Raw genomic sequence first — 57,671 nt, 5'->3', positions numbered from 1 at the left:
CCTCCACGGTGTCGGTCACGCCCTGGGTCAGCTCCGAGTAGGTGGCCAGCTCGCGCACGTACCCGTTCGGCGCCCTGCGGGCGTACCAGCGAGTGGACACCCACAGCACCACCAGGGACGGCGCCCATGCCAGGAGCAGGGCCGGATGCAGGACGGCTATCGCCGCGACGACGATCACCAGGGTCACCGCGCTGACCGCCATCACCGGCACCGAGAAGCGCACGGTGTGGCTCAGGTGGCCGATGTCGCGGCCGGTGCGCGCCACCAGGTCACCCGTGCCCGCGCGCTCCACCACCCCCAGCGGCAGCCGGAGCACCGCGCGTACGAACTCCTCGCGCAGCTCCGCCAGCACGGTCTCGCCGAAGCGGATCGAGGCCGCCACGGACGCCAGGGTGAACCCGGCGTGCAGCACCAGCGACACGACGATCAGCGCGGCGAGCACGTCGATGCGCGAGGAGGCCCCTTCCGCCCGCACGGTGTCGATGATCATGCCGAGGACCCAGGGAGAGGCCAGCGCCATGAGCGCGGCCAGGCCGTACAGGGCCACGACGACGGAGAACTGGGTACCGTGCTCCCGCCCGGCGCGGCGCAGCCGGGCCCACGCGGTGGGCACGGACGCGACCGGCAGCCCGGTCGTGTGGTACTCCCGCGGTGCTCCGGCCGTACCGGCGGGCTCGGCGCGGTCGGCGGTCTGGGTCATGTCTTCCCCTCCGTGGGGACGGCGCGCAGGACGGTGGCGGCGTAGCGGGGGGACGCGGCGAGGAGTTCCCGGTGGGCCCCCTCGGCCACGAGGCGGCCCTCCTCGACGAACTGCACGCGGTCGGTGTGGTCGAGCAGCAGGGGACTGGTGGTGACCAGGCCGGTCGCGCGGCCCGCGCGTTCCACGGGCAGCTGTGCGGCGATGGCGGCCTCGGAGTGGGCGTCCACGGCCGAGGCGGGCTCCACGAGCAGCAGGACCTCCGGGTCCAGCGCCAGGGCGCGGGCCAGGCGGAGCCGCTGCTGCTGGCCGCCGGAGTACTCGCGTCCGCGCTCGGTGAGCAGCGCGTCCAGCCCGGCGGCGGACTGGCGCACCACGTCGTCGGCGTGGGCGGCGCGCACGACCTCGGCGAGGCGTTCGTCGGAGACGCCCGGGCCTGGTGACAGTTCGTCGCGCAGCGTGCCGGAGAACAGGTGCGCGTCGTTGGAGGCGAGGAGGACGCGGCGGCGCACCCGTGCACGGGGCAGGTCGCGCAGGCGCACGGCACGGCCCGTGGAGGTGTCCACGAGTACCGCGTCCGCGCCCTCCTCGTCCCGGTAGCGCCCCAGGCGCTCGGCGATGGCGGTGGCGTCGGCCGGGTCGGCGCAGACCACACCGGTGGTGCCGTGCGCGCCGATGGTCACGCCGCTGCCGGGGTCGTGCAGGTCGCAGGGGGCGGCGGGCTCCCGCGCCGGGTGCTCGGGGTCGGGGTGGTCGTGCTCCAGGCCCAGCACGCGCACCACGCGCCCCGCGGCCACACGTGCGGAGACGAGCAGGGACAGGGCGTGTATCAGGTGGCGCACCGCCGCGGACAGCGTGCCGGTGTAGCCGTAGAAGGCGACGAGCTGGCCGACGGTGATCTCCCCGGCCAGGGCCAGGCGCGCGCCGTACCAGACGATCCCGACCAGCAGCAGGCCCGGGAGGAGCTCGCGCACGGCGTTCAGCGCGGCGTCCGCCCAGCCCACGCGCATGGCGGCGGCACGGACCCTTTGCGAGGCGGTCCGGTAGCGGTGGTCCACGGTGCGCTCGCCGCCCACGCCCCGCAGCACGCGCAGGCCCGCCACCAGGTCGGTGGCCAGGGTGGTGAGCTCGGCCTGGCGGTCGCGCTGGTGCTCCTGCCGGCGGGAGAACAGGCGTAGCAGGGGGACCATCCCCGTCATGATGAGCGGCACCGCCACCAGGACGACCAGGCCGAACGTGGCGTGCGAGGTGAGCATCAGCGCGCTGACCGCGGCCACCGCCACGAGGGAGGACAGGATCTGTCCCGCCGCCTCGTAGAAGTCGCCGATCCGGTCGATGTCCTCGGTGCCCACCGCCACCACCTCGCCCGAGGGCAGCCTCCGGGTGAGCGTGGGCCCCATGCGCACGGAGTGCTCCGTGACCGCCTGGATGGTCCGGTAGGCGGAGGCGTACCAGTTGAAGCAGTCGGCGCGGTGGGAGACGGGGACCAGCGCGACGGCGGCCACGACGAGCGCGCTGAGGACGCCGGACCAGGTGAGGAGGGCGCCCATGTCCCCTCGTACGAGCCCGGAGTCGAGTGCGGCGCCGAGCGCGGCGGAGATGAGTACTCCGCAGACCATGAAGGCGCCCGTGGCCGCTCCCGACCACAGCAGGGAGCGCCGCTCACTCAGGGCGAGCCACCACAGGAACCGGTCGGCCGAGCGGCGTTCGGGAACGCCGATGGGCTGGGGAAGTGTGCGCACAGTATCCGGACTGTAACCAGGGCGACGCGGAGGGGCCACTCATTTTCCGCCGGCCGCCCGTGGACCGTCCGTGGGCCGGAAGCGCCCGTGGGCCGGAAGCGCCCGTGGGACGTTCCGGGGGCGCCGGTGGGCCGGAAGCGCCCGTGGACCGCTCCGAAACCGTCCGTGGACGGAACCGCCGGTGGGCCGGAGTGGTGTCCACAGGCGGGAAGCGCCACTGGCGCGGTGCGGGGCGGGTGGCCCAGACTCGGATTCGGGGGCGTCTTCGCCGCTCACGGGCGTCTCACGCACCCCCGGCTCCAGTGTGACCGGCCCAGCGCCCCTCCGCCAGGCCCCGCCTCCGCCCCTGTGGACAACCTCCGCCGCGGTCTCCGGGCAGAGGACTTCGCGCAAGGCCGCGAAGGCGGCGAGGCATTGAGGGCGGCGAGGGCGGCGGACCGCGGTCCTCGGACACCCCGGCGTGGGGAGGCCCGCGCGGACACCCCCGCGCGCAGAGGCCCGCGTGGAGAGGCCCGTGCGGACGCCCCGGCGTGGGGAGGCTCGTGCGCAGAGGCCCGCGCGGAGGAGCCCGCGTGGAGAGGCCGACGTGGAGAGGCCCGCGCGAAGCGGAGCCCCGGCACCGGCCGGTGGACCGGCCGAGAACGCCGTGGGTTTGGAACAGGAGGTTCCCTCCGCCCTGATCTTGCTCCCAGCGTCACCGTGGAGTGCCGACAGTGCCACTGGGAGCAAGATCATCGCGGTTGGGCACACCCGGTCAGCCCACTAGTGGACGGTGCCCTCGGCGTGCAGCAGTTCGACGAGGCGGCGCACGGCCGGGGCGCAGCGCTCCCGGTCGGCGAAGCCGATCCACGCCAGTTCGGCGATCTCGTTGTCCACCGCGATCTCGCCGTCGTGCTCGGCCGTGTGGCACGACAACCGCACCCGCGCGCCGGGGGCCTGAGCGTGGGCGACCTCGTCGATCACCGCGATCCTTCGGAACGTGCCCGGACGCAGGATCACGCTGACCTCCTCACGAGCCTCCCTGGCCACAGCGGCCTCGTCACTCTCTCCCGGTTCGCGCTTGCCGCCGGGAAGGTAGAACAGGTCCACCCCCTCGGTGCGGACGCACAACAGCCGCCCCTCGTGTACGTGGACCCAGGCCAGGGCGTCGATGACGGCGGGAGGGGAGGACGGGGTGAGAGACATGTGATCACCCTATGTCATGTGGCGGATGCAGATTTCGGGAAAAGCAGCGGTTACCCCCCTGTGGCCGGAGGAGTCCACGGGGTAGCCTGACGACGCCTGGGAGCGCTCCCATAGCCAGGGAGGCTCCAGACCCCCCCGGGGGATACGGGGACACGGAAGACCAGAACGGGGACCGACTCAACGAAGGAAAGGCCCAATGTCCCGCACACGCACAGCCGTCGGAGCCGCCCTGAGCTCCGTCGCGGCGCTGGCCACGGGAGCGGCGCTGCTCAGCATGTCGCCCGCCTCGGCCAGTGAGACCGAGTTCTACGTCAACCCCAACACATCGGCGGCCGTCTGGGTCCGGGAGAATCCCGACGACCACCGGGCCGACGTCATCCGCGAACGCATCGCCTCGGTCGCGCAGGCCACCTGGTTCACCCAGTACAACCCCGGCGAGATCCGCGCCGACGTGGACGAGGTGGTCAGCGCCGCCGACGCCCAGGGCCAGAGCCCCATTCTCGTGGTCTACAACATCCCCGGACGCGACTGCGGCAACCACAGCAGCGGCGGGGCGCCCAGCCACGACGCCTACCGCTCCTGGGTGGACGAACTGGCGTCCGGTCTGGAGGGCCGCTCCGCCACCATCGTCCTGGAGCCCGACGCCCTCCCGCTGGTGAGCAGTTGCAGTGACCCGTCCCAGCTCCTGGACTCGATGGCCTACGCGGGCAAGGCGCTCATGGCGGGCTCCTCCGAGGCCCGGGTGTACTTCGACATCGGGCACTCGGCCTGGCTGGACCCCCAGGAGGCCGCCGACCTGCTCAACGGCGCGGACATCGCCAACAGCGCCCACGGCGTGGCCACCAACACCTCCAACTACAACTGGACCGACGACGAGGTCGCCTTCGCCGAGGCCGTCATCAACGCGACCGGCGTGTCCGGGCTCGGCGCCGTGATCGACACCAGCCGCAACGGCAACGGCCCCGCCCCCGACGGTGAGTGGTGCGACCCGCCGGGACGGATGATCGGCCGCCCCAGCACCACCAACACAGGTAATCCGCTGATCGACGCCTTCGTCTGGACCAAGCTGCCGGGGGAGGCCGACGGCTGCATCGCGTCCGCCGGGCAGTTCGTGCCGCAGGCCGCCTACGACATGGCGGTCGACGCCCCCGAGCCCCCGGACGAGCCCACCGACCCCGGCGAGGAGCCGACCGACCCGGGCGAGGAGCCGACGGACCCCTCCGGCGACGGCTGCACGGCCGAGTACAGGATCGACAACGACTGGGGAAGCGGCTTCCAGGCGACGGTGACGGTCACCGCCGAATCCGCCCTCACCGGCTGGACCGTGACGTGGACCTACACCGACGGCCAGCGGGTCACCCAGGGCTGGAACGCCGACGTCTCCAGCAGCGGTTCGCAGGTCACCGCGACCGACCTGGGCTGGAACGGCAGCCTCGGCACCGGCGGCAGCGCCGACTTCGGGCTCACCGGAACCCACAACGGCACCAACGGCGTGCCGGACGTGACGTGTTCGGCGGCCTGACGCGCTCCGTGGTCTGACGGCCCCCGACGCCTGACGGGGTGGGACGCTTCGCGTCCCACCCCGCTTCCGTCCCGCCCCTCCCGGCCCGCTCCTCCTGTCCGCCTCCGGCCACCGGCGCCGAACCTCCCACCTCCGGCGGATCGGCGTACTAGCATCCCCGGTGTCAGTGGCGGCGACCGACCGGCTCCGGTCCTCCTCGGCTCCGGCCTCCCGGTTCCGGTCCTTCGCGGCTCCGGTCCTCCCCGGCCCGGGACCGCGGCCGCCTCCGAAGCCTGGAAGGCGGACAGCATGGCGGTTCCACACACGGAGGCGCAGTCCCTCCGGCCGCTCCTGGCGGACGGCTCCGGCGGTGGCGTCCCGTCGCAGAGCAGGGCCCGGCGGGAGGCGCGCGAACAGGCCCACAACCTGTACAGCGCGGCCGTCGGCGCGTGCCTGGGACGCGCCGGCACCCGGCCCGGACTCGGGGAACGCGCCGCCGAGCTCCTCGGGGAGGAGGCCCGGCTGCCCTTCCTCACGTCCGACGAGGTCGACCGGGTCAACCGCGTCCTGCCCGAGGTCCTCGCCGACCTGCGGGCGGACCCGGTACGCGTCCGCGACGGAGCCACTCCCGAGGACCCGCGCAGGACCCTGACGGAGGCGGAACTGGCCGCCCTGTTCGACCTCGCGCTCCGCGACCGGCTCACCGGCGCGGCCCGCGAACGCCCCCGGATCCTGCTGCTCGGCGGTCAGCCCGGCTCGGGCAAGTCCACCCTGCAGCGCCTCCTCCTGCCCGTCCTGCCCGAGGGCACCGTCAGCTACGACGGCGACGACCTGCTGCGCCTGTCGCCCGACTACGAGTGGGCCATGACCGCCGACGACCGCGTCGCGTCCTCCTCCCTGGCCCGGCAGGTCCGCGGGCTGCACGGCCTCGCCATGGAGTACCTGCGCGCGGGCCGCGTGGACGTGGTGTGCAGCCACCCCCTCGGACGCGCCGACTGGGCGGCGTCCTGGGTCGAGGGGTTCCGCGACGCCGGATACCGGGTCGAGGTCGCCTTCGTGGCCACCCACTCCTCCAACAGCCGGTTCTCCCTCGCCGACCGCCACGCGCGGTCCCGTGCCCACCAGGGTTTCGGCAGGTGGACGTCCGAACTTCAGCACGACCGTTTCTACCTGGGGGTGCCCAACACGGTGGAGTTCCTGGAGACCCACCGGCTGGTGGACTCGCTCTACGTGCTCTCCCGCGACGGCGAGGTGCTCTACGCCAACCACCGGGAGGACGGCGACTGGAGGACCGGGCCGTTCGGCCGGACCGCCCTGGAGGCCGAGCGCGGATGCCGCGACCTGTGGCACGGGGAGGGGCCCGCGCCCCGCGGCGCCCTCTGAGGGATCCCGGGGGCGCGGACCGGTCAGGCCCCGGCGGCCGCCCTGCGCATGGCCTCCCGGTCCTCCTCGCCGAAGCGCTCCTCCAGTTCCTCGGGGGCGGCGTCCAGGTCGATCCGGGACACGGGCACCCCGCGCGCGGACTCGATCGCGCCCAGGCGCCGCAGAGCCCGGTCGCCCGCGTACTGGATCAGCTCCCCGGGCGGCAGTTCGTAGCCCTGCGTCTCGGGGACCCTCGACGACTCCTCGCCCCGCTCGACCGTGGACATCACGTGCGGCAGCAGTTCGTCCAGGCGCTCGCGCACCACGTCCCAGTTGGCGTCGTCGGCCGCGACGTGGCGCCGGCACGTGAAGGTGCCCCACGCCATGTGGCGCCGCTCGTCGTCGCCGATCCGCCGCACGATCTGCCGCATGCCCGGGAAGATGTCCCGCACCGTGCACACGTGGTTCCACGCGTAGTACCCGGTCAGCGCCAGCGACCCCTCGATGATGTGGTTGTAGGTCACCGAGGCGCGCACCTGGTTGCGGGGGCCCGGGTCCTCCGACAGCCTCTCCAGCGACAGGGGCAGTTCCTCGTAGAACAGCTTGCGGTAGCCCGGGTTGGCGTCGACGTACTCGTGCAGGTCCTCGTGGACCCCGATCGCGTCCAGCCACAGCCGGAACGCCTGGACGTGCTTGGCCTCCTCGAACGCGAACTGGGTCAGGTACATCTCGTCGCCCAGCCGCCCCTCCGCGGCCATGGCCCGGATGAAGGGCTGGATGTCCTCGGTGACCGCCTCCTCGCCCGCCACGAAGAACGCGCACAGCCGCAGGATGCTCGCGCGGGCCCCCTCGCCCAGCCTGCTCCAGTCCTCGGCGTCCTGGCTCAGGTCGATGTCCGCGGGGTTCCAGAACCTGGCGTTGCCCTTGCCGAAGAGCTTGAGCGGCAGGGACTCCCAGTTCAGACCGCCCTTCCGCAGGGCGTGGAAGCCGGTGCGCCGCTCGGCGGAGGCCGGTTCGGGGAGATCGGCGGCCGGGGGGCCTGCACTGTCGGCGACGGGGGAGCCGGGAGCGGGGGAGTCGGGCATGGGAGGACCTCCTGGGGGCGCTGTCGTGTCCTCATGATTGGACACGGGAGGGCTCCGTGTAAAGGGTGGAGGCGGTGTCCGTCACCGGGGAACCGCGTTCGGTTCCTTCGGGGGAGGGCGGCGGAGCGCGGGGAACCCGGTCGGGGCGGCCCGGACGGGGAGGAACGGCCGCCCGGAACCGTGGGGAAGCCGGGATTCGGTCGATGTCGCTGGCGATCCGCGTCTTCCGAAACGGTACGGTCAGGGAGTACCGCCCGCACCGAACGATCGATCAGGGGACGACGTGTTCTGTGGTGATCCCGGCACTTCCGGCTACACCGAGTGCGCCGCCCAGACCCAGCTCTTCGCACTGGCCTCCGCCATTCCCGCGCTGCTCGGTCTGATGCTCCTCGTGGCCGCCTTCGCCGCGCCCTCCGTCCGGGGAGACCGGCTCCTGCGCACCCGCACCCTCAGCTACTCCCTGGTGGCCTGGGGAATCGCCGCGGGCACCTACGTCATGGGCATCCTGCCCTCCGTCTGACGGAAGGGGTGCGACGGCGCACCGCCGCGGACCCGCCGCCGCGCCCCACAGGAGGCGGGGCGCGGGAGGCCGCGGCGGGAGGGCGGCCGCCGGCCGTCCCCACATCGCCCGGAGTCCGGGGCCCGGACCCGGGCTCCGGTCAGATCTCCTCGCCCGACAGCAGGTCGGAGGCGTCGGTGATCCGGTAGGCGTACCCCTGCTCGGCCAGGAACCGCTGCCGGTGCGCGGCGTAGTCCTGGTCGAGGGTGTCCCGGGCCACCACGGCGTAGAAGCGGGCGGCGCGCCCGTCGGACTTGGGGCGCAGCACCCGGCCCAGCCGCTGGGCCTCCTCCTGGCGGGAGCCGAAGGAGCCCGACACCTGCACCGCGACACCGGCCTCGGGCAGGTCGATGGAGAAGTTCGCGACCTTGGAGACCACCAGCGTCTGTAGTTCTCCGGACCGGAAGGCGTCGAAGAGCCGCTCGCGCTCCTTGTTGCGGGTCTCGCCCTTGATCACCGGCGCGCCGAGCGACTCGCCCAGCTCGTCCAACTGGTCGATGTAGGAGCCGATCACCAGCACCTGCTCATCGGGATGGCGCTCCACGATCTCCCGGACCACGGAGGTCTTGGTCTCGGAGGAGGCGCAGAACCGGTAGCGGTCCTCCGGCTCGGCGGTCGCGTACGCCAGCCGCTCGGCCTGCGACAGGTCCACCCGGACCTCCACGCAGTCCGCCGGGGCGATCCACCCCTGGTTCTCCATGTCCTTCCACGGGGCGTCGTAGCGCTTGGGGCCGATCAGCGAGAACACGTCGCCCTCGCGGCCGTCCTCGCGCACCAGGGTCGCGGTCAGACCCAGGCGGCGGCGCGCCTGGAGGTCGGCGGTCATCCGGAAGATCGGCGCGGGCAGCAGGTGCACCTCGTCGTAGACCACGAGTCCCCAGTCGCGGGCGTCGAACAGCTCCAGGTGCGTGTACGCGCCCTTACGCTTGGCCGCCATCACCTGGTAGGTGGCGATCGTGACCGGGCGGATCTCTTTGCGGGTACCCGAGTACTCGCCGATCTCGTCCTCCGTCAGCGAGGTGCGCCGCAGCAGCTCCGTCCTCCACTGGTGCACCGACACGGTGTTGGTCACCAGGATGAGCGTGGTCGCGCCGGTCATGGCCATCGCGGCCGCGCCGACGATGGTCTTGCCCGCGCCGCAGGGCAGCACCACCACGCCGGACCCGCCCGCGTGGAAACTCTCCGCGGCCTCCTTCTGGTAGCCGCGCAGCTCCCAGCCGTCCTGGTCCAGGTCGATCTGGTGCGCCTCGCCGTCCACGTACCCGGCCAGGTCCTCGGCGGGCCAGCCGATCTTCAGCAGCGCCTGCTTGAGGTTGCCGCGCTCGCTGGGGTGCACGGCGACCGAGTCCTCGTCCAGCCGGTCGCCCAGCATCCCCCTGAGCTTCCTGGCGCGTACGACCTCCTCCAGCACGGCCCGGTCCGAGGACTCCAGGACCAGTCCGTGCACCGGGTCGCCGACGATCCGGAGCCGCCCGTAGCGGTCCATCGTCTCGGTGATGTCCACCAGCAGCGAGTGGGGTACCGGGAACTTGGAGAACCGGAGCAGCGCGTCCACGACCTGTTCCGCGTCGTGCCCGGCGGCCCGGGAGTTCCACAGCGCGAGCGGCGTGATCCGGTAGGTGTGCACGTGTTCGGGGGCGCGCTCCAACTCGGCGAAGGGCGCGATGGTCCGGCGGCACTCGGCGGCGAGCTCGTGGTCGACCTCGAGCAGGAGCGTCTTGTCGGACTGGACGATCAGGCAGGACACACGGACCTTCAATCTCACGGGGAGGGGCAGCCTCAGGTGCAACACATCGGGGCTCCTGATCATGCCCGCGAAACCGTGGTCTCAGACGGAGAGGCGGCCGTCACCGGCCGCGGCCCGGTCCGCGGCCGGCGACCGGCTCAGGCCGTGGTGGCCCCGCCGGTCACGACGAACCGGTCACGACGAACACGACGAAGACGAGCATCAGGCCCAGGACGACGCCGTTGGCGATCCAGGCGTTGCGGGTGTAGCGGCGAAACCTCTCCGGGTCCGTCCTCTCCGAGAGCGCCAGCGAGGAGAAGACGGTCCCGACGACTCCCAGGGCGCCGCAGCACGTCACCATCAGGAGGATGGACAGCGACAGGGCCAGGATCGGGCCGGCCAGGTTCTGCGGCTCCGCCTGTCGGGGGAAGCCCGGCCGGGGAACCGGAGGATGGGAGCAGGGAGGCGGACAACCCGGACAGGGGTGGTACGGACCCGTACCGTGGCCGTGCGGGGGCACGGGGGCGCTGTCGGGCGGTGGGAGCCAGCGGGCCGGAGCGCCGTTGCCGCAGGCCGGTCCCTTGCGGACGCCGTGGTCGCCGTACCGGTTTCCGTGCCGGCCGTAGCCGTCGTATCGGCCGTAACCGTCGTACCGGCCGTCGTGGGGGACGCCGTCGGGAGGGAGCCCGAAACGCTGGTTCTCGCTCAATGTCGTGTTTTCTCGTGCTCTGGGTGCCGGGACACCGAAGGAGGGTGGCAGCCGGGTCGGGGGCCGAGGGGCCCGGCCGGGATGCCGGGAGTCCGGGTCACGAGGTCAGGAGGAGCATCATCATGAACAGGACCACGACCGGGATCGTGAACAGTACGAACAGGATGACGTAGGCGAAGGTGCACGCCCAGGTGTACCGGATGTAGCGCTCCACCCCGACCGGGTCGGGGAGCTTCCTCAGCGCCGCGATCCCGAAGCCGATCCCGGGAACGTTCACCACCAGCAGGAAGAACCAGAAGTCCAGGTAGATCATCAGGGCCGGACCCGCCAGGGTCAGGACCGCCACCACCAGTGCCGCCACGGCGCCGCCCACCCGTGCGGGCGGAGCGGTCGGCGGAGGCGTCCCCGGAGGATACGCCGGATCGGTCGGAGGAGGCGCGGACAGCCCGGGCCGCCCCGAGGGGCCGGAGGGCGTCGGCGCTCCCGCGGGTCCGGGCGGCGTCGTCGGCGCCCCGCCCCCGGACGGCGCCGGACCGGGAGAGGCGCCCTTCCTCTCCCAGAAGCTCCTCGGATCGCTTCCGCCGCTCATCACCGCTCGTGCCGCCTCCCCGCCGCCGCGCACCGGCGCACGGCGTTCCCGTTCCCGTTCCCGTTCCCGTTCCCGTTCCCGTTCCCGGGTCCGCTCAGACGCGCTGCCCGCCGGACCGGTCCGCCAAACCCCGGTCAGTAGTTGGTGACCGGGACGATCCCCTCGATCCACGACCCCGCCTGGGTGAACAGGACGAACGTCAGCACCAGCATCACGAAGAGCATCACCCCGGCCGCGCCCAGGCAGTACCAGGAGTACCGGGTGAGGGTCTCGGCCTGGTCCGGGCGCCCCCGGTCGCGCGCGTGCGCGGCGCGCACCGCGAACACGATCCCCGCGATGCCGAACAGCCAGTTCGCACAGCACACGAAGGTCAGGGCGTGCAGGATCAGGGCCATCGTCGAGCTGCTGGACCCGGCCGGTACCTGGCGCTCCCCGCGGTCGGTCCCGCGGTCGGCCCCGTGGCCGCCCGCGCGGTCCCCGTCGCGTCCGCGCCCGGGGTCCGGGGCCCGTCCGCGTTCGCGGTCGTCGTCGCGTCCGTGATCACGGGGGGACGATGCCCCGGGGGGCAGCGATGCGTTGCTCATGGGGGTTCTCTCGCTGTCGGTGGGCGACCAACTCGCCTCCACCCTAGTGTGCTGGCCGCGAACGCCGCCGGTGCGACGGGGCGGATCACGGCACCGTCCTTCGGAGCCCGCGCGTTCGCCTCCGCGCCGCGGCGGCCGGCGGTACCAGGTCCGGAGGGGAGGTCCCTACCTCCCCTCGGGCTCCTGCTCCAGCTCGGCCACGGCCGTCACCCGGTGCACCGCGAACCGGTGCACCGCCGCACGCGTGGCGTCGTAGGCGGTCATGAAGCCGCCGTCCACGCCCGAGGGCTCCACGATCCGGCTCACCTGGCGCCCGTCGGTGTCGGTGTAGCCGATCCACACCCTGTGCCCCTCCCGGGCCGCACGCGCGAGCACCTCCAGCACCGCCGTCGACCGCGAACCCGCCGGGCCGTCCTCGGGCAGCGGGACCGGCCTGCGCACCGCGGTGGCCGCCTCGTCCCCGGCCCGCAGAGCGCGTACCGCCGCCTCCGCCAGCTCTTGGGGGGAGCCCCCCTCGCCCGGCGCGGGCGAAGCGTCCACCGAGTCGGCCCGCCGCACCTCGGGGCGGCCCAGGCGCATCGACCCGTCCCCGCCCTCGGGCACCGGGTGGTACCCGAGCTGCCGCAGCCGCTCCACCAGCGCCGACCGGGTCGACCGGCTCGCCACCACGGTCGGGGCGAGCCGCAGCAGCCCCAGGTCCTCGGCCCGGCGGTCGCTGACCAGCTCCTCCAGCAGTGCGGGCTCGTCGCACCGCAGGTAGCTCGACGCCGTGCCCGCGCGCAGCCGCCCGTGCCGCCGTCCCACGTCCGACACCAGGTACCGCAGCGCCTGGGGGAGCGGGGTGCGCGAGTGGCGTTCGAGCATGGCGGTGACGTCCTCGACGCCGCGTCCGGCGTCCAGGGCCCGGCGCACCGACTCCTCGGTGAACCGGTACACGGTGGCTCCGCCGGTGGACTCCACGTCGGCGACCAGGGCCAGCTCCCGTGCCAGGCCGGGCACCAGCGGGCCCGGCGCGACCGCGGTCAGGTCGCCCTGGACCAGCACGTAGTCCAGCGGTTCGGGCATCTCCTCGGCGAGGATCCGCGCGGCGGCGTCCTCGTCGCCCTCCAGCAGAGGACGGACGTGTTCGGCCAGCGCCCCGCGACCGGTCAGCCCGAGCGAGGCGGCCTCGGACCCGGCGGCCCGCACCAGCTCGGCGTGGACCGGCGACTGGCGGCGCGGGCGGCGCCAGGCCAGGCGTTCGGACAGCGACTCCGGCAGCGGCGCGAACCCGGGCTCCGCGGTGCCCAGCTCCCCGAGCAGGTCGCGGCGGGCCTGGGGAGCTGCGGGCCGCACCAGGCCCGGACCGAGCAGGTTGCGCACCCGGCCCCCCGAGTCGCGTGAGCCGGTCAGCGTGGCCACCCGGTCCGACTCCAGCCACGCCGACGCCAGGAGCAGCCACCGGCGCTCGGGCGGGCGCTCCCGCCACAGGTCGTACTCGCGGGTGGGCAGCCACTCGCCCTCGACCCGGTCGTCCGTCGCGAGCAGCCCGGCGGCGTGCGCGACCTCCACGAACAGGGCGGCGGTGGTCTCGTCGGTGTCCATCACCCGGGCGGCGCGGCGCAGGTCGCGCACGCCCAGACCGCCGTTGCGCAGTACCGCGGCCGGTTCCTGGGACCACTGTTCCAGCAGTTCCTCCACCGCGCGCAGCACCGTGAACGCCTGTCCGGCGGCCTCCCGGGTGACGGCGCCGGCGGGGTTCTCCGTGCCCGCGAACGGCGGCGGAGCGGTGGTGACCTCGCGAAACAGCAGTCCCGAGCGCAGGAGCAGCCCCACCTCGCGCGGCAGTGTGAGGGTGTCCTCCCCGCTCGGCAGCAGCAGCGCGCGGGCGATGAGCGCGTCGACCGGTGAGGAGGCGGTGGCCAGGGTGACCTCGCGGCGGGCGCCGGAGACGGTCCCGTTGGGCGGCCCCCAGGCCATGCTGTCCAGCAGCCTGCGGGCCTGCGGGCCGTCGCTCACCTGGCCGACCAGCGCCGCCACCCGGTCGGGGTCGGACAAGAGCGTGGCGACCGTCTCCACGGGGGTGCTCGCGGTGCTGTCGGGGGCGAGGTCGTCGGCCAGCCTCTTGGCGGCGCCGGGCGGCAGCGCGGCCAGCAGCACGCGCGCGGGCGGACCGAGCTGTGCGGGGTGGGGGAGCAGGTCGCGCAGCACCTGCACGGGGCGCAGCCGTCCACGGTCGGGCCAGATCAGCGCCAGTCCCCTCAGGGTGTCCAGGGCACGGGTGAGCGGATCCTCCGCCGGGTCGGGCGCGGGCGCCAGGCCGAGGGCCCCGGCCACGTCGGCGGTGGGCACCCCGACCGGCTCGGACAGCCGGTCGTCGCCGAGCGCGACCACCGACTCCAGCACCTGGAGGGTGAACCGGTCCAGGCGCTCCAGGATCCTCAGAACGGCGTTGCGGGAGGTCGCCCGGGAGGCGAGCGCGGCGAGGTCGGCCGGGACCGGCCGGGCCAGGTCGGGGCGGGCGCGCAGCAGGTGGGCGAGCTCGGCGTCCGACCGGCCGCGCAGCCAGGACGTGAACGTGGGAGGACGGCCCGGCGCGGGGGGTCCGCTGTGCCCCGTGCCTGGTTCGTGCTCGTCGGACTGTGCGTTGTCGGTCATCACGTCAACGCTAAGCGATTCCCGCCCCGGGGCTCGCGCGAGCCCGCTCCGTCCTTCCCGGGCGCCACGCACCACACGGCCGCAGACCGTATCCGAAGGCAATTCCGTGACCGGAATTCTCAAGAGGGGCTTAAAAGCCAGGTCATCATAGGCCAATATGGGTGCATGACCCAGCGCTCGGAACAATTGGTACTCGATTATCTGTCCGAGGTCGGCCTGGTTCTCTACGGTCGCATGACCGCGAAGGAACGTACCGCCTACCTCACGAGTGTGCGCTCGCGTATCAACGCGCGCCGCGCCGCCGCGGGAAGGGACGACGAGGACATCGTCCGGGGGATCCTCCGGGGGCTCGGGTCCCCCCACGACCTGGTGGAGCGGGAGATCGCCGGCCGCGACCTCGACATCGAGGACGACGAGCTGATCCCGCCCAGGCCGCGCCACGCCGACCGGACGCCGCCGCCGTGGCGGGGCGGGCCCAGCCGCGGCCTGCTGTCCCTGCTGGAGGGCCCCGGCCAGACGGACATGCGCGTGGGGGGCCGCCGCGCGGACCGGGCCGGCCGCGGCGACCGGGGGCCGGGGCCCCTGCACGGCCTGGCGGCGGTGGCGCGCCACACCCCGGGCGAGGCCGCCGCCCTGCTCATGCTGCTCGCGACGGTGCCCTGGTGGTGGAACCTGTCGTTCCTGTGGGTCCTCGGCGCGGCCCTGATCCTGCTCAGCCAGGTGTGGACGGCCGTGGACAAGTGGATCGGCGTGGGCCTGCCCCTGGTGTCCTGCGCGGTCGGCATGGCCCTGTGGACCGGAGACGCCAGGTTCGTCGACCAGTACGTCCAGGACTCCCTGTCCGCCACCGGCGTCGTCGGACTCGGACTGGCCTCCCTGGCGTGCGCGGTCTACCTCTACCCGAGGGCCCTGCGCTCGGCACGGGCCGCGGAGGGGCCCGGGGAGGGCTGACCACGGCCGGGAGCACGGGTCACTGCTTGGCAAACGCTGGGGAATACCTTTTCCGGTCGGCCCGTTACGGTGCGTCCGAACACATGGATTCGGGTAATCATGTCGGTACACCGCCTCATTCAGCTGATGGCGGTCGCGTCAGTACCGGTGGCCCGGCCTCCAGTCCGGTCACCACTTCCGTCGAGGCGGCCCAAGCCTCCGCCGAGTCCCGTCCCACACTCCGCGCCCAGCGGTGGGGGGCCGCCGCCGACGCCGCGAGGCCCGGGTGATCCGTATCCGGGCCTCGCCGCCGTGTCCGGACCCCGCGGGAGGTCCGGTGCGGAACCGACACGGAGAGGCGGATATGCCCTCGCGCCCGTGAGCCCCCGGGCATTACCTTGGAGGCACCCATGGAAACCAGGGGCGCTCCGGGAACGGGCGGACGGCGCGGATCCCGTGCCCTCCCGCTCCGGGCGCACGTCACTGAAAGCATGAGGTCATCAGGTGCCCACCGGCAAGGTCAAGTGGTACGACGGCGAAAAGGGCTTCGGCTTCCTCACCCGGGACGACGGCGGTGAGGTGTTCGTGCACTCCTCCTCCCTCCCCGAAGGCACCGTGTCGCTGCGCCCCGGCCAGAGGGTCGAGTTCGGCGTGGCCGAGGGGCGCAAGGGCGCGCAGGCGCTTCAGGTCAAGGTCGTGGACACCCAGCACTCGGTCGTCAGGGCCCGGCGAAAGAAACCCGACGAGATGGTGGTCATCACGGAGGACCTCATCAAACTGTTGGAGGGCCTGTCCAACGGCTACCGCAGGGGCCGACACCCCGAGCGCAGGGAGGCCGCCAAGATCGCCTCCGTACTGCGGGTGGTCGCCGACGACCTGGAAGCCTGAGCGGCCACCGGTCCCCGTGACCGGTGGCCCCGGTCACGCGGTGACCGGCGCGCGACCGTATCAAGAGGGTGTATCGGTCGAACCTTGACCCGCGTTATGGTCAAATCGGTGCCCGCGATCAGTGAGAATGGGAAACGTGAGCCCTTCTCGACGTTCTCCTGTACCGGACAAGGCATGTATCGAGGCGGTGGATCTGGCCCGCTCTGTGGCCGCCGAGGCCGGACGGCCCGAATGGGTGGGTGAGCACCTCACCCCCCACATCGAGGACACACGCCTGATCACCCACTACTTCACCTGCCTGGACCCCGCCTACCCGGGGTGGAACTACGCCGTTACCGTGGTCCGCGCCTCGCGCGCCAAGAGGGTCACGGTCAACGAGGTCGTTCTGCTGCCCGGCGAGGGCGCCATCGTCGCGCCCGAATGGGTTCCATGGAAGGAGCGGCTGCGCCCCGGCGACGTCGGCGTGGGCGACCTGCTGCCCACCGACGAGGACGACGACCGCCTCGTCCCCGGCTACGCCCAGGTGCCCGACAACGACCTGGACGAAGAGGGCATGGACCGGCAGATGGTGTGGGAGCTGGGCCTGGGCCGACGCCAGGTGCTCTCCGAGACCGGCCGCGAGCAGGCCGCCGAGCGCTGGTACAACGGCGAGGCCGGACCGCGCAGCCCGATCGCCGCGGCCGCGCCCGCCCGCTGCCTGACCTGTGGCTTCATGACCCCCCTCGCCGGTGAGCTGCGCCAGATGTTCGGCGTGTGCACCAACGAGTACGCTCCCGACGACGGCAAGGTGGTCTCCATGGACCACGGCTGCGGTGCCCACTCCGAGGTGCGTCGGCCGGAGGTGCGCGGTGAGCCGGTCCGGCCGGTCGTCGACGAGATGGGCTACGACCACATCGTCTTCGACGACACCGCCGAACTGGAGCTGGTCTCCTCCGACTCCTGAGTGCGGCGCGCCGGTGCGCCGCCGCGCCGAGCAACCAGGCCCCGGCCCTCCACCACGGTGGGCTAGGGTCGGTTTACCGCATCCGCTCCCGCCCCGGGTGCACCGTGCCGGGCCGTGCCCGCAGCGCAGGAGGAAACCGTTATGGCCGAGCCGTTGACCGCTTCGGTGGCCGATCCCTACAACACCGCGGAGCTGCGCCGACGCGTACTCGCGGCGTGGGCCGACGCGCCCGCGCGGTTCCGTGAGGACGCCAACGCGGAGGAGGACTTCGCGCTCGGCGGCTACCGCGACCGGGTCGTGGTCGAGTTGGCCCAGAACGCCGCCGACGCCGCCCGCCGCGCGGGTGTGTCCGGACGCATGCGCCTGGCGCTGACCGGCCACCGGCTGACCGCCGCGAACACCGGTGTCCCGCTGACCCCGGAGGGGGTGGAGTCGCTGGCCACGCTGCGGGCCTCCACCAAGCGCGACGAGCACGGCTCCACCGGGCGCTTCGGCGTGGGCTTCTCCGCGGTCGCGGCGCTCAGCGACGACGTCACCGTCGACTCCGGCGGAGCGGCCGTCCGCTTCAGCGCCGAGGCCGCCCGCGAGGCCGTCGCCGACCTGCTCGCCGAGGAGGGCACCCACGGTGACCTCGCCGGGGAGGTGGAGCGCCGCTCGGGCCACGTCCCCATGCTGCGGCTGCCCTTCCCCGCCCGGAGCACCGTCGGCGGCACCTCCGCCGGGAGCACCGCGACCGGTGGCTACGACACCGTCGTCACCCTGCTGCTGCGCGACGACTCCGCCCGGGACCGGGTGCGCGAGCTCCTGGACCGCACCGGGGAGGCGCTCCTGCTGGCCCTGCCCGGCCTCTCCGAGGTCCGCGTGGACGTGGAGGGCGCCGAGCGCGTCCTCACCCGGGAGGAGACCACCGGGACGGCCGACCTCATCACCAGCCACCGGGACGCCGAGGGCACCCGCACCACACTGTGGCGCGTCCTGAGCCGGTCCGGCTCCTTCGACCCCGCCCTGCTGGCCGACCGCCCCACCGAGGAGCGCGGCCGCACCTCCTGGTCACTGACCTGGGCGGTCCCGGTGGACGAGGAGGGCGCGGTCGCCACCCTGCCCGCCGACGTGGACCCGGTGGTCCACGCGCCCACACCCACCGACACCGGGCTCGACCTGCCCGCCGTCCTCATCGGCACCTTCCCGCTGGGCAGCGACCGGCGCGCGGTCCAGTCCGGGGCCGCCACCGACCTGCTGCTCGGTGAGGCCGCCGACGCCTACTGCGCCATGCTGCGCCGCTTCGGCGCCCGCGCCGCACTGGACCTGGTGCCCGGCACCCGCGTGGGCGGCGGCTCCGTCGACGCCGCCTTCCGCGCCCGCGTCGCCGAGCCCCTGCGGGACACCCCGTTCCTGGTCACCGCCGCCGGTGCGCCGATCGCCGCGCGCGAGGCCGCGCTGCTCGACACCGGTGGAACCGACGGGGCCGCCGACCTCGCCGCGACCCTGTCCGAGCTCGTCCCCCAGCTTCTGCCCGGCACCTGGAACCCCCGCCATCCGGCGCTGGCCGCCCTGCGCGTCCACCGCGTCGGGCTGGCCGACGTCGCCGACCTGCTCGCCGACACCGACCGGCCGCCGCACTGGTGGGCCGGCCTCTACTCGGCCCTCGCCAGTGCCGGGAGCGGCGGCGCCGACCTGGAGGAGCTCGGCGCCCTGCCGGTTCCGCTCGCGGACGGGCGGCTCGTACGCGGCCCCCGCTCCCTGCTCGTGCCGGGCGAGGACTGGGCCGAGGTCAGCGACGCCCACGGCAACCGGGTCTCCTCCGACGCCCTGGCCACCCTGGGCGTGCGCGTGGTCCACCCCGACGCCGTCCACCCGCTCCTGAACCGCCTGGGCGCGGTGGAGGCCGGCGCCGGCACCGTCCTGTCCGACCCGCGCACCGAGGCCGCCGTCCGCGACTCCCTGGACGCCGTCGACCCCGACCCCGTGGCCGAGGCCGTCCTGGACCTCGTCGCCGCCTCGGGGACCACCGTCGCCGACGCGCCCTGGCTGTCCGAGCTGGCCCTGCGCGATGACGAGGACGGCTACTCGATCGCCGCCGAACTCCTCGTTCCCGGCGCGCCCCTGGCCGACCTGCTCGTGGAGGACGCCCCCTTCGGCACCGTGCACGCCGACCTCGTGGAGCGGCACGGGGTCGACGCGCTGCGCGCGGTCGGAGCCCTGTGGGAGCTGTCCGCGGTCCGCGCGGAGGAGGCCGCGCTGGGGGAGGACCTGGTCTCGGTCTTCGACGGCGCCGCGGGGGAGGACGGACCGGACGGTCTGGAGGACTGGGCCGACGAGGTCCTCGAACGCGTCGGAGACCCCGAGCTGCCGCCGGTCGTGCCCGAGCTGGTGTGCGTGACCGACCTCGACTGCATCGCCGACGACCAGTGGCCCCGGGCCCTGGCCATGCTCGCCGAGGGACCGCTGCGCGAGGCGGTCACCGCCCCCGCCCGGGTGCTGCTGCCCGACGGCCGTGTGGTGGACGTGCCGTCCTACACCGCCTGGTGGCTGCGCACCCGCGCCCTGCTGGACGGCAGCGCGCCGGTCGAGCTGCGCACCGCCGACGCCGAGTCAGCGCTGACCGGCCTGTACGACGAGGTGACCGCCGACGTCGACCCGGAGTTCGCCCGGGCCCTGGGCGTGCGCACCACCCTGGCCGAACTGCTGACCGACCCCGACGGACCCGACGACCTGCTCGCCCGCCTGGCCGACCCGGCCCGGCACGTGGACCGCACGGCGCTGCGCCGGGTGTGGGCCGCCCTCGCCGGGGTGGACGCCGACCTGGTCACCCCGCCGACCATGGTGCGTGCGGTGCGGGGCGGCGCGATCGTGGTGGCCGACGTCGAGTACGCCGTCGTGGTGGACTCGCCGGACCTGCTGCCGCTGCTGGAGGACCGCGCCCTGGTACTGGCGCCGGCGGAGGCCGCCGAGGCCCTGGCGGACGTGCTCGACCTGGACCTGGCGAGCGAGGTCGTGACCGGCAAGATCGGCTCGTCCGGGCAGATCCGCCCGGTACCGGACGAGGTCGACCTCTTCCTCGACCCCGACGGGGAGCCCGACCGCACCTACCTGCACCACCAGACGCTCACCGTGGACGGCGTCGAGCTGGAGTGGTACGTCGGCGACGGCTCGGTACACGCCTCCACCACCGACGGGCTGGCCCGGGCCCTGTGCTGGCGCGCCGGCCAGTGGTCGCGGCGGCACCTGCTCGCGGACGTGCTGCGCGACCCCTCCGCGGCGGCCCGCCTCCTGGCCGAGGCCGACCTGGGCGACTGAGGGGCCGCTCCGGCGGCGTCACACCAGGGCGGCGTCACGCCAGGACGGCGGGTCGTGCCCGGGCCGTGTTCACGCCAGGGCGGCGGCCAGTCGACCGCCCAGCCCCTCCTCGGGCTCGTCCCAGGCGGTGACCTCGGGTTCGTCGCCGACCGACAGCGTTCCCGGGCGGGTGACGGCGAACTTGGCGCCGAAGGACACCCCGCCCGTGTCGGCGCGGCGGTAGCCCGCCAGCGTGCGCAGGGGTTCGGGCCCGCTCCTGACCCCCCGGTCCTGGTCCACCGTGGTGACCGCGCAGCGGACGCACACCTTGGCGTAGCCCAGTTCCGCGGTGCCCAGGCGCACGGCGCGGACACGGTCCTCGGTGTGCGGCTCGGGCCAGCCCGACACCACGATGTTGGGCCGGAAGCGGTCGAGCGGCACGGGGTCGGCGCCGCGCGCGAGGATGCGTTCGTTGAGCAGGTCCAGCGAGGACAGGGACGCCATCAGTACGGCCGTGCTGTCGGCGAACGCGCTGGTGCCCGGGGTCAGTCCGCCCACCCGGCGGTCGTGGTCCGCGGGTACCCGTACCAGGCGGCTCGGCGCGCCGAGCGCCTCCGAGAGCCACCCGGCGGCCTCGGCGCCCTGGTCCACGCCCGTGAACCGCTGCCCGTGCACCGTCACCTCCAGGCGCGGCCCCTCCGGATCGGCCGCGACGTCGACGGGGCCGAGCCCGTCGAGGTCCAGGCGCAGGTGCGCGCCGCCGGCACTGACACCGGCGCGGACGAGCGCCATGCGGGGCTCCCCGCGCTGGCTGCGGAAGTTCCCGTCGGCGTCGACCACCATGAACGTGCGGTCGTGCGCGATACCGGCGGGTGTCATCTCGGCGGTGCGCACGGACGTGCCAGCGCACCCCTTGACCGGATAGTGGACGAGTTCGGCGATTCGGACCATGGACAGACGCTATCGCCACCGGCGGGAGCCTCCGTGTGCGGCGGGTACCCTCGACATCCCCGAAGCCGACAGGGATCCCCCATGCGCACGACCCCTCCCGTCCCCCTCGCCCTGGCCGCCCTCCTCGCCGCCACCGGCTGCCACGGCGGTGGCGGCGCCGACACCCCCTCCGTGGAGACCGCCTCCACGGAGGAGCCCGTCACCGAGCACACCTACGAGCCGGGACGGCAGATCACCGTGGACCTGACCATGCCGGCCGGGAACGACGGCGGCCGCACGACCCCGTTCTTCTCCGGGTACCGGACCACCGTCCGGTTCGAGCACCGCGACCAGACGGCGGAGTGCACCGCCCTGCTGCCCGTGGACCTGCGCGAGTTCCGGCCCGGTGAGAGCCACCTCATCGGCCTGGAGTGCGATACCGGGGTCACCGTGTCCGTGGACGCCCCCGGACTCACGCTGCTGGACGGCGACGACGAGACCGGGTCCGGAGAGGTGGTCTTCACGGGCGGGGAGGTGTGAACGCCGACGACCCGCAGACGAGGGCCGGCGGCCACCGCGCTAGCGGGCCACCCGGAAGAACCCCTCCGAGATGAGGGTGCGCAGCGCCTCGGGCGCGCGCTCGCGCACCGCCACCGGATCCTCGCCGATGAGCTCGGCGATCACGTCCAGCAGCGGGCCCACGGGCATGGTGCCGTCGCACACCCCCGCCAGGGCGGCCTCCACCGTGCCCACCCGGGCGACCCGGCGCAGGCCGCCGCGCTGGCGCAGCACGATCTTCTCCGGATCCGGCGCGCCCGGGCGGCCCGTCCGCTCCTCCACCACGTCCGGCGCGAGCGCCACGTGCGCGGACAGCAGGGCGGCGTCGGTCAGGCGCAGCGCGGTCATCGCCCCGTCCACCACGTCGGGCAGGTACGGGCCCACGGGCTGCTCGATCTCGTGCCGCAGCTCCTCCACGCGCACGGTCGCGTCCTGGGCGACGTCGTTGCGCAGGCTGATCCACCCGAACCCGATGCCCTTGATGCCCTCGCGCTCGAAGTAGTCCAGCCAGGCGTCGTAGCGGCGCGTGTACTCGGGGGTGCCGTGCTCGCAGGAGTCGCGCAGCCACAGCTCCACGTACTCGGCGGGGTCCTGCACGTCGCGCTGGACCACCCAGCCCGAGCAGCCGGTCCCCGTCACCCAGCCGCCGACCCGGTCCTCCCAGTCGTCTCCGTCACGGTGCACCCAGTTCGCCAGGATCTGGCACCAGCCGCCCTCGGTGAGGTGCGCCGGGGCCTGCCGCACCAGCTCGGCGCACACGGTGTCGCCGGGCAGGTCCGACTCCCGGTAGGTGTACCGGGAGGAGTCGGGGGTGATCACGAACGGCGGGTTGGACACGATCAGGTCGAACCGCTCGCCCCCGACCGGCTCGTACAGCGAGCCCTGCTCCAGGCGCGCGCCGTCGACACCGGACAGCGCCAGGCTGATCCCGGCCAGGCGCACCGCGCGCGGGTTGAGGTCGGTGGCCACCACCTCGCGTGCCCGCGAGGCCAGGTGCAGGGCCTGCACGCCGCAGCCGGTGCCCACGTCCAGGGCGCGGTCGACCGGGCCGTCCACGATCAGCTGGGAGAGGGTGGAGGAGGCGCCGCCCGTGCCCACCACGTGGTCGGGCCGGGGAACGCCGCCGCTGCCGGGGCGCACCTTGGGGTCGGAGACCACGAACCCGGGTCTGCCGTCCTCCAGCTCCCAGGGGCCCAGGTGCACCAGGGAGTACACGACGGGTCCGCCGGGGCCCTCCTCCACGGTGACCAGGCCGGCCTCGGCCAGTTCGTCCACGGGCAGGATGGAGCGCGCGGCCCTGGCGGGGATGGGCGACCGGAGCCACCACAGGCGCAGCAGCAGTCCGAGCCGTTCCTCGCCGCCGGTGGCGCGTAGTGCGGGCACCAGCTCCTCGCGGGCCAGCGCCCGCGCGGCGGCGTCGCCGAGTCGGTCACGGACGCCGGACACCGTGTAGTCGGCGTCGATGAGGATGCCGCGGAGTCGCTCGGCCAGACCGCGCGGGAATTTCGTCTCAGACACCCGCCCATTATCAGGCAGAAGCACGGTGCCCCCGTTGGTCGGTGACGGCCGCGGCTCAGGGAGGGCCGGACGCGCGGTCGTCCGTGTGCTCGGTGGATCCGGCGCGCCTGCGGAGCAGGCGGGGAATGTAGAGGAAGCCGAAGACGCCCAGTGCGATCCCGGTCACGCAGACCCCGATCCACCAGCGCTCGGACGCGGGCAGGTCCTCGCCCATGGCGAGGAGGACGACGAGCGCCACCGCCCACGCCAGGGTGCCGATCGCGGCGGGCACGCGGTAGTCGCTCTCGTGGACGTCCGGGTCGGGCTGGCGAGGTGTACGCACGGTCCCCAGGCTATCCGTTCGCCGGCGGGGAAGGCCGTACCCGGGGAGCCCCGCCCGCCAGGGACGCGTTCGTCACATCGGGAGAAGTGATCATCCGACCATATGGTGTTTTCTCCGAAACTCCTGCGAAAGTTGTGGCCGAGGTTGTACGAAGATGCAACTAACCTGGCGCAGAATCCTTGTTGTCCGGTAACACGACCAGGTCAGGCTGTCGACGTGAAATCTCCAAGTACATCCCCCAGCAGTACCGGCAAGCGCCCGACGGGCCCCCTTGACCGCTACTTCCACATCAGCGAGCGCGGCTCCACCCTCGGCACCGAGGTCCGCGGCGGCCTGGCGACCTTCTTCGCCATGGCCTACATCGTCGTCCTCAACCCGCTGATCATCGGCACGGCCGAGGACGTCAACGGAGAGACCCTGGGCATCCCCCAGGTGGCCGCCGTCACCGCCCTGGTCGCCGCGATCTCCTGCCTGCTCATGGGCGTGGTCAGCCGCTACCCGTTCGCCATCGCCGCGGGCATGGGGCTCAACGCCGTCGTCGCCTACGGCATCGCGCCGGTCATGCCCTGGGCCGACGTCTTCCTGCTGATCGTGGTCGAGGGCGTGGTCCTGCTGATCCTGGTGGTCACCGGGTTCCGCACCGCGGTCTTCGCCGCGATCCCGCCGGGCATCAAGGTCGCCATCGCCGTGGGCGTGGGCCTGTTCCTGGCCCTGGTCGGCCTGGTCAACGCCGGCTTCGTGCAGGCGGGCGAGGGCACGCCGGTGCAGCTCGGCAACGGCGGCCTCCAGGGCTGGCCCATCCTGATCTTCGTCATCGGCCTGCTGATCACCGTCGCCCTGTACGTGCGCAAGGTGCCGGGCGCGATGCTGCTGGGCATCATCGTCTCCACCGTCATCGCCCTCGTCGTCGAGGCCCTCCTCGGCGGCGGTGACAACCGCCTCGGCTGGAGCCTGACCGTTCCGACCCTGCCCACCGGCGGGGGAAGCCTGGTCGCGGTCCCCGACTTCTCGCTCATCGGCCTGTTCACCGAGGGCGGCTTCAACGTGGTCGCGCGCTGGTCCGACATCGGCTTCGCCACCGTGATCATGCTCATCTTCACGCTGCTGCTGGCCGACTTCTTCGACACCATGGGCACCATGGTCGGCGTCGCCCACCAGGGCGACCTGGCCGACGAGAACGGCAACATCCCCGGCAGCCGCGAGGTCCTGGCCGCCGACTCCTTCGGCACGATCCTCGGCGGTCTGGGCTCGGCCTCGGTGGCCACCATCTACGCCGAGTCCGCCGCGGGCGTCGGTGAGGGCGCCCGGACCGGTATCGCGCCGATCGTCACCGGTGCGCTGATGATGCTGGCGACCCTGCTCACCCCGCTGGTGAACATGGTGCCCTTCGAGGCCGCCACGCCGGTGCTGGTGATCGTGGGCTTCATGATGATGACCCAGATCGTCAACATCGACTTCAGGGACCCGGCGCTGGGCCTGGGCTCCTTCATGGCGATCATCATGATGCCCTTCACCTACTCGATCGCCAACGGCATCGGGTTCGGCCTGCTGACGTACGCCTTCGTCAGCCTCGTCATGGGCAGGGGCCGCCAGGTCCACCCGCTGCTGTGGCTGATCTCGGTGGTGTTCCTGGTCCACTTCGCCGAGGCGCCGATCAACGCCCTGATCGGCTGATCCCCGGCTGTGCCGCCGGGCGGGAATTCCGGCGGCGGTGAGCGGCGTTGACTCTCATGATGAGTCAACGCCGTTTACTTCTTTGTTCGCTTTGTCTGTCATGTCAGAGTCGGTCAGTGGCCGCATCAGTCCCTCCCCACCGGTCCGCGGGGAGGGACTGATGCGGCGTATCGCCATGTTCCGTTCACTGTCCAACCGCAACTACCGGCTGTACGCCCTCGGCCAACTGCTGTCCAACCCCGGTACGTGGATGCAGCGCATCGCGCAGGACTGGCTGGTCCTACAGCTCAGCGGCGGCAGCGGCATCGCGCTCGGTATGACCACCGCCCTGCAGTTCCTGCCCATGCTCTTCCTCGGGCTGTGGGGCGGCGCCCTGGTCGACCGGCTGGACAAGCGCAAACTCCTGATCTGCACCCAGAGCGCCATGGGCGTGCTCGCCATCGGCCTCGGCGTCATGGCCACGGCCGGGACCGCGCAGGTCTGGCACGTGTACCTGTTCGCCCTCGGACTCGGCATGATCACCGTGCTCGACAACCCGGGACGACAGACCTTCGTCCCGGAGATGGTGGGCCGCGACGACCTGTCCAACGCCATCGCGCTCAACAGCGCCAGCTTCCAACTGGGCCGGGTCACCGGGCCTGCCATCGCCGGACTGCTCATCGCGGTCATCGGCAGCGGGCCGGTCTTCCTCATCAACGGCGCCTCGTTCGGGTTCACCATCATCGCCCTGGCGATGATCCGCACCTTCGAACTCAGTCCCACCGAACGGGTCCCCCGGGGCAGGGGGCAGATCCGTGAGGGACTGCGCTACATCGGCGGCAGACGCGACCTCGTCCTCCTCCTGGCCATGGCCGCCTCGACCCAGTTCTTCGGGGCCAACACCCAGAACCAGATCGCGCTGGTGATCAACAACGTGTTCGAGTCCGGGGCCGACGCGTTCGGCGCGGCCGCGGCGTTCCTGGCCGTCGGCGCGCTGGCGGGCGCCCTGATGGCCGCCCGCCGCGAACGGCCCCGGCTGCGGCTGGTGCTCATCGGTTCGATGGCCTTCGGCGCGCTCCAGGTGGTCGCGGGGCTCATGCCCGGCTACGTGCCGTTCGTCGTGGTGCTGGTGCCCATGGGCATGGCCTTCATGACGTACGTGACCACCCTCAACGCCACCTTCCAGCTCAGTGTGGACCCGCGGATGCGCGGCCGGGTCATGAGCATGTTCCTGCTGGTGTTCATGGGCGTGGCACCCATCGGCGCGCCCGTGGTGGGCCTGCTCGCCGACACGTTCGGCCCGCAGGCCAGCTTCATGATCGGCGGCTCGGTGACGCTCGTGGTGGTCTCGGTCCTGTCCGCCCTGCTCTTCCGGGTCAAGGGCGTGCGGGTGCGCGACCTGCTTCCCGGGAACCGCCCGGCCGAGGGCACGGACCAGGAGGCCGGACCCGGGCGGGAACGCGAAGCGGCGACGGAATCCGACACCGGGCCGGAGCCGGAGGACGCGCCCGCCGAGGAGCACGAACGTGTCCGCGTGGAGCACCGCGCGGACGGCTCGGCCCGGGTCGGACTCACCCGGGACGGCGACGGGCCGCGTCCCCCCGAGGACGCGGCCAGCCGCACATGAGACCCCGGTCGTGCCCCGCCGTCCTCGGGGCACGACCGGTGGCGGTCGGCGGCGCCGCGGCCCCGCGGGCAAACGCGGATGGTCCACCGCGGCCCGCGCGGGGCACGATGGGGGCATGAGACTGTTCGCCGCGCTGGATCCGCCGCCCGACGTGCTGGACACGCTGCGCGGGGCCGTCGACCGGGGCCGCCGCCACGAACCCGGCCTGCGGTGGAGCAGGCCCCGGGACTGGCACCTCACCCTGGTCTTCCTCGGAGAGGTGGGCGAGGACCGGCTTCCCGCGCTCACCGACGCCCTCGGCGACGAGGCCCGCGCCCACCAGCCCCTCAGCCTCTCCGTGCGCGGCTGGGGCACCTTCCCGCCCGGCGGCGGCCGCTCCTCCGTGCTCTGGGCGGGGCTCGGCGGCGACACCGAGGCCCTGGGAGCCCTCGCCGACGGACTGCGCGCCGCCGCGGCCGGAGCCGGCCTCCCCGTGGAACACCGCCCCTACGTGCCGCACGTCACGGTCGCCCGCAGCCGCCCCGCGCGCGACCTGGCCGACATCGTCCGCGCCCTCGGGCCCCTGCGCAGCCGCGGGTGGCGGGCGCACGAGGTGCACCTGGTGGAGAGCCGCGTCGGCAAGGAGGACCGCTACCGAACCGTACGGACCTGGGCATTAGGCTGGGAAGCGGATCCCGCCCCATCTCCTGAGCGGAGCACGTCATGAGCATGCTCACCAACAACCGCAAGCAGCGCTGGCTGCTGCCCGTGGTGTTGGGCTCCATCATGCTCATCGTGCTCCTCGGCGCCCTGCTCGGCTGAGCCCGGACCCCGCGGCCCGACGCTCAGGCGGCGGCGGAGGCCAGGTTCACCGCCTGTGCGACCAGCGCCGCGTTGTCGTGCGCCTCCTCGCCGTCGGGCAGCCGCATGGTGTCCTCCAGCCCCATCCTGATGTCGTAGCCCTCGGAGACCGCCGCCTCCAGGACCGGCCAGGCCGTCGCGTCGGCCCCGTGCAGCATCCGCGGCCGATCCACCCCCGCCCGGTCCAGCAGGGACAGGATCGCGTCCGCGTTGCGCCGGGCGTCCTCCACCGCGACCTGTGTGGGCTCCACCAGTACCGCGGCGGCCTCCAACCCGGTGGCGACGAGGATGCGCGCGGCCTCCACCGTCCACACCCCGGCCTCCACCCCGATCCGGCGGTCCTCCAGCAGGCGTATCAGGTCCACCGACCCGGCCTCGTGCAGGTTCACCGTCACCGAGTCCGGCAGGGCCGAGGCCGCCCACCGCTGCACCAGGTCGTAGCGCCGCCAGGGATCGGCCTCGGCCGACAGCGACGTGGTCAGCGACACCGGCACCCCAGGCCCCTCGGCCTGTAGCCGTTCCATCAGCGGGGCGACCACCTGCGGCTCCAGCGACTCGGCGCCACTGGAGTTGCGCGGGTGCACGTGGATCTCGGTCGCGCCCGCCGCCACCACCGCGTGGGCGTCCGCCACCACCTGGTCCACGGACACGGGCAGGGCGGGGTGCGCTCCGGGGCGGCGGTCCCCGTTCAGACAGGCGACGATCCTCATGAGGGCCCTCCTTACGGTGCTCCGTAAGCCCAATGTGCCCGTTACCACCCGGGTACAAGCCATCCGAACGGTTCCCTGGCAGGATGTCGGTCATGAGAACTCCGCTCGTTCTTGCCGCAGCCGTACTCTGCGCGGCCCTTCCGGCGGCTCCGGCCGCGGCCTCTCCCGAAGAACCGAGCGGGTCCGCCACGGACGGTGTCGACTACCCCCGCGGAGACGAGGGCCCCGAGGGCTCGGAGGTCGCGTTCGAGTTCCAGGACCCCCGGATCTCCGAGTCCAGCGGGATCGCGCCGTCCCTGCGCCACGAGGGCGTGTGGTGGACGCACAACGACAGCGGGGACCATCCCAGCGAGGTGTACGCGGTCGACGGGGAGGGGCGCACGCTCGCCACCGTCACCCTCGGCCTGGAGCGGCGCGACTGGGAGGCGGTCTCCGTCACGGAGGGCCCGGACGGGACGCCGTCGGTCCTCGTGGGCGACGTCGGCGACAACTTCGGCGGCGGCTGGCCCAACGTGCGGGTGTACCGGTTCGACGAGCCCGAGGCGCTCACCGACGCGCTGGTCGAACCCGAGGTGTTCACCCTCACCTACGAGGACGGCGGGCGCGACGCGGAGTCGATGATGGTCGACCCCCGTGACGGACGGCTGTACGTGGTCTCCAAGGAGTTCTCCGGCGGCCTGTACGCGGCGCCCGAGACCCTGGAACCGGGGGGCGAGCACGTGCTGGAGCGGATCGACTCGGCGCCGCTGTTCGCCACCGACGCCGCCTTCGGCCCGGACGGCACCCGCTACGCGATCCGCACCTACTGGGGTGCCACGGTCTACGACTCCACCGAGGGCGTGCCCGGTTCCGCGCTCGGCTCCTTCGACCTGCCCGAGTCCGACCAGGGCGAGTCCATCGCCTTCACCCCCGACGGGACCGCGCTCATGGCCGGGACCGAGGGGCTGAACGCGTCGGTCTGGCGGATTCCGCTGGAGGAGCGGTACCTGGCCGGGGAGACGGTGGAGGAGGCCGCGGAGGAGGAGTCGCCCGCGGAGGAGGAGGGCGGCGGCACGGCCGGGTCGGAGGCCGGGAGCGCGCTGCCGTTCATCGTGGGCGGGGCGGCGGTGGCCGCGCTGGTCATCACCTGCATCGTCCTGCTGGCCCGCCGGGGCTAGGACGTGTTTCCTTGAGGCTGCGCTGCGCTTCGCCTCGTGCTCGTGCGCCGCGGGTACGGGAACCTTCGGATCCTCCGGTATGGCGGCTCGTTCCTCGCAGCCCCACCTGCGGAACCTCCAGAACCCCGTCGGCGCCCTCGCTTCTCCTTGAGGCTGCGCTGCGCTTCGCCTCGTGCTCGTGCGCCGCGGGTACGGGAACCTTCGGATCCTCCGGTATGGCGGCTCGTTCCTCGCAGCCCCACCTGCGGAACCTCCAGAACCCCGTCGGCGCCCTCGCTTCTCCTTGAGGCTGCGCTGCGCTTCGCCTCGTGCTCGTGCGCCGCGGGTACGGGAACCTTCGGATCCTCCGGTATGGCGGCTCGTTCCTCGCAGCCCCACCTGCGGAACCTCCAGAACCCCGTCGGCGCCCTCGCTGTGTCGTCTTTGAGGCTGCGCTGCGCTTCGCCTCGTGCTCGTGCGCCGCGGGTACGGGAACCTGCGGTCCCTGCGGTGCGCCTGCTCGTGCCTCGCGTGCGCATATGCGGGGTCTCCGGCAGCCCCGTCGGCGCCCTCGCTGTGTCGTCTTTGAGGCTGCGCTGCGCTTCGCCTCGTGCTCGGGCGCCGCGGGTACGGGAACCTTCGGATCCTCCGGTATGGCGGCTCGTTCCTCGCAGCCCCACCTGCGGAACCTCCAGAACCCCGTCGGCGCCCTCGCTGTGTCGTCTTTGAGGCTGCGCTGCGCTTCGCCTCGTGCCCGGGCGCCGCGGGTACGGGAACCTTCGGTCCCTGCGGTCACGCCGGGTCCTCCGCCTCCCTGCGGGCGCGCAGCGCCCGGACCTTCTGGCGGTTGCCGCAGCGGTCCATGGAGCACCAGCGGCGCCGGCCGGGGCGCGAGGTGTCCACGAAGACGAGCCGGCAGTCCTCCGAGCCGCACTCGCGGATCCGGTCGGCCAGGGGGCCGGTGAGCAGTTCGACCGCGTCGCGGGCGATGGTGGACAGCACCGCGGTGGCGTCCGCGGGCACCACCCAGGCGCACTCCCGGTCCGTGCCCATCCTCGGCGCCAGCGGCGCCCGGGCGGCGGCCCGGTTGACCTCCGCGACGTCCTCCGGGGGCAGGGGGCGGCCGTCCAGGTGGGCCAGGACCGTGCGCCAGAGCGCGTCGCGCAGGGTCCTGGCGGCGGCGAGCTCCGCCCCGGACACGGTGACCAGCTCCGGATCCAGGCGCAGGCGGAACCGCGTGCACCAGTCGGCGAGGTCGCGGGGCTCATGGAGGCTCTCGTGGACCGCGTACGCGCCGGGTCCGCCCGTGACCAGGAACTCCAGGCACAGCGTCCCCGGGTCGAAGACGTAGGGGGATCCGTGCCGAGGACTCATCGGCAGGCCGGTTGTGTTCCGCGTCATGTAACCAGTATAACTGGAATCACAACGCGGTGCCGTGTCGGCGGATCCGCTTGGACAGTGAGGAGGCCAGCGATGGCCGTGGAGTGGCAGCTCGTCGTGGACTGTGCCGAACCGATCCCCCTCGCCCGCTTCTGGGCCGCGGCGCTGGAGTACGAGCCCGAGGACAACACCGCGATCGTCGAGTACGCGGTCGCCGCCGGAATGGCGGGGGAGGACGACTACACCGAGGTGGACGGGCGCAAGGCGTGGATCCAGGCCGCCGCCATCCGGCATCCCGACGACCCCGTGGACGAGGCCACCGGTGCCGGCCTGGGGCGGCGCGTGCTCTTCAAGGCGGTGCCCGAGCCCAAGAGCGTGAAGAACCGCCTGCACGTCGACCTGCGCGTGGGCCCCGGCCGCCGTGACGGGGTCGTGGAACGGCTGGAGGGGCTGGGCGCCTCGGTCGTGCGGATCGTGGAGGAGCACGGGTCCTCACACGTCACCATGCGCGACCCCGAGGGCAACGAGTTCGACGTGCAGTGACCCTTCCGGACCGGACCTGTTCGGTGAGATGCCTGGAGGCGCTTCGTGACCCCGCACCCCGACACGGACGTGATCGTCTTCGACGTTCTCGGGACCATGGTCGATGAGCCCGGCGGGATCGGCCGCGGCCTTCGAACACTGCTCCCCGGCATCGGAGACGAGAGGACCGACGAGCTCGTCGGGCTCTGGCACGGGTATGTCGACGAGCAGCAGCGGGAGGTCCTCGCGGGCCGCCGCCCCTACGCCGACAGCACCGTGATCGACTCCGAGGCGGCGGCCCGCGTCGCGGCCGAGGCCGGCGTCGACGACGCGGACGCGGTGCGCTCGCTGGCGGCCTCCGGGCAGCGGCTGGAGCCGTGGCCGGACTCCGTCCCGGCACTGGACCGGATCGCCTCGCGCTTCCCGGTGGTCGGCTTGTCGAACGCCAGCCACTCGGCGCTCACCCGCATCAGCGCGCACGCCGGGTTGCGCTGGCACCAGGTGCTCTCGGCCGAGGACGCGCACGGCTACAAGCCCCATCCCGACGTCTACCGACTCGCGATCGCCAACGCGGGATGCCCGCCGGACCGCCTGCTCATGGTCGCCGCCCATGCCTGGGACCTCCGGGGCGCGCGGGCCGTGGGCATGAGGACCGCCTATGTCGAACGCCCCGTCGGGGACCCTCCCGCCGCGACGGACTCGTTCGACCTGAGCGCGAAGAGCCTCGACGGCCTGGCCACGAGCCTCGGCGCCTAGCGCGGTGGCCGCCGGCGCGCCGCCGCCCAGCGTGGTCCTGTACCTGTGGCGCGGCTCGGCGGCCCGGCCCCGCTGAAGGACGGGACCAACGGGTGCGAAACCTCGTGCGTCACACCCGCGGTGCTCACGGCCGGTCCCCTAGTCCACGGGCTGCGGGTCCAGGAAGTACTCGCGCGCCAGGAACGCGTGCCGGGAGAAGTCGGTGAACACGCCGTCCACGCCGGCCTCGAAGAAGGCCTCGTACTCGGCGGCGAAGCCCCCGTAGTCCTTGGGGTCGCGGTCCGAGCGCAGTTCGGCGGGCAGGAAGTGGTTCTCGCTGCGGAACGTGTACGGGTGCACCAGGAGCCCGGCCTCGTGCGCGTTCTCCACCAGGTCGGTCGGCTCGCCCAGCGAACCGTCCTCGCCGGTGGGGACGACCAGGCTCTTGTGCGGGCCGATCGCGTGCGCGAACGACGCCACCTCCGCCAGACCCTCCGGGGTGGTGTGGCGCAGCCAGTGCTCCTCGGTGCCCATCAGGTACACCAGCGGCAGCTCCGTCTCGGCGAGCTTGCGCAGGCTCTCCGCCTCGAAGGACTGGAGGAACACCGGCACCTTCGGCTCCGGCCCGGTCAGCCCGGCCTCGCGCAGGGTCTCGATCAGGGCCGGCTCCAGCTCCAGCCCCTGCTCCACGTGGTAGGCGGGGTGCTTGGTCTCCGGGTAGATCCCGACCGGGCGGCCCAGCTCCTTGGTGAGCGAGAGCGCCAGCTCGACGACCTCTTCCAGGGTCGGGATCCCGTAGGTCCCGTCCATCGACGCGTTGTCGGGCCGGATCTGCGGGAGGCGCTCGACCGCGCGCAGCGTGCGGATCTCCTCCAGGGTGAAGTCCTGGGCGAAGAACCCGGTCACCTCGCGCCCGTCGACGGTCCGCGTGGTGCGCCGGTCGGCGAACCCGGGGTGCTCGGCCACGTCCGTGGTCCCGCCGATCTCCTGCTCGTGGCGGCAGACCAGCCTCCCGTCCCTGGTCGCGACCAGGTCCATCTCGATGAAGTCGCCGCCGTGCCTGGCCCCCAGCTCGTAGGAGGCCAGGGTGTGCTCGGGGCGGTGCCCCGACGCGCCGCGGTGCGAGATGATCTTGATGGGTGATGATTCCTTCTTGTTCCTGCGCACAGCCGAACCGTCCTGGTAAGCGAGAAGCCGGAAAAGCGGTAATCCGGGAAAGGCGGGAGTCGGGAGACCGGAGCCGGGTGGGCGGGAGTCCCGGGAAAAGGGAGAGGCCGACCCGGACCCGGGTCGGCCACCATTGTGCAACGCGGTGCGAAGGGCTCAGGACAGCTTGGTGAGCACGTGGTCCACGCACTCGGTGAGCGCCCTCACGTCGTCCGGCTCGACCGCCGGGAACATGGCCACGCGCAGCTGGTTGCGGCCCAGCTTGCGGTAGGGCTCGGTGTCGACCACGCCGTTGGCGCGCAGAACCTTCGCGACCGCCGCGGCGTCGACCTCGTCGCTGAAGTCGATGGTGCCCACCACCTGGGAGCGCTTGGCGGGGTCGGTGACGAACGGCGTCGCGACCGGGGACTTCTCCGCCCAGTCGTAGAGGACCGAGGAGGACTCGGCGGTGCGCGCCACCGTCCACTCCAGGCCGCCCTGGCCGTTCATCCACTCCAACTGCTCGGCGAGCAGCAGCAGCGTGGCCACGGCCGGGGTGTTGTAGGTCTGGTCCTTGCGGGAGTTGGCGATCGCCGTGGTCAGCGAGAGGAACTCCGGGACGTACCGGCCGCCGGCGGCGATCTCCTCCACGCGGGCCAGGGCCCGGGGCGACATGACGGCCAGCCACAGCCCGCCGTCGGAGGCGAAGCTCTTCTGCGGCGCGAAGTAGTAGACGTCGGTCTCGGTGATGTCGACGGGCAGACCGCCCGCGCCGCTGGTGGCGTCCACGAGGACGAGCGCGTCGTCGTCGGCGCCCGCCACCCGCCTGACGGGCGCGGCCACGCCGGTGGACGTCTCGTTGTGGGTGAGGGCGTACACGTCCACACCGGCCTCGGCGACGGCCTCGCCGTGGCTGCCGGGGTCGGTGCTGATGACGGTGGGCTCCTCCAGCCACGGGGCGCCCTGGGCGACCTTCGCGAACTTGCCGGAGAACTCCCCGAAGGACAGGTGCTGGGACTTGCTGCGCAGCAGGCCGTGCGCGGCGATGTCCCAGAAGGCGGTGGTCCCGCCGTTGCCGAGGACCACCTCGTACCCGTCGGGCAGGGAGAACAGGTCGCTCACGCCGGCGCGCACCCGGGAGACCAGGGACTTGACCGGCTTCTGCCGGTGCGAGGTCCCCATGTAGCGGGAACCGGAGGAGGCCAGGGCGTCGAGCTGCGCGGGGCGGACTTTGGACGGGCCGCTGCCGAAACGGCCGTCGGAGGGCAGCAGGTTCGCGGGGATCTGAATGTCGTCGGTCACGGTCCCAGGGTAGTGGTGACGGCGGCGACACCGCCGGTCAGGGCCGCGATTATCAGAGGTGAAACCACGTGAATCCGGATCGAACGGTCACATTCGCTGTGTTCGCGTTCGGTGGGGATCATCCCGGTTCCCGGCGTTCCCGGCACACGGGACGGACCGGGTGGCGCGGGGGACGCCCGGCACGAGAGGATGCCCCGTGTGGACCACCGAGACCCCGCCGAGCTGCGCAAACCGTACACGGGTGAACCCCTGATGCGCTCCTTCCTCGCCGACCACCCCATGACGCAGTTCCACCTGTGGTTCGAGGAGGCCTACGGCTCCGGGCTCGCCGAACCCAACGCCATGGTGCTGGCCTCCGTCGAGCCCTCGGGCATGCCCCGCGCCCGTACCGTGCTGATGAAGGGCTACGACAGCACCGGACTGCGCTTCTTCACCAACTACACCTCGCGCAAGGGCCGGGCCCTGGAGGCCGACCCCCGGGCCAGCGTCGTCTTCCCCTGGCACGCGATCCGGCGGCAGGTCCTGGTGGCCGGGAGGGCGGAACGGCTCAGCGACGAGGAGAACGACCGGTACTTCGCCTCGCGCCCGCGCGGATCGCAACTGGGCGCCTGGGCCAGCGAGCGCCAGTCGCAGCCGGTGGCCGACCGCGCCGAGCTCGACCGGCTCTACCGGGGGTTCGACACGGTGTGGTCCGCCGACGAGGAGATCCCCCGGCCCGCCTACTGGGGCGGGTTCCGGCTGGTGCCCGGCGAGGTGGAGTTCTGGCAGGGCGGCGCCGACCGCATGCACGACCGGTTCCGCTACCTCCGGAGAGACGACGGCACCTGGGAGATCGACCGCCTCGCGCCCTGAGCCGGGCCCATCGGGGTGATCTTCGACGCCTCGCACGCGAGTTCGGGGAGGTTCTCCCGGGGAAGGGGCGTCCACGGGCGTGCGGAGTACCCGCATGCGCTGGGACGATCGCGGTCCGGGTCGGGGTTTTCGCACGAGGGGAAGAACGTGCCCACATTGTGAGACAGTACGGAAATGCGGGTTCTCCGTGTCGCGATATGCTTGTCGTATCGGTGGTCGCTCCCGCGGTCCTGCGGACGCCCCGGTCCCCACTCGGCCCCTGGGAATGACGTCGCCCCGGCCTGTGTTGAGAGAGACCCGCCGTGCCCGCCGCGACCGCGCGCCGGGCACAGAGCCTTGGGAGGGGAGACTTGACCGCACACGGGCTGATCGACACCACGGAGATGTACCTCCGTACGGTTTTCGAGCTCGAAGAGGAGGGGATCGTCCCGCTTCGGGCCCGTATCGCCGAGCGTCTGCACCAGAGCGGCCCCACGGTGAGCCAGACCGTGGCCCGCATGGAGCGCGACGGCCTGCTGCGGGTCGAGAACGACAGGCACCTCGTCATGACCGCCGAGGGACGGCGCCTGGCCACCCACGTCATGCGCAAGCACCGGCTCGCCGAGCGCCTGCTCGTCGACGTCATCGGGCTTCCCTGGGAGGACGTGCACATCGAGGCCTGCCGCTGGGAGCACGTGATCTCCGAGGCGGTGGAGGAGCGGTTGGTGACGCTGCTCAACGCCCCCTCGGTGTGCCCGCACGGCAACCCGATCCCGGGTCTGGACGAGCTGGGCCTTGAGGACTACTCCCCGGAACCCTTCACCGACGACTCCATCGTCCCGATGATCGACGTCGCGGGGAACAGCGAGATCACCGCCACCGTGCGCCGCATCAGCGAGCAGATCCAGTCGGACGCCGACATCATGCTCACCTTGCGCGAATGCGGGGTACAACCGGGGCAGGAAGTGGTGTTGCGCGCCTCTGACGACGGGGTTCGCGTGATCGACGGGGAATCCGGGGGAACCGAACTCTCGGCTCTCGTCGCCGGACACATCTTCGTCGCCAAGCCGTGAACCGTACGGACACGTTGATTGGTTGCTCATCAGGATTGTCACATTGCGCTGCGGGAACGTTGACGGTGTTGCTACGCTCGCCCCAAGGTGCGGTCGTTCGGGGTACCCGGAGCGGGCATGTGTGCAGCTCATGACGGCGAGGTGGCGGCTAGATGACACGGTGGGGTGAGCCCTTCCGGGAGAGCGGCGCGCTCGCCACGGCCGCCGTGGTGGACCAGGCGCAGATCGCCATCGTCGTCATCGACCGCTTCAGCCTGCTGCGCTACTGGAACCCCTTCGCGCGCGAGCTCTTCGGTTTCGTGGACGGCCGCGACTACGCCGGCCTCTCCCTGCTCGACATCGGCATTCACGAGTCGGACCGCGAGCACGCCTCCCAACTGGCCCGCCGGGTCCTGCGCGGCGAGCCCTGGGAGGGCACCTTCGCCGTGCTCAGGGGCGACTCCACGTGGATCCACGTGCGCGCCCAGGCGGTGCCCATGCGCAACGAGTCCGGCGAGGTCGACGGCATCACCCTCATCGCCCGCGAGGCGCTGCGCAGCGGCCGGGTGGAGGAGCAGTACGGACTGCTGGAGCGCATCGGCAGCCGCCTGTCCAGCTCGCTGGAGTTCGACTCCACCGTCAGGGGCGTGGCGGGCATCCTCGTCCCCCAGTTCGCCGACCACTGCTTCATCGACCTCTACGACCACGACCGCCTGGTCCGGCAGGTGTCGATGCACGCCGAGGGGTGGACGCCCCCGCCGCGGACCTGGTTCGACGTCGGGGAGGAGGTCCGCTACCCCGAGCGCCACTTCGTCACCCAGGCGCTGCGCAGACTGGAGACGGTGGTCAGCAGCGAGTACCTGTTCGAGACCTCGCCCAGCTCCCGGTCCGACCAGGTCTCCCGCCAGGTCGGCGTCACCTCCGCCATCGCCGCCCCGCTGCGGGCCCGCGGCGAGCTGCTCGGGGTGCTCACCCTGGCCCTCTCGGGGCTCTCACCGCGGCAGAAGAGCACCTACGGCGGCTTCGACCGCGACCTCGTCGGCGCCATCGCCTCCCGGGTGGCCCTGGCCATCGACAACGCCCGCCTGTTCGAGGAGGAGCGCAGTACCGCGCTCGCCTTCCAGCGCAGCCTGCTGCCCAGCAAGCTGCCCTCCCTGGACGGGCTGGTCATCGCCCACCGCTACCTGCCCGCCGGGCCGCTCCAGGCGCACGGGCACGGCGTCCAGACCCAGGTGGGCGGCGACTTCTACGACGCCATCCCGCTCTCGGCCGGACGCGTCGGCCTGGTCATCGGCGACGTCGAGGGCCGGGGCCCGCACGCCGCCGCCGTCATGGGACAGCTTCGCGCCGCGCTGCGCGCCTTCGCCCTGGCCGACCGCGAACCCGCCGACATCCTGCGCGAACTCGACGAGTGGGTCCGCCAGCTCGGCCAGGAGGACGAGGACGGCGGCACCTGGATCCCCAGCGTCAGCTGCCTGTACATGGTCTACGACGCGTGGTCGCGCGAGCTGTCCTACGCCAACGCCGGACACGCCCCGCCGCTGCTGGTCACCTCCGACTCGGTGGAGAAGCTCGACCTGGAGGTCACCGACCGCATGCTCGGCGTGCGCGCCAAGGGCGGCGCGGGCGAGGACGTGGTCTACCACCAGGCCGACCTGAGCCTGCCCACGGGCGCCACCCTGGTGCTGTACACCGACGGCCTCGTGGACCGGCGGCCGGTGGGCGGCACCCCCGACCCCGACCGGGCGCTGGGACGGCTGGCCGAGCGGGTCTCCGAGGTCGCCGACAAGGACGTGGACGAGATCGCCGAGGCGGCCGTGCACAGCGTTCCCGGCGAGCTGGACGACGACACCGCGCTGATGGTCGTGCGCACCCACTACGAGGCGCTCGCGCTGCGCGAGGGCTGGTTCCGCTCGGAGGCCTCCACCGTGGGCGAGGCCCGCCACCTCGCGGCCAACACCTTCAAGGAGTGGGGGATGGACCGCGACCAGGCCGAGCTGGCCTGCCTGCTGGTCTCGGAGATCGTCACCAACGTCGTCATCCACGCCACCCCGCACCCGGTGCACCGCGAGTTCACCGGCGCCGGAGTGCTGGACTCGGAGACCCCGTCCGGCTTCGGGGGGGCGGCCGACGAGTTCGACGAGGACTGGACGGACCTGCTGGAGGCGGTGGCGGCGGAGGAGGCCGACGAGCCCGCCGAGAGCGAGGACAAGGAGTTCCTGCTCCGGCTGCGGCGCGGGGCGTCCGCGGTGTGGGTGGAGGTCTTCGACAACGACCTGCGGCTGCCCCGGATCCGCAGCGCCGCCGCCGACGACGAGGGCGGCCGGGGCCTGTACCTGGTCGAGCAGCTGGCCAGCCGGTGGGGATCGCGTCCGACCCCGGACGGCAAGGCGGTCTGGTTCGAGATGCCCATGCACGACGACGGGGTCGAGGAAGCCGAGAAGGACGACGAGGAGTGACCCGGGCTCCCGGCCCCGGCGGCCGGGACGGGTCCCCCTCCGGCCCCGGATGCCCTTGTACCCACAGCGGGGCCGGGCGTTCGGACCTCGCTGCGGGTACGGGGTCGCGGCGCGCGGGCCGGTGCCGCGCTAGCGCCAGGACCAGGCCCACAGCAGCAGGCACACGAAGACGAAGAAGACCACGATCCCGCTGGTCGCCCACGGGATGTGGACTCTGGGCCGGAGCTTGCGCACGCCGATCACGAGCAGCACGACCAGCAGGCCCATGACGATGAGGCCGTCCCACGCACCGCTCATGACAGCTCCGACCCTTCCAGAACGGGGGTTCCAGCGGTCACAGTCCCAGGCCGCGCCCTACGATCTCCTTCATGATCTCCGTGGTGCCGCCGAAGATCGTCTGGATGCGGGAGTCCTGCCAGGCCCGTGCCACGGGGTATTCCATCATGTACCCGTACCCGCCGTGAAGCTGTAGGCAACGGTCCATCACCTTGTTGCACAGCTCGGTGGTCCACCACTTGGCCATGGCGGCGTCCTCGACGGTGAGCTCACCCCGGTTGAGCAGGTCGATGCCGCGGTCCACGTAGGTGCGGGCGATGTCCACCTCGGTGGCCAACTCGGCCAGGACGAAACGGGTGTTCTGGAAGCGCCCAATCGGACGGCCGAAGGCGGTGCGCTCACGGCAGTACCCGATGGTGTGCTGGAGCATGGCGTCGGCGGAGGCCACCGCGCAGGTGGCGATGGACAGCCGCTCCTGCGGCAGGTTCTGCATCAGGTGGACGAAGCCGCCGCCCTCCCGGCCGATGAGGTTGGCCGCCGGGACGCGCACGTCGTCGAAGAACAGCTCGGCGGTGTCCTGGGCCTTCATCCCGACCTTGTCGAGGTTGCGGCCCCGCTCGAAGCCGGGGGTGCCGCGTTCGACCGCGATCAGGGAGAAGCCCTGCGCGCCCGCGTCGGGGTCGGTCCGGGCGACCACGATCACCAGGTCGGCGTTGATGCCGTTGGTGATGAAGGTCTTGGACCCGTTGAGGACGTACTCGTCGCCCTCGCGCACCGCCGAGGTGGTGATGCCCTGGAGGTCGCTGCCCGCTCCGGGCTCGGTCATGGCGATGGCCGTGATCAGCTCGCCGCCGGCGAACCCCGGGAGCCAGCGCCTCTTCTGCTCGTCGTCGGTCAGGCCGACCATGTACGGGGCCATGACGTCGTTCTGGAGGGTGATGCCGAGGCCGCTGGCGTGGGCGCGGCAGATCTCCTCGTTGACGATGGTGTTGTAGCGGTAGTCGTCCGTCCCGGTGCCGCCGTACTCCTCGGGCACGCCGTGGCCGAGCAGGCCCACCCCGCCCGCCTTGGTCCACACCTCGCGGGGGACGATCCCCTCCTTCTCCCACTGGTCGTGGAAGGGCACGACCTCGCGCTTGAGGAACTCGGCCACCGATTCGCGGAAGAGGTCGTGGTCGGCGTCGAAGAGTTCCCGCTTCATGCTCTGCTCCGGGGTGTCGGTGATCACTGGGTGCCGCCACAGTAACCGAATCGGATTCGGTTTTGAAGGGGGCGGTCCAAGCCCGGGCAAAGTTCCCGTGCCCGTGGACACCCGTCCGGCGGTTCCGGGCGGGTGCGGCCACCGGACCTTCCTAGGGTGGCGACGGGGCCGGAATCGGGTAGCACGGGCGGAGGAGTCGTAGGACGGTCCGCTCGGGAGGGAGGGCGATGGCCCAGCACGGGTCCGAGCGTCGGAGCCGACGGGAGCACCGGGGCAGCAGGATCGCGGTCATCATGGCCGCGCTGATGCTCACCGTGCTGCTGGCGGCCCTGGACCAGACGATCGTGTCCACCGCGCTGCCGACGATCGTGTCCGACCTCGGCGGGCTCAACCACCTGTCGTGGGTGATCACCGCCTACCTGCTCGCGGTCACCGCCGTCACACCCCTGTGGGGCAAGCTCGGCGACCAGTTCGGCCGCAAGCAGCTCTTCCTCACCTGCATCGCCGTCTTCCTGTTCGGCTCGGCCCTGTGCGGGACCGCCCAGGACATGCTCCAGCTCATCCTCTTCCGCGGGGTCCAGGGCATCGGCGGCGGAGGGCTCATGGTGCTCGCCTCCGCCATCATCGGCGACGTGGTCTCTCCCCGGGAGCGCGGCAAGTACCAGGGGCTGTTCGGCGCGGTGTTCGGGATCTCCAGTGTGGCCGGGCCGCTGCTCGGGGGGCTGTTCGTCGACCACCTGTCCTGGCGGTGGGTGTTCTACGTCAACCTGCCGCTGGGGGTCGCGGCCTTCGTGACGGTGCTCGCGGTGCTGCCGCCCCGCCGGCCCACCGGCCGGCAGAGCATCGACTACGCCGGGATCGTGCTGCTGGCCGCCACCGCGGTCTGCCTGACCCTGGTCGCCTCGTGGGGCGGCAGCGTCTACCCGTGGGCTTCACCGCAGATCATCGGTCTGATGGTCGGTTCCGTGGTGCTCGGCACGGGCTGGTGGCTGTCCGCGCGGCGGGCCCCGGAGCCGGTCATGCCGCTGAGCCTGTTCCGGAACCCGACCATCGTGGTGGCCATGGCGATCGGGCTCTGCGTGGGCTTCGCGATGATGGGGTCGATGGCGTTCCTGCCCCTGTTCCTACAGGTCGTGCACGGTATGTCGCCCACGGCCTCGGGGTTGCACCTGCTGCCGATGGTGCTGGGCCTGTTCCTGACCTCGATCACCAGCGGGCGCCTGGTCACCCGCACCGGCCACTACAAGGTCTATCCGGTGGTGGGAATGGCGGTGACCGCCCTCGGCCTGTTCCTGCTCTCCCGTATGGGGCCGCAGAGTTCGCAGGCGGAGATGGGGCTGTACTTCTTCGTCCTCGGCGTGGGGCTGGGCCTGGTGATGCAGGTGGTGGTCGTGGTGGTGCAGAACGCCGCCAGCTACGCCAACCTGGGGGTGGCCACCTCGTCGGCGACGTTCTTCCGGTCCATCGGCGGGTCGTTCGGCACGGCGGTGTTCGGCGCGATCTTCTCCGGGCGGCTCTCCGCCAACCTGGCCGCCCGGGCCGAGCAGATCCAACTGCCGCCCGGGGTGGAGCCGTCCGACCTGGAGAGCGACACGCGCAGCCTGGACCAGTTGCCCCCGGCGGCGCAGGCGTCGTTCCTCCAGGCCTACGCGGACGCCGTGGACACCGTGTTCCTGTGGGCGGTGCCGGTCGCCCTGGCCGGGTTCGTGCTGGCGCTGTTCCTGCGGCAGGTCCCGCTGCGCACCACCATCGACTCACCGGACCTGGACGAGTCCATCTCGCCCGTGGCCGCCGGGAGCCGCAGCGCCATCGCGCACGTGGAGAAGGAGGTGTTCCGGGCCTGCGGCCAGGAGGGCGCCGACGAGATGTACGGGCGCCTGCGCGAGGCGGCGGGCCTGGAGGTCTCGCCCCGCGCGTGCTGGGTGCTCAGCCACCTGGGCGTGACCGGGCCGCTGACGTGCGCGGAGCTGGTGGAGATGTCCGGGCTGCCCGAGGAGTACTGGGAACCGGTGCACCAGGAGCTCCTGGAGGCGGACTACCTGACCGGGGCGGGGGAGCCCTGGATGCTGAGCCGGCGCGGCGCGGAGGCCGCTCAGTCGGTCTTCGAGGCCCAGCGCACCGCGCTGCGCTCGCTGCTGGCCGACTACGGGCCCGAGGAGCACCCCGAGGTGGTGGCCGCCCTGGAGCGGATCACCACCGACATCCTGGGCGACGAGGGCGACTCCGCGCACCTGGGCGGAGGATCCCACCGGGTGTGAGGGCACCCCGAGGGGAGGGGGATGCGAAGCCCCCTTCTCGACTTTTTCACTCAGGTTCGCACTCCGGGCGGCCCACCGCCACGGGGGCCGCGAACCTGTGGACGACCAGCACGGATCCGTGTTCCCGGGGGCCGGGGTCTTGCCGGATCCAGAAAACCGAATACAGTTCGGTTCGTAACCGTCACCCAGCCCTTGGAGGATCCCGTGGCCGAGGCATACATCGTCGGCGCAGTACGCACCCCCGTCGGTACCAAGAAGGGCGCCCTGGCCGCCGTGCACCCGGCGGACCTCGGAGCCCACGTGCTCAAGGAACTCGTCGGCCGCACCGATGTCGACCCGGCCGCGGTCGAGGACGTCATCATGGGCTGCGTCAGCCAGGTCGGGCCGCAGGCGCTCGACCTCGCCCGCACCGCCTGGCTCTCCGCGGGCTTCCCCGAGTCCGTCCCCGGCGTCACCATCGACCGCCAGTGCGGATCCTCCCAGCAGGCCGTGCACTTCGCCGCCCAGGGCGTCATGTCCGGCACCCAGGACCTGGTCGTGGCCTCCGGCGTGGAGAACATGGGCATGGTCCCCATGGGCGCCAACGTCCAGTACGCCATCGACAACGGCCTCGGCCTGTACGGCGACGGCTGGGTCGAGCGCTACGGCTTCCAGGAGATCTCCCAGTTCCGCGGCGCCCAGCTCATGTGCGAGAAGTGGGGCTTCAAGCGCGAGCAGTTGGAGGAGTTCGCGCTGGAGAGCCACCGGCGCGCGGCCAGGGCCCTGGAGGAGGGTTACTTCGACGACCAGGTCGCTCCCCTGGCCGGGGTCGAGCGCGACGAGGGCGTGCGCCCCGACACCACCATGGAGAAGATGGCGGGCCTGAAGCCGCTGCGCGAGGACTGGGAGCTCACCGCGGCCGTGGCCAGCCAGATCTCGATCGGCGCGAGCGCGGTGCTCATCGCCTCCGAGCGCGCCGTCAAGCAGCACGGCCTGACCCCGCTGGCCCGGATCGTCCAGCTCTCGCTGGTCGGCGACGACCCGGTGTACATGCTCACCGCCCCCATCCCCGCGACGAGGATCGCGCTGGAGAAGGCCGGTCTGGGCATCGACGACATCGACGTCACCGAGATCAACGAGGCGTTCGCCCCGGTGCCGATGTCCTGGATCCAGGAGCTGGGCGCCGACCCCGCCAAGGTCAACCCCAACGGCGGCGCCATCGCCCTCGGCCACCCGCTGGGCGCCACCGGCGCCGTGCTCATGACCAAGCTGGTCAACGAGCTGCACCGCACCGGCGGCCGCTACGGCCTCCAGACCATGTGCGAGGGCGGCGGCCAGGCCAACACCACCATCATCGAACGCGTCTGAGGCACGCCCGCCGTGCGCGTTCGCGCACGGCGGGCACCGCCTTCACCCCCTCCGGGGAGGCGGGGCCGCGGGCATCGCCCGCGCCGGACGGATGTTGTGGTTGCGGTGGAAGGCGTTGTCCGGGTCGAACCCGGTCTTGACCGCGCTCAGCCGCGCGTGGTTGCGCTCGCCGAACCCGGCCAGGACGCGGTCCTCGCCCTCGTCGGCGGTGAAGTTCAGGTACACGTCCCCCGTCGCCCAGGGGCGCATGTCCGAGCGGACGTCCCTCACCCACCGGATGGCGCGGGCGTCGTCCTCGGGGTCCTCCCACATCGCCAGGGGGTGGACGCCCCACCGCGCGTGGCGCCACGGCACCGGGTAGTCGGTCTTGGGCCGGTCCATGGCGCCGCCGAACGGGAAGAGGATGTGACCCGTCGGCGAGGGGACGACGATCTCGTCCGCCCGGCGGCAGAAGGCGTCGACGGCCTCGTCCGGCAGGGAGCCCAGGTGTTCCACCGACCAGTAGTTGCGGTAGCCGGGCGGTTCGTCCAGGACCTTCTGCGCCTCGGGGTAGGGCATGTCGGTGACCAGTCCGACCTCGGGACGCATACCGGTGACCGGTGCGGCCAGGTCGCGCAGCATCGACTCCCCGCCCGCGCAGGTCAGCACGACGGCGCACACGAGCGTGCCGACGAGCTCCTCGGGCATGAACGGTTCGGGCCGGGCGACCAGGTAGAAGAAGCCGCCGCCGGCCTCGTCGGGTGCCGAGGCCATGAGGTCGCGCCAGACGCGGGCGACGTCGGGTCCCGCCTCGGGCCGAAAGACCAGCAGCCCCAGGGAGAACTCCGGCAGCGGGTGCAGCCGCAGGTCCAGCCGGGTGACCACGCCGAAGTTGCCGCCGCCGCCGTGCAGCGCCCAGAACAGCTCCGGGTTCTCGTCGGCGGACGCGCGCACCAGGTCGCCCCCGGCGGTCACCATGTCGGCGGCGAGCAGGTTGTCGCAGGCCAGGCCGAACTTGCGCTCCAGCCATCCGGAGCCGCCGCCGAGCGTGAAACCGCCGACCCCGGTGGTCGAGACCCGGCCGCCGGTGGTGGCCAGGCCGAACGGGGCGGTCGCCGCGTCCAGGTCGCGCATGAGGGCGCCGCCGCCGACCCGGGCCAGCATCTCCCGCCGGTCGACGTCCACCGTGTTCATCCGGCGCAGGTCGACCACCATGCCGCCGTGGGTGAGCGCCATACCGGCGACGCTGTGCCCGCCGCCGCGCACGGCGATCTCCAGGTCCTCCTCGCGCGCGAACGCGAGGGCGCGGCGCACGTCGTCCACGGTCGCGCACTGCGCGATCACACCGGGCCGCATGTCGGCCATCGCGTTGAAGACGGTGCGCGCGTCCTCGAAGCCGCCGTCCGTGGGAATGAGCACCCGGCCGGAGAACTCCGACCTCAGGCGGTTCAGCGCAGTGCCGGACACGGGACCTGCCTTGAGCTGGGCCATGGCTTCCCCCAACGCCGTGGGGCGTGCTCCGGGGCCGGTCGGTCTCGGACGCTGTGGCGGCCGCCGAAGGCGCGACGTGCCGTGAACGCCCCTGTGGGCAGCGTAGGACGGTGCCCCCCGCGCGGATAACCCTCCTTTGAGGGAACGTTGCCGGAAACTGTTCCGGATCTGTACGCGCGGCGCGTGTTCCCCGGAAGGAGGGCGGATACCGCCCGATCCGGACCTGGCCGGTCCCTTACCGCCGGATGGGAGAGGCGGGACCCGGAGCAGGGCGCTCCGGACCCGCCTGGGCTCAGGGGGCGGGGGAGGCCAGAGCCGGGCCGCCGACGCCGTTCGCCAGGCCCAGCCAGGCGGCCATCTCGGTCAGCTCCTCGACCAGTTCGGGCACGGTCTCGGCGGGAGCGCCCTCCTCCAGGGTGATCCGCTGCGCCAGCAGGGTCCCCGACTTCCGGTCCGCCTTGAGGTCCACCCGCGCCACCAGGTCCTCGCCCAGCAGGAACGGCAGCACGTAGTAGCCGTGCACCCGCTTGGCGGCGGGCACGTAGATCTCCAGCCGGTAGCGGAACCCGAACAGCTCCTCCGTACGGCCGCGCGTCCACACCAGCGAGTCGAACGGGCTCAGCAGCGCACGCGCGCGCATCCTGCGTGGAACCCTGGCGTCCCGGTGCAGGTAGGCGGTGCGCTCCCAGCCCCGTACCCGCACCGGCACCAGCTCACCGGCGTCCACCAGGTCGGCGACGGCCGCACGGGACTCGGCGGGCCTCAGGCGGAAGTAGTCGCGCAGGCACGCCTCGGTGGCCACCCCGTGGACGCGGGCGGCGATCGACACCAGTTCCCGGTGCGCCTCCCGCGGCGTGGCCACCGGTGCGGCGTGCACCTCTGGAGGCAGGACACGCTCGGGCAGGTCGTAGAGCCTCTCGAACCGGGTGTTGCGGCCGTTGGAGGTCAGGTCACCGATCCAGAACAGGTACTCCAGGCACTTCTTGGCCTCGGACCAGTTCCAGCCCCAGTGGTTCTTGGCGCGCGGCGCGTCGTGCGCCAGCGCCGACTCCACCTCGCGGGCACTGGCCGGGCCGATCCGGACCACCTCCTCGAACACCGCCTTGACCAGCTCGGGCCGCTCCTCGCGGATGCCGTTCATCCATCCCACGCGCGTCTGCTCGCGGTTGTGCTCCATCCGGTAGCGCATCAGCTGGCGGGTGGAGGGCGGCACCAGGCTGGCCTCGTGCGCCCAGCACTCCACCAGCCGGGCGGCGCCGGAACCGGCCGCGGTGGTGGCGGCCCGGTCCAGGAGGGCGGTGTCGTAGGCGCCCATGCGTGCGAAGACCGGCAGGTACTGGCTGCGGGCCAGCACGTTCACGCTGTCGATCTGGAGGACGCCCACCCGGCGCACCACCCGTGCCAGGTGGGCGAGCGTCGGCTTCCCCGAGGGTCTGGGATCGCCGAAGCCCTGGGCGGCGAGCGCGATCCTGCGCGCCTGGGGGAGGGAGAGGTCAGCGTCGCGGCGGGGGTGCGGTTCGGCCATGCCGACACCGTAGCCCCCGCCCACGACAGTCCGGGGCCGCCGGGGTCAGCCCATGCGCCGGTGCTGGTTCTCCTCCTTCGACGGTCCGGGAACGGACGGGGAGATCAGCGGCCCGGGCAGGGAGGGGTCGACGACGCCCTCCTCCAGCCACGTGTAGGCGTCGTCCATCAGGCGCCGGGACAGCTTGCCGTCCACGGTGTCGGTGTTGGACCACAGTCCCTCGAAGAGGGTGTCGATCCGCAGCCGCGACTGGCGGCAGAACACGTCGGCCAGCTCGAAGGGGCCGCTGCCGCGCTCGGGGCGGGTCTCGACGTCGTCGCGGGCGCGCACGATCACCGCGCTCATCGCGAACAGCTCCGCGCCGATGTCCACGATCCGGGCGAGGAAGCCCTGTTTGACCTCCATCCTCCCCTGCCAGCGCGACATCCCGTAGAACGTGGACCTGGCGAGCCTGCGGCAGGTGCGCTCCACGTACCGCAGGTGGGCGGCGAGCGGTCCGAACCCGGTGAACGCCGACGGCACCTGCCCCTGCCCGACGGCCAGGGTGGGCAGCCACCTCGCGTAGAACCCGCTGGCCCTGGCGAGGGCCCGGGCCTTGTCGGCGCGGTCGGCCTCGGGGTCGATGATGTCCCCGGCCACCGACAGGTGCGCGTCCACCGCCTCGCGGGCGATGAGCAGGTGCATGATCTCGGTGCTGCCCTCGAAGATCCGGTTGATGCGCAGGTCGCGCAGCAGCTGCTCGGCGGGGACGCCGCGCTCGCCGCGCGCGGCCAGGGAGTCGGCGGTCTCGAAGCCGCGGCCGCCGCGGATCTGCACGAGCTCGTCGGCGATGGTGTACGCGTGCTCGGACGCCCACAGCTTGGCGATGGCCGCCTCGATGCGGATGTCGTTGCGCTTGTCGTCGGCCATCTGGCTGGCCAGGTCCAGCATGGCCTCCATCGCGTAGGTGGTGGCGGCGATGTAGGAGATCTTCTTGGCGACCTCCTCGTGCCTGCCCACGGGGCGGCCCCACTGGACGCGCTCGCGCGACCACTCGCGGGCCACCTTGGTCGCCCACTTGCCCGCGCCCACGCACATGGCGGGCAGGGAGAGCCGCCCGGTGTTGAGGGTGGACAGCGCGATACGCAGTCCGTGCCCCTCCTTGCCGATCCGGTTCTCCGCCGGGACCCGCACCCGGTGCAGTCTGGTGAGGCCGTTCTCCAGGCCGCGCAGGCCCATGAACCGGTTGCGCCGCTCCACGGTGATGCCGGGGGCGTCGCCCTCGACGACGAACGCGGTGACGCCGCCCCGGTGGCCGGGGCCCTCGGGCACCCTGGCCATGACCACGAGCAGGTCCGCCACCACCCCGTTGGTGGTCCACAGCTTCACGCCGTCCAGCACGTACCCGTCCCCGTCCTCGTCGGGCGTGGCGGTGGCGTGCAGGCGCGCCGGGTCACTGCCCACGTCGGGTTCGGTGAGCAGGAACGCGCTGATGTCCCCGCGCGCGCAGCGGGGCAGGAACCTGCGCTTTTGCTCCTCGGTGCCGAACATGGAGACGGGCTGTGGGACGCCGATGGACTGGTGGGCGGAGAGCAGCGCGCCGATCGCCGGGGAGGCCGAGCCGACCAGTGTCAGGGCGCGGTTGTAGTAGACCTGGCCGAGCCCGAGCCCGCCGTACTCGACGGGGATCTTCATGCCCATGGCGCCCAGCTCGCGCAGGCCGTTGACGACCTCGTCGGGGATGCGCTCCTCCCGCTCGATGCGCTGGGAGTCGATGCCCTCGCAGAAGGTGCGCAGGGATCCCAGGAAGTCCTCGCCCCGGCGCCGCGCGTCCTCCTCCGGCCTGGTCAGGGGGTGGATCAGATCCAGGCGGAGCCGCCCCAGGTACAGTTCCTTGGCGAAGCTGGGCCGTTGCCACTCGCTCTCCCGGGCCTGTTCCGCCACGGCGCGTGCCCGCCGCTCGTCGACCTCGGGAGTGGTGTTGGTGTCGGGTTCGACCGTTGACATACTCGCGCTCACCTCATTGAGGGGGAGTCGTGTGGTCTGCATCACAGAGCTACCCGTTGGTACGGCCCTTACGCGTGGGTGGTCCACCCCCCGCGCGCCGACGGGCCGCCCCCGTGTGCGGAGGGCGGGCAAAAACCTTTGGCCCAATGCGAACCTCCGGAGGGGTGTAGCCGTCCAACAGGGCGCGACGGAAACGACCGAGCATGTGCCGGGAGTCGCGACGCCCCGGTGCGGAGGACGGCCGCACCGGGGCTCATTCGCGCCACCGCCGCGGGCCTCCTTCCCGAGCGGGCCGGCGACGGCCTCCCCCGCACCTGGTCCTCCCCTCCCGGAGCCGCCTTCCCCGGTCGTCCACAGGACCGCTTCGCCCGCCCGCGCCGGCACCGTACTGTCACCGCCATGGCCTAGCCTTTTGCTGTGCGTATCGCGACATGGAATGTGAACAGTGCCCGGGCCAGGGCCGAGCGGATCGGCGCCTGGCTGGACCGGAGCGACGTCGACGTCCTCGCCATCCAGGAGACCAAGGCCCGGGACCACCAGTTCCCCGAGTCGGTCTTCACCGACCGCGGCTACGAGGTGGCCCACCACGGCCTGTCCCAGTGGAACGGGGTCGCGATCGCCTCCCGCGTCGGCCTGGAGGACGTCCGGACCGGCTTCCCGGGCCAGCCCGGCTACGGAGACCCCGAGGAGGCCGAGGCCCGCGCGATCGGCGCCGTCTGCGCGGGTGTGCGGGTGTGGAGCCTGTACGTCCCCAACGGGCGCGAGGTCGGCCACCCCCACTACCACTACAAACTGCGCTGGCTGGAGGCGCTGCGCGAGGCGGGCACCGCCAGCCTGGCCGTCGACCCCGACGCGCAGATCGCCTACGTCGGCGACTTCAACATCGCCCCCAAGGACGAGGACGTGTGGGACATGGCCGAGTTCGAGGGCAGCACCCACGTCACCGAGCCCGAGCGCGCGGCCTTCGACAAACTGGTCGGCGCGGGGTTCGACGACGTCGTGCGCGCCCACACCCCGGGCCCCGGCGTGTACACCTACTGGGACTACAAGGGCCTGGCCTTCCCCAAGCGCAAGGGCATGCGCATCGACTTCGTGCTCGCCTCCCCGGCGCTCAGGGACCGCGTGAGCGGCGCGAGCGTCGACCGCGAGGAGCGCAAGGGCAAGGGCGCCTCCGACCACGCCCCGGTCATCGTGGGGCTGGACGGCGACGACGGCGGGTCCAAGCCGAAGCAGGCGGCCTCGTGAGCGCGGCGCCGCGCGTCGCGGTCTTCGGCAGCGTGAACATGGACCTGGTCGCCTACGTCGACCAGGTGCCCGCCAGCGGTGAGACGGTCACCGGGACGGCCTTTCGCCAGGTCCCCGGCGGCAAGGGCGCCAACCAGGCCGTCGCCGCCGCCCGGGTGGGGGCCGACGTGGCCTTCCTCGGCGCGGTGGGTGAGGACGCCTTCGGCGAGGAGCTGCGCGCCAACCTCGTGGACTGCGGTATCGACGTGTCCGGGCTGCGCACGGTGCCCGGGGTGTCGGGTGTGGCGCACATCGTCGTGGACGGCAAGGGCGGCAACTCGATCATCGTCGTCCCGGGTGCCAACGGCGGGGTCGCCGGCGTGGTCGGGGGCGACGCCTCGGTCATCGAGGGCAGCGCGGCCCTGCTGCTCCAGCTCGAACTGCCCATGGAGGCGGTGGTCTCCGCCGCGCGCACCGGGCGCGAGCTGGGCGTGCCGGTCTACCTGACCCCGGCCCCCGCGCGTGAGCTGCCCGCCGAACTCCTGGAGTCGGTGGACGTCCTGGTGCCCAACCAGCACGAGGCGGCCGCGATCACCGGCCGCGCCGACCCGCGTGAGGCGCTGGCGGCACTGCTGGAGCGGGTTCCGGAGGTACTGCTGACCCTGGGCGGGGACGGTTCGCTCCACGGCCGTCGTGGCACCGAGGCGGTGCACGTTCCCGCACGCCGGGTGGAGGCGGTGGACACCACGGCCGCGGGCGACACCTTCTGCGGCTCGTTCGCGGTCGCCCGGGCGCAGGGCCGCGGCCCCGAGGAGTCGATGCGGTTCGCCGCGGCGGCGGCCGCGCTCTCGGTCCAGCGGCACGGGGCCAGTTCCTCGATGCCCACCCGGGACGAGGTCGAGGCGCTGCTCGGCGGCTGAGCCCCGCCGTTTCGCGTTCCCGCTTCGTCCGGAGCCCGCGGGCCCTTCCGGGGCCGCGTGCGGTACCGGCTCGTCCGGGGCCGTCCGGGTACACGTTCCTCAGGACATGTGCCCGATCTGCCTCAGGAAGGGTGTGGGGTCCTGGTCCTGGAGGCGGACCTCCAGCACGATGTCGACCGTGTCGCCGACCATCCGGCCTCCCCAGGGCAGGGCCCCGCCGTCGCCCACGCCGAAGTCCGCGAGGCTGACGCGCGTGGTGGCGGAGAAGAAGTGGCCGTAGGTGTCCTCCGGGGACACGTAGTCGGGTGCCTCGCCCACCCACTGGGCGTCGAGGACGGTGGGCACGGTCGTTCCGTGGATGGCCAGGTCGCCGTGCAGGCGGAAGGCGTTGCGGGCGCGTCCGCCCGGTTCCACGCCGGTGGACACGAAGCGGATCTCGGGGTGGTGGTCCACGTCCAGGAAGTCGGCGGAGCGCAGGTGGGCGTCGCGCGCCTCCACACCGGTGTTGACGCTCGCCGCGTCGAGGACCACCTCCACCCTGGACTCCGCCGGGTCCTCGGCGACGAGGACCCGGCCCCGGCCCCGGCCGAACGTGCCCTCGACCCGGCCGAAGCGCAGGTAGCGGGCGACGAAGATCAGGCTGGAGTGCAGCGGGTCCAGGTACCAGGTACCGGGCCCGGGACCGCCCTCCGTGGGGGTGGATGTCATAGCCGCGTTCTCCCTTTTGTCTCTTTTAGGGCTTTTGTCCACACCTTAGGTCTGACGTTCCTCCGGAAACCGAGGTTCTGGCACGACCGGGGACGAGATCTTCGACTCGGTCGGGGGGGGAGGGCACCCGAACCCCCTCTGACAAGGGGAGAACGCCTCGTGTGAGATCTCCCCGACGGCCGCCGGCGGCCGGAACCGGCCACGCCGGGGCTCAGTACGAGCGCTCCGCGGAAGGTCCCGGACACGCGAGGAGGCCGGGGCGGCATGGCCCCGGCCTCCGGTGAACGTGCGTGCGTACCGCACCCCGCTCTGCGGCTACATGTGCTCGGGAGCCTCCACACCCAGCAGGTCCAGACCCTGGACGAGGACCCGGAACGCCACCGAGATCAGCGCCAGGCGCGAATCGCGCTCGGCCCGCGTCCCGGCGGTCAGCACCGGGCAGTGCTCGTAGAACGCCGTCAGGGACTGCGCCAGCTCGAACAGGTACGTGGACAGCCGGTGCGGCTGGAGCAGGTCGCCGACCTGCGCCACCACGGGGCCGAACTCCAGCAGCTTGAGCGCCAGGGCGCGCTCGGCGTCCTCGGAGACGCTGATCTCACCCCTGGCCTCGGACATGTCCAGGCCGCCCTTGCGGAAGATGGAGCGGATCCGGGCCTGCGCGTACTGCAGGTAGGGGCCGGTGTTGCCGGTCAGGGCCAGCATCCGGTCGAAGTCGAAGGTGTACTCGGTGTCGTGCGCCACCGACAGGTCGGCGTACTTCACCGCGCCGATGCCCACCTGGCGGGCGATCGCCGCCTGGCTCTCGGCGTCCAGGTCGGGGCGGTTCTGCGCGACGACCGCCGCGGCCCGCTCGATCGCCTCGTCCAGCAGCGCCATCAGGCGTACCGGAGCGCCGCTGCGGGTGCGCAGGATCTTGCCGTCGTTGCCGAGCACGTTGCCGATCTGCACGTGCGTGGTCTCCACGCCCTCCGGCAGCCATCCGGCCTCGCGGGCGGTGGCCCACACCATCTTGAAGTGCAGGGCCTGCGGAGCGCCGACCACGTACAGGATGCGGTCGGCCTTGAGTTCCTCCACGCGGTAGCGGACGGTGGCCAGGTCCGTGGTGGCGTAGCCGTAGCCGCCGTCGCTCTTGCGCACGATCAGCGGGATCGGCTTGCCCTCACGGCCGGTGAACCCTTCGGGGAAGACGCACAGGGCGCCGTCGCTGACCTCGGCGATGCCCTTGGACTCCAGCTCTTCGCACACGTCGGCGAGCATCGCGTTGTAGGTGCTCTCCCCGGCGAGGTCGTCGTCGGTGAGGGTCACGCCGAGCTCGGTGTAGACCTTGTTGAAGTAGACCTTCGACAGGCCGACGAGCTCGCGCCACAGGCGCAGCGTCTCCTCGTCGCCGCCCTGGAGGGAGACCACGCGGCGCCGGGCGCGCGCGGCGAACTCGTCCTGGCCGGGACCGGAGGCGTCGAACTTGGTGCGCGCCGCCTGGTAGAAGGCGTTGGGGTCGGTGGTGAGCAGGTCCGTCTCGGGGGAGTCCTCGCCCACCTCCAGCAGGTGCTCGATGAGCATGCCGAAGGGGGTGCCCCAGTCGCCGATGTGGTTCTGCCGGATGACGTTGTGCCCCAGGAAGCCCAGGGTGCGCGCGAGCGCGTCGCCGACCACGGTGGTGCGCAGGTGCCCGACGTGCATCTCCTTGGCCACGTTGGGCGCGGAGTAGTCCAGCGGGATGTTCCGGACCTCCTGGGCCGGGGTGCCCAGGCGGGGGTCGTCGAGGAGCCGGCGGGCCTGGTCGGCGATCCAGTCCTCGCGCAGGGTGAGGTTGATGAAGCCCGGCCCGCTGACCTCGACGTCGCGGCAGACGTCGGCCACGTCCAGGTGCTCCATGATCGCCGCGGACACCTCGCGCGGCTTTCGGCCCAGTCGCTTGGCGAGTGCGAGCGCGGCGTTCGCCTGGTAGTCGGCGAACTGGGACGGGCGGATGACGGGGTCGGTGTCGGCGAACTCGGGGCCGAAGGCGGCACCGAGAGCGGACTGGACCCGTCGCGAGAGTACTTCCTGCGGGTCGGCCATGTACTCCAGCGTACCGACCGGAGCCCCCTCCCGGCCCCATACGGGCCGTGGAGCGGTCGTCCACAGGCCGAGGGAGGATCCGGTGGCGGGGAGCCGGCCGAGCCCGGCCCGGACACGAGGGGGTCCCCGGGCGCCGTCCGCCTCGCGCCGCCCGCGTACCGGCGCCCCGGTCACCCGTGCCCCGGCCGTTCCCGACGTCCTGGCCGGCTTCCGACGCCCCGGCCACCGCTCCTCGCCGTCAGTGCTCCTCGCCTTGGTCACCGCTCCTCTGCGCGGGCGCCTCGGACTGGGCCAGGCGGTGCAGCCAGTTGGGCGGGCGGGTGTGCACCCGGCGCCTGATCTGGTCGCCGATACGGCCGCCCGCCAGGTCGTGCGCGAGCTGGCAGGCGCGGGCGATGCCCCTGGCCCGGCTGTCGCCGTGCGCGATCACCACGGTCCCGTTCAGGCCCAGCAGGGCGGCGCCGCCGTAGGTCTCGCTGTCCAGCCGCTCGCGCAGGCCCCGCAGGGCCTTGCGCTGCAACATGGCGCCCGCCTTGGCGGCGGTGGAGGAGGTGAGCGCCGAGTGGAGGGCCTCCATCGCGAACGTCGCCGTGCCCTCCACCGACTTCAGCGCCACGTTCCCCGTGTGGCCGTCGGTCACCACCACGTCCACCTTGCGCGCCAGCAGGTCGTGGCCCTCGATGTTGCCCCGGAAGTCCATCCCCGGGGACCCCTCGGCGGTGGCCGCCAGCAGCTCCGTCGCCCTGCGCACGAGCTTGTTGCCCTTGCCCGGCTCCGAACCGATGGTCAGCACCCCCACCCTCGGGTGCCGCACCCCGAACGCCGTCTGCGCGTAGGCACAGCCCAGGTGCGCGAACTGCACCAGCATCTCCGGCTTGGCGTCGGCGTTGGCGCCGGCGTCCACCATGATCGTCGGCGTCTCACCGGTCGGCAGGGTCACCGCCAGCGCCGGGCGCAGGATCCCGGGCTGCGTGCGCAGCCGCACCGTGGAGGTGGCCACGATCCCGCCGGTGGAGCCGGCCGAGACCAGGGCGTCGGCGTCGCCCCGGCGGATCAGGCGGCAGGAGACGGCCGCGCTGGACCGGGGCCGCCGCCAGCTCGCCAGGGCGCCCTCGTGCATGGCGAGGTTGTCCTCGGCGTGCACCACGGGGATGTCGCGCAGCGCGCCCTCCTCGGCGAGCAGCGCGGCGATCTCGGCACGCCGGCCCACGAGCAGTACGCGCAGGCCGAGTTCACGGACGGCGAGCACGGCGCCGCGCACGATCTCGGAGGGAGCGTTGTCCCCGCCCATCGCGTCCACGGCGATGACCGGCGGGGACGGTCGGTGCGCGGCGGGTGCCTCCACCTCGGGTGTACCAGTCAACTGTTCCCTCACGGGTGTTGTGGGCGGATGCGTGCGCGCGTTCCGCGACTCCGTACGCACGGGCGCCGCCGCGCCGCGACGGGGCACGGCCGGGCCGGGCCGTACGGGAGGTGTGGTGACACGGTACCGGCTCGTACGGAGACGGTGCCCGTCAGGCATGTTTGTGAGCTCATGCGAGGATACTTCCCGTATGTCCAGGTCAGTCCTGGATTTCCCGCATGATGGGTAAAAGCCCTCAAACGGGGTATACCCGCTCGCTGGCCTGGGGTCTCATCACGCTCCGGGTGCATGCGACAACCACATCGAACCCCTTCCGACGGTCCACCCGTGCACCCGTACACCGGAACCGTCGGATCAGGGCTGCCCTGTTCGACCTCCTCGGGCGGCCCTGCCCACATGCAGAGAGGAGAGGCGTGAGCGTTACGCCAGACGCGACACAGTCTCCGTCCACCGGACGTCGGTTCCGTGCCTACACGACGAAACACCTTGACGATCTCACCACACGAGCCGGTCTCGCGGCCGACGAGCGGCTCGCGGTGCAGGCGGTGGCAACGGTGCTGCCGTTCCGGGTCAACAGCTACGTCGTCGACGAGTTGATCGACTGGGACGCCGCTCCTGACGATCCGATCTACCGCCTGGTCTTTCCTCAGGCCGACATGCTGCCCCAGGACGACGTCTCCAGGATCTCCGACCTGTTGCGCTCCGGCGCCTCACGCAAGGAGCTGAACGAGGCCGCCAACCAGGTGCGGGCCCGCCTGAACCCGCACCCGGCGGGGCAGATGGACCTCAACGTGCCCAAGACGGGCAACGAGGAGCCCATCCCCGGTGTCCAGCACAAGTACAAGGAGACCGTGCTCTTCTTCCCCAAGCAGGGGCAGACCTGTCACGCGTACTGCACGTACTGCTTCCGCTGGGCCCAGTTCGTGGGTGACGCGGACCTGAAGTTCGCCTCCAGCGAGATCGACCAGCTCGTCGAGTACGTTCGCTCGCACCCCGAGGTCACCAGTGTCCTGTTCACCGGTGGCGACCCGATGATCATGGGCGAGGGGGTGATCTCCAAGTACATCGAGCCGCTGCTGGAGATCGAGCACCTGGAGGCCATCCGCATCGGTACGAAGGCGCTGGCCTACTGGCCGCAGCGGTTCGTCACCGATCCGGACGCCGACGACACCCTCCGCCTGTTCGAGAAGGTCGTCGCCTCCGGCAAGAACCTCGCGTTCATGGCCCACTTCTCCCACCCGAACGAGATGCGGCCCGAACTCGTGCAGGAGGCGGTGCGCCGCGTCCGCTCGACCGGCGCCGTCATCCGCACGCAGGCGCCGCTGATCCGCACGATCAACGACGACCCGGCCGTGTGGGAGAGCATGTGGCGCACCCACGTGCGGCACGGCATGGTCCCGTACTACATGTTCGTCGAGCGCGACACCGGCCCGCAGGACTACTTCGCGGTGCCGCTCGCCGAGGCCTACGAGATCTTCCGCGGTGCCTACCAGAAGGTCTCCGGCCTGGCCCGCACGGTGCGCGGCCCGTCGATGTCGGCGACGCCGGGCAAGGTGTGCGTCGACGGCGTCACGGAGGTGGCGGGCGAGAAGGTGTTCGTCCTGCACTTCATCCAGGCGCGCGACCCCGAGCTGGTCGGCAGGCCCTTCTTCGCCGAGTACGACGAGAAGGCCGCGTGGCTGTTCGACCTCAAGCCCGCGCTGGGCGCCACCCACCTTCCGTGGGAGGTGCCGCCGACCGGCGGCACCGACGGGCTGGTGGATCCCACGCGCCTGTAGCGCGTCCCCCGGCCCGCCGGCCCGCGTTCCACCGTCCCAGGGGAATTGGAGCGTCCCTGGGGCGGGAGTGACGGGGAGGCGGGGCCGGAGCCGCCGACGGCGGAGTCCGGGCCTCCCGCGCGCGTGTGCCGCGTCGGGGCCCGGGCGCTTTCGCGGCCCGGACACCACGGAGCCCGGCACCGAGACGGTGCCGGGCTCCGCTCGCGTCCGCGTCGTGGACGGAAAGGCCGCCGGGCGGAAGCGGGGCGGCCATCGACGGGACGGCTTCGGGGGTGGTCTGGGGTGGGGGTGCCAGGTCCGGGGGCAGGTGCCTGGGGTGGATCTCCCGCTGCTTCGCCTGGTTCCGGCTACCTGAGGAGCGCGTCGAAGTCGCCCGTCTTGGCGCCGCGCACGAAGGCGTCGATCTCGGCGGGGGTGTAG

General features: G+C 72.5%; 47 protein-coding genes (2 of these 47 only partly in view). 22 read left to right on the top strand and 25 right to left on the bottom strand.

All coding sequences use genetic code 11. The features are described 5' to 3' along the window. From NOSIN_RS19505 to NOSIN_RS19495, 3 genes are all read right to left on the bottom strand, one after another. Nucleotides 1-700, bottom strand: partial view of an ABC transporter ATP-binding protein gene (locus tag NOSIN_RS19505; RefSeq protein ID WP_077692137.1) — the 5' end (the start) only. It extends 1,121 nt beyond the left edge of the window; 700 of the gene's 1,821 nt are visible here — the first part of the coding sequence; it begins with the start codon at nt 698-700; its stop codon lies off the left edge, out of view. After that, the gene (locus NOSIN_RS19500; RefSeq protein ID WP_077692136.1) at nt 697-2,439 is read right to left on the bottom strand and encodes an ABC transporter transmembrane domain-containing protein; all 1,743 of its coding nucleotides are present in this window, start codon (nt 2,437-2,439) and stop codon (nt 697-699) included. Before NOSIN_RS19500 ends, NOSIN_RS19505 begins: the two co-directional genes overlap by 4 nt. 762 nt (nt 2,440-3,201) lie before the next feature. Next, complete coding sequence (locus tag NOSIN_RS19495) at nt 3,202-3,624, bottom strand: NUDIX hydrolase (protein WP_077692135.1); 423 nt, start codon at nt 3,622-3,624, stop codon at nt 3,202-3,204. Between the two features lie 196 nt (nt 3,625-3,820). Between NOSIN_RS19495 and NOSIN_RS19490 the strand changes: the two genes are divergently transcribed. After that, entirely contained in the window at nt 3,821-5,146 is a 1,326-nt protein-coding gene (locus NOSIN_RS19490; protein ID WP_077692134.1) for a glycoside hydrolase family 6 protein, read from the top strand. Between the two features lie 288 nt (nt 5,147-5,434). Beyond that, on the top strand, nt 5,435-6,508 hold the full coding sequence (locus NOSIN_RS19485; RefSeq protein WP_077692133.1) for a zeta toxin family protein: 1,074 nt from the start codon (nt 5,435-5,437) through the stop codon (nt 6,506-6,508). 23 nt (nt 6,509-6,531) lie between these two features. On the opposite strand, the gene NOSIN_RS19480 is transcribed toward NOSIN_RS19485, so the two are convergent. After that, complete coding sequence (locus tag NOSIN_RS19480) at nt 6,532-7,572, bottom strand: R2-like ligand-binding oxidase (RefSeq protein ID WP_077692132.1); 1,041 nt, start codon at nt 7,570-7,572, stop codon at nt 6,532-6,534. A 283-nt stretch (nt 7,573-7,855) separates the two neighbouring features. On the opposite strand from NOSIN_RS19480, the gene NOSIN_RS19475 reads away from it, so the two are divergent. Further along, the gene (locus tag NOSIN_RS19475; RefSeq protein ID WP_077692131.1) at nt 7,856-8,092 is read left to right on the top strand and encodes a hypothetical protein; all 237 of its coding nucleotides are present in this window, start codon (nt 7,856-7,858) and stop codon (nt 8,090-8,092) included. A 139-nt stretch (nt 8,093-8,231) separates the two neighbouring features. On the opposite strand, the gene NOSIN_RS19470 is transcribed toward NOSIN_RS19475, so the two are convergent. The 5 genes from NOSIN_RS19470 to NOSIN_RS19450 form a co-directional block, all read right to left on the bottom strand. Beyond that, nucleotides 8,232-9,878, bottom strand: coding sequence for a DNA repair helicase XPB (locus NOSIN_RS19470; RefSeq protein ID WP_077692130.1), 1,647 nt, complete (start codon nt 9,876-9,878; stop codon nt 8,232-8,234). Nucleotides 9,879-10,038: 160 nt separating this feature from the next. After that, nucleotides 10,039-10,566 (bottom strand): hypothetical protein, encoded by a 528-nt coding sequence (locus NOSIN_RS26865; RefSeq protein WP_143832960.1) that lies wholly within the window; start codon nt 10,564-10,566, stop codon nt 10,039-10,041. 97 nt (nt 10,567-10,663) lie between these two features. Next, the gene (locus tag NOSIN_RS19460) at nt 10,664-10,927 is read right to left on the bottom strand and encodes a hypothetical protein (protein WP_309232773.1); all 264 of its coding nucleotides are present in this window, start codon (nt 10,925-10,927) and stop codon (nt 10,664-10,666) included. A 362-nt stretch (nt 10,928-11,289) separates the two neighbouring features. After that, nucleotides 11,290-11,739, bottom strand: coding sequence for a CD225/dispanin family protein (locus NOSIN_RS19455; protein WP_077692129.1), 450 nt, complete (start codon nt 11,737-11,739; stop codon nt 11,290-11,292). A 165-nt stretch (nt 11,740-11,904) separates the two neighbouring features. Continuing rightward, nucleotides 11,905-14,376, bottom strand: coding sequence for a helicase-associated domain-containing protein (locus NOSIN_RS19450; protein ID WP_077692128.1), 2,472 nt, complete (start codon nt 14,374-14,376; stop codon nt 11,905-11,907). 165 nt (nt 14,377-14,541) lie between these two features. Between NOSIN_RS19450 and NOSIN_RS19445 the strand changes: the two genes are divergently transcribed. From NOSIN_RS19445 to NOSIN_RS19425, 4 genes are all read left to right on the top strand, one after another. After that, complete coding sequence (locus NOSIN_RS19445) at nt 14,542-15,327, top strand: hypothetical protein (RefSeq protein ID WP_077692127.1); 786 nt, start codon at nt 14,542-14,544, stop codon at nt 15,325-15,327. A 483-nt stretch (nt 15,328-15,810) separates the two neighbouring features. Then, a complete protein-coding gene (locus NOSIN_RS19435) occupies nt 15,811-16,194 on the top strand; it encodes a cold-shock protein (protein WP_077692125.1) in 384 nt (127 codons plus the stop codon). A gap of 187 nt (nt 16,195-16,381) precedes the next feature. Then, entirely contained in the window at nt 16,382-17,137 is a 756-nt protein-coding gene (locus NOSIN_RS19430) for a DUF3027 domain-containing protein (RefSeq protein ID WP_077692124.1), read from the top strand. 141 nt (nt 17,138-17,278) lie between these two features. Then, nucleotides 17,279-20,434 (top strand): sacsin N-terminal ATP-binding-like domain-containing protein, encoded by a 3,156-nt coding sequence (locus NOSIN_RS19425; RefSeq protein WP_077692123.1) that lies wholly within the window; start codon nt 17,279-17,281, stop codon nt 20,432-20,434. Nucleotides 20,435-20,503: 69 nt separating this feature from the next. On the opposite strand, the gene NOSIN_RS19420 is transcribed toward NOSIN_RS19425, so the two are convergent. After that, nucleotides 20,504-21,364 (bottom strand): MOSC domain-containing protein, encoded by an 861-nt coding sequence (locus NOSIN_RS19420; RefSeq protein WP_077692122.1) that lies wholly within the window; start codon nt 21,362-21,364, stop codon nt 20,504-20,506. 81 nt (nt 21,365-21,445) lie between these two features. On the opposite strand from NOSIN_RS19420, the gene NOSIN_RS19415 reads away from it, so the two are divergent. Then, on the top strand, nt 21,446-21,883 hold the full coding sequence (locus NOSIN_RS19415) for a hypothetical protein (protein ID WP_077692121.1): 438 nt from the start codon (nt 21,446-21,448) through the stop codon (nt 21,881-21,883). 39 nt (nt 21,884-21,922) lie between these two features. Here NOSIN_RS19415 and NOSIN_RS19410 read toward each other — a convergent pair whose 3' ends face one another. Beyond that, complete coding sequence (locus tag NOSIN_RS19410; RefSeq protein WP_077692120.1) at nt 21,923-23,419, bottom strand: DUF7059 domain-containing protein; 1,497 nt, start codon at nt 23,417-23,419, stop codon at nt 21,923-21,925. A gap of 55 nt (nt 23,420-23,474) precedes the next feature. Then, entirely contained in the window at nt 23,475-23,741 is a 267-nt protein-coding gene (locus NOSIN_RS19405) for a DUF2530 domain-containing protein (RefSeq protein ID WP_077692119.1), read from the bottom strand. A gap of 216 nt (nt 23,742-23,957) precedes the next feature. Here NOSIN_RS19405 and NOSIN_RS19400 point away from each other — a divergent pair, with 216 nt between their 5' ends. The 3 genes from NOSIN_RS19400 (at nt 23,958) to thpR (ending at nt 27,727) form a co-directional block, all read left to right on the top strand. Further along, nucleotides 23,958-25,415 (top strand): NCS2 family permease, encoded by a 1,458-nt coding sequence (locus NOSIN_RS19400; protein ID WP_077692118.1) that lies wholly within the window; start codon nt 23,958-23,960, stop codon nt 25,413-25,415. A 160-nt stretch (nt 25,416-25,575) separates the two neighbouring features. Beyond that, nucleotides 25,576-27,021, top strand: coding sequence for an MFS transporter (locus NOSIN_RS19395; protein WP_077692117.1), 1,446 nt, complete (start codon nt 25,576-25,578; stop codon nt 27,019-27,021). Between the two features lie 115 nt (nt 27,022-27,136). Further along, on the top strand, nt 27,137-27,727 hold the full coding sequence (thpR, locus tag NOSIN_RS19390) for an RNA 2',3'-cyclic phosphodiesterase (RefSeq protein WP_077692116.1): 591 nt from the start codon (nt 27,137-27,139) through the stop codon (nt 27,725-27,727). Between the two features lie 118 nt (nt 27,728-27,845). Here the strand turns inward: thpR and NOSIN_RS19385 are convergent, their stop codons facing one another. After that, nucleotides 27,846-28,571 (bottom strand): 3-keto-5-aminohexanoate cleavage protein, encoded by a 726-nt coding sequence (locus NOSIN_RS19385; protein ID WP_077692115.1) that lies wholly within the window; start codon nt 28,569-28,571, stop codon nt 27,846-27,848. 92 nt (nt 28,572-28,663) lie between these two features. On the opposite strand from NOSIN_RS19385, the gene NOSIN_RS19380 reads away from it, so the two are divergent. Then, the gene (locus NOSIN_RS19380) at nt 28,664-29,728 is read left to right on the top strand and encodes a hypothetical protein (protein WP_077692114.1); all 1,065 of its coding nucleotides are present in this window, start codon (nt 28,664-28,666) and stop codon (nt 29,726-29,728) included. A gap of 771 nt (nt 29,729-30,499) precedes the next feature. Here NOSIN_RS19380 and NOSIN_RS19375 read toward each other — a convergent pair. Further along, complete coding sequence (locus NOSIN_RS19375; RefSeq protein WP_170293699.1) at nt 30,500-31,108, bottom strand: CGNR zinc finger domain-containing protein; 609 nt, start codon at nt 31,106-31,108, stop codon at nt 30,500-30,502. 72 nt (nt 31,109-31,180) lie between these two features. Here NOSIN_RS19375 and NOSIN_RS19370 point away from each other — a divergent pair, with 72 nt between their 5' ends. Together NOSIN_RS19370 and NOSIN_RS19365 are read left to right on the top strand one after the other, a co-directional pair. After that, nucleotides 31,181-31,630 (top strand): VOC family protein, encoded by a 450-nt coding sequence (locus NOSIN_RS19370; protein WP_077692112.1) that lies wholly within the window; start codon nt 31,181-31,183, stop codon nt 31,628-31,630. A 45-nt stretch (nt 31,631-31,675) separates the two neighbouring features. Continuing rightward, on the top strand, nt 31,676-32,365 hold the full coding sequence (locus NOSIN_RS19365; RefSeq protein WP_077692111.1) for a haloacid dehalogenase type II: 690 nt from the start codon (nt 31,676-31,678) through the stop codon (nt 32,363-32,365). Between the two features lie 138 nt (nt 32,366-32,503). Here the strand turns inward: NOSIN_RS19365 and NOSIN_RS19360 are convergent, their stop codons facing one another. Next, a complete protein-coding gene (locus NOSIN_RS19360) occupies nt 32,504-33,511 on the bottom strand; it encodes a glycerophosphodiester phosphodiesterase family protein (RefSeq protein ID WP_077692110.1) in 1,008 nt (335 codons plus the stop codon). Nucleotides 33,512-33,667: 156 nt separating this feature from the next. Beyond that, nucleotides 33,668-34,792, bottom strand: a complete 1,125-nt coding sequence (serC, locus tag NOSIN_RS19355) for a phosphoserine transaminase (protein ID WP_077692109.1) — start codon at nt 34,790-34,792, stop codon at nt 33,668-33,670. Nucleotides 34,793-34,990: 198 nt separating this feature from the next. Here serC and pdxH point away from each other — a divergent pair, with 198 nt between their 5' ends. The 3 genes from pdxH to NOSIN_RS19340 all read left to right on the top strand — a co-directional run bounded on the left by pdxH (nt 34,991) and on the right by NOSIN_RS19340 (nt 39,134). Next, nucleotides 34,991-35,644 carry a pyridoxamine 5'-phosphate oxidase gene (gene pdxH / locus NOSIN_RS19350; RefSeq protein ID WP_077693664.1) on the top strand — a complete coding sequence of 218 codons (654 nt, stop codon included), beginning with the start codon at nt 34,991-34,993 and terminating at the stop codon, nt 35,642-35,644. A gap of 350 nt (nt 35,645-35,994) precedes the next feature. Next, nucleotides 35,995-36,696 (top strand): metal-dependent transcriptional regulator, encoded by a 702-nt coding sequence (locus NOSIN_RS19345; RefSeq protein WP_077692108.1) that lies wholly within the window; start codon nt 35,995-35,997, stop codon nt 36,694-36,696. 152 nt (nt 36,697-36,848) lie between these two features. Next, nucleotides 36,849-39,134 carry a SpoIIE family protein phosphatase gene (locus tag NOSIN_RS19340; RefSeq protein ID WP_077692107.1) on the top strand — a complete coding sequence of 762 codons (2,286 nt, stop codon included), beginning with the start codon at nt 36,849-36,851 and terminating at the stop codon, nt 39,132-39,134. 129 nt (nt 39,135-39,263) lie between these two features. Here NOSIN_RS19340 and NOSIN_RS27305 read toward each other — a convergent pair whose 3' ends face one another. Both NOSIN_RS27305 and NOSIN_RS19335 read right to left on the bottom strand, forming a co-directional pair. Then, a complete protein-coding gene (locus NOSIN_RS27305) occupies nt 39,264-39,431 on the bottom strand; it encodes a hypothetical protein (RefSeq protein WP_170293698.1) in 168 nt (55 codons plus the stop codon). A 37-nt stretch (nt 39,432-39,468) separates the two neighbouring features. Next, the gene (locus NOSIN_RS19335; RefSeq protein ID WP_077693663.1) at nt 39,469-40,611 is read right to left on the bottom strand and encodes an acyl-CoA dehydrogenase family protein; all 1,143 of its coding nucleotides are present in this window, start codon (nt 40,609-40,611) and stop codon (nt 39,469-39,471) included. 227 nt (nt 40,612-40,838) lie between these two features. Here NOSIN_RS19335 and NOSIN_RS19330 point away from each other — a divergent pair, with 227 nt between their 5' ends. Together NOSIN_RS19330 and NOSIN_RS19325 are read left to right on the top strand one after the other, a co-directional pair. Continuing rightward, the gene (locus tag NOSIN_RS19330) at nt 40,839-42,869 is read left to right on the top strand and encodes an MDR family MFS transporter (protein WP_077692106.1); all 2,031 of its coding nucleotides are present in this window, start codon (nt 40,839-40,841) and stop codon (nt 42,867-42,869) included. A gap of 204 nt (nt 42,870-43,073) precedes the next feature. Next, entirely contained in the window at nt 43,074-44,216 is a 1,143-nt protein-coding gene (locus tag NOSIN_RS19325) for an acetyl-CoA C-acetyltransferase (protein WP_077692105.1), read from the top strand. Nucleotides 44,217-44,258: 42 nt separating this feature from the next. On the opposite strand, the gene NOSIN_RS19320 is transcribed toward NOSIN_RS19325, so the two are convergent. The 3 genes from NOSIN_RS19320 to NOSIN_RS19310 form a co-directional block, all read right to left on the bottom strand. Beyond that, complete coding sequence (locus tag NOSIN_RS19320; RefSeq protein WP_236743401.1) at nt 44,259-45,662, bottom strand: FAD-binding oxidoreductase; 1,404 nt, start codon at nt 45,660-45,662, stop codon at nt 44,259-44,261. Between the two features lie 316 nt (nt 45,663-45,978). After that, entirely contained in the window at nt 45,979-47,211 is a 1,233-nt protein-coding gene (locus NOSIN_RS19315) for a winged helix-turn-helix domain-containing protein (RefSeq protein ID WP_077693662.1), read from the bottom strand. Nucleotides 47,212-47,256: 45 nt separating this feature from the next. Further along, nucleotides 47,257-49,197 carry an acyl-CoA dehydrogenase family protein gene (locus NOSIN_RS19310; protein WP_077692103.1) on the bottom strand — a complete coding sequence of 647 codons (1,941 nt, stop codon included), beginning with the start codon at nt 49,195-49,197 and terminating at the stop codon, nt 47,257-47,259. 417 nt (nt 49,198-49,614) lie between these two features. Here NOSIN_RS19310 and NOSIN_RS19305 point away from each other — a divergent pair, with 417 nt between their 5' ends. Together NOSIN_RS19305 and rbsK are read left to right on the top strand one after the other, a co-directional pair. Beyond that, entirely contained in the window at nt 49,615-50,442 is an 828-nt protein-coding gene (locus tag NOSIN_RS19305) for an exodeoxyribonuclease III (protein WP_171986612.1), read from the top strand. Further along, nucleotides 50,439-51,341, top strand: coding sequence for a ribokinase (gene rbsK / locus NOSIN_RS19300; RefSeq protein WP_077692102.1), 903 nt, complete (start codon nt 50,439-50,441; stop codon nt 51,339-51,341). Before NOSIN_RS19305 ends, rbsK begins: the two co-directional genes overlap by 4 nt. 99 nt (nt 51,342-51,440) lie before the next feature. Here rbsK and NOSIN_RS19295 read toward each other — a convergent pair whose 3' ends face one another. The 3 genes from NOSIN_RS19295 to plsX all read right to left on the bottom strand — a co-directional run bounded on the left by NOSIN_RS19295 (nt 51,441) and on the right by plsX (nt 55,473). Then, complete coding sequence (locus NOSIN_RS19295; protein ID WP_077692101.1) at nt 51,441-52,049, bottom strand: YceI family protein; 609 nt, start codon at nt 52,047-52,049, stop codon at nt 51,441-51,443. A 315-nt stretch (nt 52,050-52,364) separates the two neighbouring features. Next, nucleotides 52,365-54,110 (bottom strand): arginine--tRNA ligase, encoded by a 1,746-nt coding sequence (argS, locus tag NOSIN_RS19290; protein WP_077692100.1) that lies wholly within the window; start codon nt 54,108-54,110, stop codon nt 52,365-52,367. A gap of 238 nt (nt 54,111-54,348) precedes the next feature. Further along, nucleotides 54,349-55,473 (bottom strand): phosphate acyltransferase PlsX, encoded by a 1,125-nt coding sequence (gene plsX, locus NOSIN_RS19285; RefSeq protein WP_077692099.1) that lies wholly within the window; start codon nt 55,471-55,473, stop codon nt 54,349-54,351. 536 nt (nt 55,474-56,009) lie between these two features. Here plsX and NOSIN_RS19280 point away from each other — a divergent pair. Further along, nucleotides 56,010-57,251 (top strand): KamA family radical SAM protein, encoded by a 1,242-nt coding sequence (locus tag NOSIN_RS19280; protein WP_077692098.1) that lies wholly within the window; start codon nt 56,010-56,012, stop codon nt 57,249-57,251. Nucleotides 57,252-57,598: 347 nt separating this feature from the next. Here NOSIN_RS19280 and NOSIN_RS19275 read toward each other — a convergent pair whose 3' ends face one another. Further along, nucleotides 57,599-57,671: the end of a DUF397 domain-containing protein gene (locus tag NOSIN_RS19275; protein ID WP_077692097.1), read on the bottom strand. The gene runs 164 nt beyond the window's last position; the window shows 73 of its 237 coding nt (coding positions 165-237); its start codon lies off the right edge, out of view; its stop codon occupies nt 57,599-57,601.

Source organism: Nocardiopsis sinuspersici (assembly GCF_001998325.1).
In the GTDB taxonomy this organism is placed as follows: Bacteria; Actinomycetota; Actinomycetes; order Streptosporangiales; family Streptosporangiaceae; genus Nocardiopsis; species Nocardiopsis sinuspersici.
The sequence above is the reverse complement of the archived record's forward strand: the minus strand, read 5'-3'. Positions and strand labels throughout refer to the sequence as shown.

Excerpts from the sequence above, each read along its gene's own strand:
- NOSIN_RS19340 (WP_077692107.1), top strand. The coding sequence starts at position 36,849 with ATGACACGGTGGGGTGAGCCCTTCCGGGAGAGCGGCGCGCTCGCCACG.
- NOSIN_RS19455 (WP_077692129.1), bottom strand. The coding sequence starts at position 11,739 with ATGAGCAACGCATCGCTGCCCCCCGGGGCATCGTCCCCCCGTGATCAC.
- NOSIN_RS27305 (WP_170293698.1), bottom strand. The coding sequence starts at position 39,431 with ATGAGCGGTGCGTGGGACGGCCTCATCGTCATGGGCCTGCTGGTCGTG.
- NOSIN_RS19495 (WP_077692135.1), bottom strand. The coding sequence starts at position 3,624 with ATGTCTCTCACCCCGTCCTCCCCTCCCGCCGTCATCGACGCCCTGGCC.
- NOSIN_RS19315 (WP_077693662.1), bottom strand. The coding sequence starts at position 47,211 with ATGGCCGAACCGCACCCCCGCCGCGACGCTGACCTCTCCCTCCCCCAG.
- NOSIN_RS19330 (WP_077692106.1), top strand. The coding sequence starts at position 40,839 with ATGGCCCAGCACGGGTCCGAGCGTCGGAGCCGACGGGAGCACCGGGGC.
- NOSIN_RS19370 (WP_077692112.1), top strand. The coding sequence starts at position 31,181 with ATGGCCGTGGAGTGGCAGCTCGTCGTGGACTGTGCCGAACCGATCCCC.
- NOSIN_RS19310 (WP_077692103.1), bottom strand. The coding sequence starts at position 49,197 with ATGTCAACGGTCGAACCCGACACCAACACCACTCCCGAGGTCGACGAG.
- NOSIN_RS19480 (WP_077692132.1), bottom strand. The coding sequence starts at position 7,572 with ATGCCCGACTCCCCCGCTCCCGGCTCCCCCGTCGCCGACAGTGCAGGC.
- NOSIN_RS19380 (WP_077692114.1), top strand. The coding sequence starts at position 28,664 with ATGAGAACTCCGCTCGTTCTTGCCGCAGCCGTACTCTGCGCGGCCCTT.
- NOSIN_RS19295 (WP_077692101.1), bottom strand. The coding sequence starts at position 52,049 with ATGACATCCACCCCCACGGAGGGCGGTCCCGGGCCCGGTACCTGGTAC.
- NOSIN_RS19375 (WP_170293699.1), bottom strand. The coding sequence starts at position 31,108 with ATGACGCGGAACACAACCGGCCTGCCGATGAGTCCTCGGCACGGATCC.
- NOSIN_RS19335 (WP_077693663.1), bottom strand. The coding sequence starts at position 40,611 with ATGAAGCGGGAACTCTTCGACGCCGACCACGACCTCTTCCGCGAATCG.
- argS (WP_077692100.1), bottom strand. The coding sequence starts at position 54,110 with ATGGCCGACCCGCAGGAAGTACTCTCGCGACGGGTCCAGTCCGCTCTC.
- NOSIN_RS19420 (WP_077692122.1), bottom strand. The coding sequence starts at position 21,364 with ATGGTCCGAATCGCCGAACTCGTCCACTATCCGGTCAAGGGGTGCGCT.
- thpR (WP_077692116.1), top strand. The coding sequence starts at position 27,137 with ATGAGACTGTTCGCCGCGCTGGATCCGCCGCCCGACGTGCTGGACACG.
- NOSIN_RS19395 (WP_077692117.1), top strand. The coding sequence starts at position 25,576 with ATGCGGCGTATCGCCATGTTCCGTTCACTGTCCAACCGCAACTACCGG.
- NOSIN_RS19415 (WP_077692121.1), top strand. The coding sequence starts at position 21,446 with ATGCGCACGACCCCTCCCGTCCCCCTCGCCCTGGCCGCCCTCCTCGCC.
- NOSIN_RS19445 (WP_077692127.1), top strand. The coding sequence starts at position 14,542 with ATGACCCAGCGCTCGGAACAATTGGTACTCGATTATCTGTCCGAGGTC.
- NOSIN_RS19450 (WP_077692128.1), bottom strand. The coding sequence starts at position 14,376 with ATGACCGACAACGCACAGTCCGACGAGCACGAACCAGGCACGGGGCAC.
- NOSIN_RS19490 (WP_077692134.1), top strand. The coding sequence starts at position 3,821 with ATGTCCCGCACACGCACAGCCGTCGGAGCCGCCCTGAGCTCCGTCGCG.
- NOSIN_RS19485 (WP_077692133.1), top strand. The coding sequence starts at position 5,435 with ATGGCGGTTCCACACACGGAGGCGCAGTCCCTCCGGCCGCTCCTGGCG.
- NOSIN_RS19425 (WP_077692123.1), top strand. The coding sequence starts at position 17,279 with ATGGCCGAGCCGTTGACCGCTTCGGTGGCCGATCCCTACAACACCGCG.
- NOSIN_RS19385 (WP_077692115.1), bottom strand. The coding sequence starts at position 28,571 with ATGAGGATCGTCGCCTGTCTGAACGGGGACCGCCGCCCCGGAGCGCAC.